Genomic DNA, 55,434 nt, shown 5'->3' on the forward strand with positions numbered 1-55,434 from the left:
ATCGTGCTGCTGGGCGTGTGGAGCGGCATGCTGTGGGGCCTGCTGCCGGGCAACCCCGGGATCTCCTGGCAGGGCCACCTCTTCGGTGCGCTCGCCGGTGTCCTCGCGGCCTGGCTCACGTCCCGGGGCGATCGCCCCGAGAAGGAGCTCGCGGGTAGCCTCGAGGCGTGAGTTCCCCGACCGCCGACGCGCCCATCGGGGTTTTCGATTCCGGCGTCGGCGGGCTGACCGTCGCCCGGTCGATCCTCGAACTCCTGCCCGCCGAGCAGCTGCGCTACGTGGGCGACACCGCCCACAACCCCTACGGCCCGCTCCCCATCGCCACGGCCCGCGAGTACGCGCTCGAAGCCCTCGACGACCTCGTCGAACGCGGCGTGAAAGCACTGGTCATCGCGTGCAACACCGCGTCCGCCGCCTGCCTGCGCGACGCGCGTGAGCGCTACGACGTCCCGGTCATCGAGGTCGTCCTGCCCGCCGCGCGCCGAGCCGCGTCGGTGACGCACAGCGGCCGCGTCGGCGTGATCGGCACGGAGGGCACGGTCCGCTCCCGCGCGTACGACGACGCGTTCGCCGCGGCCCCCGACGTCCGGCTCACCAGCGTCGCCTGCCCCCGGTTCGTCGACTTCGTGGAGCGGGGCATCACGTCCGGCCGCCAGGTGCTCGGTCTCACCCAGGGTTACCTGCAGCCGCTGCTCGACGCCCAGGTCGACACGCTGGTGCTCGGCTGCACGCACTACCCGTTGCTCTCGGGCGTGCTGCAGATCGTGATGGGCCACGACGTCACGCTCGTCTCCAGCGCCGACGAGACGGCCAAGGACCTCTTCCGCGTGCTCACCGAACTCGACCTGCTGGCCGACCGCGACGAGGCCCCGAAGCACGAGTTCGTCGCCACCGGTTCCCCCGAGCCGTTCACGCGGCTCGCGGCGCGGTTCATGGGCTTCGCGCCGGGTGTCCTCGCTCCGACCAGCGCGTAGCAGCGCCGGAGTTAGGGTGACGGTGTGCGACTGACGATCCTCGGCTGCTCGGGCAGCGTTCCCGGGCCGAACACCGCCGCGTCCGGGTACCTGCTGGAAGCGGAGGGCTTCCGCCTCGGACTCGAGCTCGGCAACGGCGCGTTCGCGCAGCTCCAGACCGTGCTCGACCCGTTCGACCTCGACGCGCTCGTCCTGTCGCACCTGCACTCCGACCATTGCGCCGACGTCAACGCCCTCACGGTCCTGCGCCGCTACCACCCGGCGCCGCCGTACCCGGCGCGGCCGCGGCGGCTGCCGCTGTACGCGCCGCCGGAAGCGCCCTCGCGGCTGGCCAACGCGTACGCCGCCGACGCCGACGAGCGCGCCGCCGCGGACCTGTCCGACGTGTACGACTTCCACGTGCTGCGCGAGGAGACCACGCGGATCGGCCCGTTCGAGGTCACCGCCGCGGCCGTGCACCACCCGACGCCCGCGTTCGGCCTGCGGATCTCCTACGGCGGCAGCATCCTCGCCTACACCGGCGACACCGGGCCGTGCGCGGCGCTGGGGGAGCTGGCCGACGGCGTCGACGTGCTGCTGTCCGAAGCGTCCTGGACCGAGGCGGCCGACCGGCCGCCGGGCGTGCACCTGTCCGGGAAACAGGCCGGTGAGCTGGCGAAGGACGCCGCCGTCGGCCGGCTGCTGCTCACGCACGTCGCGCCGTGGACCGACCGGGCCGCGGTGCTCGCGGAGGCCGAAGCGATCTTCCCGGACAGCGAGCTCGTGACCCAGGGCGCCGTCTACGACATCTGAGCGGCGGACCGTCGGTGGCCTGCCTTAAAGTGCACGGCGTGACGAGGAAAGATGGCAGGAACGACGACCAGCTCCGCGACATCAAGATCACCCGCGGTTTCCAGAAGTGGCCTGCCGGTTCGGTGCTCATCGAGTTCGGCAACACGCGCGTGCTGTGCGCGGCCAGCGTCACCGAGGGTGTCCCGCGCTGGCGGGCGGGCTCCGGCCTGGGGTGGGTCACGGCGGAGTACGCGATGCTCCCGTCGGCGACCAACACCCGCGGCGACCGCGAGTCGGTGAAGGGCCGCATCGGTGGCCGCACCCACGAGATCTCCCGGCTGATCGGCCGGTCGCTGCGCGCGTGCATCGACCTCGCGGCGCTCGGCGAGAACACGATCGTGATCGACTGCGACGTGATCCAGGCCGACGGCGGCACGCGCACGGCGGCCGTGACCGGCGGCTACGTCGCGCTGCACGACGCGATCACCTGGCTCGGCGCGGCGAACCGGCTCAACGACCCGCAGCCGCTGTCCTCGTCGGTCGCGGCGGTGAGCGTCGGGGTGGTCGACGGCCGGGTGCGCCTGGACCTGCCGTACGAAGAGGACTCGCGCGCGGAGGTCGACATGAACGTCGTCGCCACCGACGCCGGCACGCTCATCGAGGTGCAGGGCACCGGTGAGGGCGCGACGTTCGCCCGGTCCACTCTGGACACCATGCTCGACCTGGCCCTCGCCGGCTGCGCGGAGCTCACACGGCTGCAGAACGAGGCGCTGGCGCTGCCCTACCCGGGTGAGCTGCCGCAGCCGCGTCCGGACAAGAAGAAGGGCGCCAAGTGACGAAGCTGTTGCTGGCCACGCGCAACCAGAAGAAGCTCGGCGAGCTGCGGCGCATCCTCGATGCCGAAGGCATCTCGGGCGTCGAGGTGCTGGGCCTCGCGGACGTCGACGAGTTCCCCGAGGCGCCGGAAACGGCTCCCGACTTCGAGGGCAACGCCGTGGCCAAGGCCCGCGACGCCGTCGAGGCCACCGGCCTGCCCGCCGTCGCCGACGACTCGGGTTTGGCGGTCGACGCCCTCAACGGCATGCCGGGCATCCTGTCCGCGCGCTGGGCCGGCCGCCACGGCGACGACGACGCCAACCTCGACCTCGTCCTCGCCCAGCTCTCCGACACCCCCGACGACCGCCGCGGCGCCGCCTTCGTGTGCGCCGCCGCGCTCGTCCTCCCGTCCGGCGAGGAAACCGTCGTCCGCGGCGAATGGCGCGGCACGTTGCTGCGCGAACGCCGTGGTACCAACGGTTTCGGCTACGACCCGATCTTCGTCCCGGACGGCGGAACCCTCACGTCGGCGGAGCTCGAACCGTCCGAAAAGGACGCTGCGTCGCACCGCGGGCGCGCACTGCGGGCGTTGCTGCCGGCGCTGCGGGAGCTCGCCGGTTCCTGACGGCTACTCGTCGCTCGGGCCCATGACCTGGATTTCGCAGGTCCGCTCGGTCGTCTCGTAGTTCGGCGGCTGGTCGCTGCTCGTGAAGCGCCACGGCGATTCGTCGTCGTCCGGGGTCTCGGCCACGTGCATGCCTTGCGCGGTCATGCACTGGACCCAGCGGTGCACGTTGTCCTTGTACGCGGGGTTCGCCGAGTCTTCGCCCCACGGCAGCAGGGGCAGCTTCGACCGGCAGGCGTCGCCGGCGGCCTTGTGGTCCTTCGCCCACTGCTCGGCTCCGGCGATGGAGTGGGGTTGCGAGTCGACGTCGGCGTCGTGGTCCTTCATGCACGTGCGCCACGGTTCGATCAGCCGCTTCGAGTCCTCCGGTGACTCGTCGACGCGGTGGCGGGGCCGGCCGGCGTCGGGGTCCGCGGGCGCCGAGGACGAAGGCGCGGCCGAGGACGATGCCGGGCCGAGCGAGGCGACCGCCGGGCCCGGCGCGGCGGGCGCCGAGCACGCCGTCACGACCACCGCCAGCGCTGCCAGCAAGACCACTTTGGACACTCGAAGCCCCCTCACGTCGTCGCCAGCGCTTGCGTCGGCGTCAACCTCGACGCGCGGATCGACGGGTGGATGCCCGCGAGCGCCCCGACCAGCAGCGCCCCGGCGACGCCACCGGCCACGGCGACCGGCGGGATCACCGGCGGCCAGCCCTGGTACGTCGTGTACCCCAGCGTCACCACGATCCCCAGCACCGTCCCGGCCAGGCCGCCGAGCCCGGACAGCGCGACGGCCTCGGTGAGGAACTGCCCGCGGATCTGGCCCCGCGTCGCGCCCAGAGCGCGCCGCAGCCCGATCTCACGACGGCGTTCCAGCACCGAGATGAACATCGTGTTGGCCACCCCGACCCCGCCGACCAGCAGCGCCACCCCGGCGAGACCGAGGAACAGCGCCGAGAACGTCGTCTGGCTCGCCTGCTTGGCCGCCAGCGCGTCCGACGGCCTGCTCACCTGCACGAGGCCCGGCAACTGCGGGTACAACGTCGCCGGCAGCACGGCCCGCACGTCGGCGATCGCGTCCTCGCGCGCCTTCACGTACACGACTGTCGGGTGGCCGTCGAACCCGAGGAACTGCTTGGCCGAGCCCCAGCCCACGAGCACCGCGCGTTCGATGTCCGGCGCGAGCGGCATCGGCGCCAGCACGCCGGTGACGGTGAACCACTGCTCGCCGATCATCACGATCGGCGCGGGCTGCCCCGGCACCACGCGGGACACGCCCAGCCGCGAAGCCGCGACGTACCCGAGCACGACCGCGGGCAGGTTCTGCGTCGACGCGTCGAGGAACTTCCCGCTGCCCACCTTGCCGTTCACCGCGTCGAGCAGGTCGAGGCTGCTCGCCAGCACCGCGAGGCCCGAGCCGTCCTGCGGGTCGGTGAGGTCGGAGCGGCGGACGGTGGTGTGCGTGTTCGCGACGCCCGCCGCCGTGGTCACCGGGCCGATCCGCGCGACGCTGCCCACGGCCGATTCCGCCAGCAGCACCGGCGGGTTCTGGTTCGGCTGCGGTTCGGCGCGCAGCATGTTCGTGCCCAGCGCGGTCAGCTTGTCCAGCAGCGCCGCCTGGCTCGACGCCGGGATGCCGGTGACCACGATCATCGTCGCGATGCCCAGCGAGATCCCGAGCGCGGACAGCGCCGCGCGCAACCGCCGCGTGCTGATCCCCAGCAGCCCCAAGCGAAGGACGTCGCGCAGGCCCAGCCGCACCGGCCGGGTGTCGAGGGCGCTCACGCCGCACGCACCACGAGGTCGGCCACGATCCGGCCGTCGCGGAACTCGACGCGCCGCGGCAGGCGTGCCGCGATGTCGCGGTCGTGCGTGATGATCGCGATGGTCGTGCCTTCGGCGTTGAGTCCCTGCAACAGCTCCAGCACCGCCCGGCCGTTCGCGGTGTCGAGCGCGCCCGTCGGTTCGTCGGCGAGCACGAGCGCCGGATCGTTGACCACGGCCCGGGCGATCGCGACGCGCTGGCGTTCCCCGCCGGAGAGCTCGTGCGGCCGGTGGTCCACGCGGTGCGTGAGCCCGACGCGCGCGAGCGCCTCCAGCGCGAGCGGCCGCCGCTGCCGCCGCGGGACCCCCGCGTACAGCAGGCCGGTGGCGACGTTCTCGGCCGCGCTGAGCCCGTCGGTCAGGTGGAACTGCTGGAAGACGAACCCCAGCCACCGGCCGCGCAGCGCGGACAACCGCCGGTCGCTCAGCTGCGTCACGTCCTGGCCGCCCAGCTCGACCGCGCCCGACGACGGCAGGTCGAGCGTGCCGGCGATGTTGAGCAGCGTCGACTTCCCCGAACCGGACGGGCCGACGATCGCCAGCAGTTCGCCCGCGGCCACGTCGAGGGACACGTCGTCGAGCGCCGTGACGTCGCCGGGGTAGTGCTTGCTCACCCCGCGCAGGGCCAGCACCGGGGTCACGAGGTCGTCACCACCCGCAGGCCCGCGGTGATGCCGGGGCCGCTGATCTCCACCTGGTCGCGGGCGAACATGCCCGTTTTCACCGGCACGAGCTTCCCGCCCTGGACCTGCACGGCGTACCCGCCTTCGCGCAACGCCAGCAGTGCGCCGATCGGCACAGCCAGCACCCCGGCGTGCGTTTCCGTGGCCACCTCGACCTGTACCGACGCCGAGTCGAGGTCGGCGACGTCCGCGGCGTTCGCGGGCACCACGGTCACGTTCACCTTCGGCGGTCCCTGCTGGCCGCCCGCCGGATCGTCGGTGCCGCCCTGGACGGCGGTGCTCACCGACGTCACCTTCGCGGGGATCTCCTTGCCGTCGGGGCGGACCACGGTCACGTCCTGGCCCGTTTTCACCGAGCCGACCTCCGCCGCGTCGATCGGCGCGACCACGACCTTGGCGGTCGGTGTCGTGGTGAGCAGCGGGCCGGCCGCGGGGTCGCCGAGCTGCGCCGTCACGCTGTTCACCCGTGCCTCGCCGGGCAGCACCACGACCTGGCCGACGTCGAGCGTGCCGGTGTCGGGCAGTCCCGCTTTCTTCTCCCACCTCTTCAGCGCGTCGCCGAACGTGAACTTCGCCTTCAGCGGGTCCTTCGCCCGGCTGCCGACGGAGTAGCCGAGCCGGGCCAGGTTGTCCGCGACCATCGCGACGTCCGGGCCGGTCAGGTCGGCGTTGTCGAGCTTGCGGAACAGCGGGGTGTCGCCGAAGAACACGGGCACCGGCACGCCGTTCACGGAGTACAGCGGCTTGCCCCGCGCGGCCACGGTGCCGACGTCCGGCAGCTGCGTCACCACGCCGGCACCGGCGCCCTTGAGCGGCTCCGGCGTGCCGTAGCCGAGGGTGCCGGTGAACGAGCGCGTGTTCGACAAATCCGTTTTCTGCACCGCCACGGTGGTCACGGGCGGCGGCGGTGCGGCGGCTTCCGCCGTCCCGCGGCCGTGGTCGACCACCACGTAGGCGCCGGCACCGAGCACCACCACGGCGACGGCCGCGGCTGAGACGACGACCGCGCGCCGCCGGGTCCTACCGGCCACTGAAGGCCTCCATCACAGTCTTCGGGGGAACTCTCGACCGGCGCGTCCGAAGTGGACGAAGGCCGGCTCCGGAGGCCACTATCGCGGCGAATTGTCAGGAAGCCGTCAGGAAGCCGTGCTGATCCGGTGTTCGCGGGCCTGCGCTGGCTCGCCCGCCCCGGGGAAGATCCTTATGCTCGCTGCATGTGCGCTGACATCGTGCTGGCGGAGGACGATCCGAAGCAAGCGGAGCTCGTCCGCCGCTACCTCGAGCGAGAACGCCACGCCGTGGTGGTCGTGCCCGACGGCCGCGACGCGCTCGACCTCGTGCGCCGCCGCCCGCCGGACCTGCTCGTGCTCGACGTCATGCTGCCCGGCCTGGACGGGCTCGAGGTCTGCCGGATCCTGCGCGCCGAGTCCGACCTGCCCGTGCTGATGCTCACCGCACGGTCCACAGAGGACGATCTGCTGCGCGGGCTGGACCTCGGCGCCGACGACTACCTCACGAAGCCCTACAGCCCGCGGGAACTCATGGCCCGCGTGCGAACCCTGTTGCGGCGCACGAAGAGCACGCAGAACTCCGGTGGCCCGCTGCGCGTCGGCGCGCTGAGCGTGGACGCCGGGCGCCACGAGGTGTTCGTCGACGGACAGCCCGTGGACACCACGCCGGGCGAGTTCCGGCTGCTCGAGGTGATGGCGGCGCGCCCGGACCAGGTCTTCACGCGCGGCCAGCTGCTGGAGCACCTGCACGGCTTCGACCGCTACATCACGCAGCGCGCGATCGACGTCCACGTGATGAACCTGCGCAAGAAGATCGAAGCGGCGCCGCGCAAACCCACGCGGCTGCTGACCGTGTACGGCGTCGGCTACAAGCTCACGGCGGGGGAGCCGAAGCCGCCCGCGGGGGAAACCCGTGCGCCGTAGCCTCCTCGTCCGGCTGATCGCGGTTTCCGGGCTGGTGGCGCTGTGCGCGATCGCGGCCACGGCGTGGCTCGCCGCGCGCACCACCACGGGCGCGATCCAGCAGGAACAGGGCCAGGTCTTCGCCGACGACGGCACCATCTACCAGGGCCTGCTCGGCTACGCCGCGACCCACCCGAACTGGGCCGGCGTCGGCGCGACGGTGGGGAGGTACGCCGAGGAGACCGGCCGCCGGGTCGTGCTCGCCACGCCCCAGGGCACGGTGATCGCGAGCTCCGAGGCCGACCCGGGCAAGTTGCCGGCGCAGCCGTCGGCGGTGATCGACCCGCTGTCGGTGGACGGCCGGCTCGGCGTGCAGGCCACCGCGGACCGCATCGCCCCGCAGGCCGTGGGCCCGTATTCCTTGCCCCAGCAGGAACGCGAAGACCTCCTGGCGATCGCGCACCGCGTGCTGAACTGCGTGCAGGACCGCACCGGCCTGGGCAGCGTCGAGGTCTCGCCCAGCGGCCACCCGAGGGTGGTGACGCCGGATTCGTTCACCTTGGAGCGGTGCAGCGGCGCGGTTCTCGAGAAGCCCACGAAGACCGAGCAGGCCGCGCTGGACAAGCTCAACCAGCTGGTGAACGCGTGCCTCGGCCGCAACGAGCAGACCGTCCCCGCCGCGCAGCTGCGGCTCTCGTGGACGTTCGACGGCCCGGCCACCAGCACCACGGACCCGACGACGCTGAACTGCGTGACCTCGGCCCGCCGGGAGCAGCTGGTGCCCTACGTCGCGCCCGCGGCGTGGCTCTACATCACGGAAAAGGGCGGCGACCAGCCACCGAGCGGCTTCACGCTGTCGGCCGACAACCAGGTGCGCCTCGCCGAGGTGGCGGGCGCGATCCTCGTGCTGACGGTCGTGGTCACCGGGCTCGCGTCGATCCGGCTCATCCGGCCGCTGCACGCGCTCACCGGTGCCGCGCAGCGCATGGAGGCGGGGGAGGCCGGCTCCCGCGTCGAGGTGAAGGGCAAGGACGAGATCGCGCGGCTGGCGCGGGCGTTCAACGACATGTCCGAGGCGCGCGAGCGGCTGGAGACCGCGCGCAAGGCGATGGTCAGCGACATCGCCCACGAGCTGCGCACCCCGCTGGCCAACATCCGCGGCTGGCTCGAAGCCACGCAGGACGGGGTGAGCCGCTTCGACGACGAACTCGTGGTGTCACTGCTGGAAGAGGCGCTGCACCTGCAGCACATCGTCGACGACCTGCAGGACCTCGCCCTGGCCGATGCCGGTGCGCTGCGCGTGCACCCCGAGCCGATCGACGCGAACTCGCTGCTGGGTCAGCTGGCGGCGGCCCACGCCGCGCGGGCCGAGGGGGCGGGGGTGTCGCTGACCGTCGTGCCGATGGCCGACCCGGCGATCACCGCGGACCCGGTGCGGCTGCGGCAGGCGATCGACAACCTCGTGTCGAACGCCGTGCGGCACACCCCGCGCGGCGGCGCCGTGACCGTGCGCGGCTCCCGCGAAGGCGCCGACGCGGTGTTCGAGGTGGCCGACACCGGTGTCGGCATCGCGGCCGAGGACCTGCCGCACGTGTTCGACCGGTTCTGGCGCGCCGACAAGGCCCGCACGCGCGGCTCCGGCGGCAGCGGGCTGGGCCTGGCGATCGTCCGGAACCTCGCCCAGGCGCACGGCGGCACGGTGGCCGTGCGCAGCACCCTGGGCGAGGGGTCGACGTTCACGCTGCGCTTCCCGGCCGGCTGAGCGTCAGGCCGCGAGCCCCAGGTCCCGGATCAGCTTCGCGACGTGACCGGTCGCGCGGACGTTGTAGAGGGCCTTCGCGATCTTGCCCTCCGCGTCGACGATGAAGGTCGAGCGGATGACGCCCTGCACGACGCGGCCGTAGTTCTTCTTCTCGCCGAAGGCGCCCCAGGCGGTGAGCACCTTCTTGTCCGGGTCGGACAGCAGCGGGAACGTCAGCTGCTCCTTCTCGACGAACTTCGCGAGCTTCTCCGGCTTGTCCGGCGAGATGCCGAGGACCTGGTAGCCGGCGCCGCCCAGCTCGGCGAGGTTGTCGCGGAAGTCGCAGGCCTGCTTCGTGCACCCCGGCGTCATCGCGGCCGGGTAGAAGTACACGACCACGGCCTGGCCGCGGAAGTCGCTGAGGGAGACGTCCTTGCCCGTGCTGTCGGACAGGGTGAAGTCGGGGGCGGCGTCGCCGGTGGAGAGTCGCTGCTCGGTCATGGACGCAGCGTAATTCAGGCAGCCCCGCAATACGTGACCACGGCGGGCTCGGCGGCGCTGGGGCGCAGCTGAAGCGTCAGCTGGGTCGGGCGCTCCGGGACGGCGAACGCCAGCGTCAGCTGCGCCGAGCGGCCCTGCTGCAGGTCCTTGCCGGCGTCGGTGATCCCGCCGAGGCCCTGCGTGGCGTCGACGATCTGCTTGGTGGGCTTGCCGTCGATCGTCGCGACGACCGACAGGCCCGAGAGCCGGTAGAAGTCCGCGCCGCCGTTGGTGATCTCGACGCCGAACGCCGCCGCGCGCGAGCTGCGCGGGTAGGCGGCCGGGCCGGGCTGGAACGACTGGGGCGCCGAGACGGAGATCGTGATGCCGCTGGCGAACCGGTGCTCGGCACCGAACTGCAGGTCACGCGCCGTTTGCGCGGCGGCGGGCTTCGCCGGCCCGGTGCCGCCGCCGAGGGCCGCGGTGCCCTCCTTCGCGTCGACGCCGCAGGCTCCCACCGCCGTCAGCAGGCAGGCGGTGAGCAGAAGCTGGGCGGTGCGCGCGGGCGCCATTCGGTGTACTCCAGTCGGGGCGAGGGCTGAGGCCGATCGGCGTAGTCACCGAGGTCGACCCGCTCCACTGTCCCTGCACCTGCACGTGCGCGCGCACGAAGACGCGGACCTGGTGTACAGCCGTGGCCGATCCGTGATCGAAAGGGCACTCCGGGTGACAGTCGTCACCGATGTGCCACTCAAACGGCGAAGGCGAACAACAGGATGAAGATCGCGACGCCGGCGCCCCAGGCGACCATCAGCCACCCGAAGTCACGCACGGGATCGACCGCGCGGCTCTCCTCGCCCGGGATGTAGACGCCGCGGTTTTCGAACCAGTCCGTCCACTTGCGCAGCAAGCGCAGCGGATTGCGTGACGGCACGACTCACCTCCCGGATCGGCTTTCGCCGCTGCCAGCGTACGGGGGATCGGCCCGCCTGGTGAAGGAGCGTCTCGGCTGCGGACCCACTGGTCCTGGCGGCTCTCGTCGCGGTGCTTAGCTCGGTCTCCCCGGCTCCGGCTCGAGCGGTGATGCCACGCCGCTCGCGCACCCGGTGGGTGTGCCGGTCGGGGCTGGTGGCGAACCCGTGCAACCAGGGCCCTGGAGGGTGACCCGCAGGTGGTTTCGGTGGCTTTCGCGATCGGCTATTCGTGCCCGCGTACCGGCGCGCCGCTGACCGCGCACGTCGTCGGCGTGCTCACGGGGACGGCGTCGCCCGGCTACGCGCTGGGGCTGGCGGACGGCGAGCAGGCGTGGGACGAGTGCTGGCGCGCCTGCAACCTTGACCCGGTCACACACCGCCGTCGCGGGGTGGTCGGGCACTCGCAGGGCGCGGTCGACGCGGTGAGCCTGCTGCGCGATCGCGTCGACGCGCACGCCGACGTGCAGCCCTCGCTGATGAGCGCCTTCTTGCTGGGCGGGACGTGCCGGTGCCCGCCGACCGGCCGGTGGCGGGCACGACCCCGCGGCGGGACCTGACAGCCCTGGTGACCGCGCGGTCGCGGCGGTGGCTGGCTACGCGGTGACCTCCACTGTCCACTGAGGACTCACAGTGCAGGTGGTCAGGCGAACTCGGGCAGCCGCGCCGCGATCACCGGCAGGTCGAGCTGCCCTTGCGCGCCGGTGGGTATGGCGCCACCGGAATCGGCCCGCCCGGTGGGTACAGCGCCGATGGGTGAGGCGTCGGTGGGTACTGCCCCTGCGAGGTCGGCCCGGCGAGTGGACCCGCCGGTGGCTCAACCCCGTGCCAAACGGGCGGAACCGCGCCCGCCATCGGCTGCCCGACCGGTGTCCCCGCCCACGGTCCGGCGCCCGGAACCGGTTGTCCGGTCGGAAAGTGGCTCGGCGCGGGTCGCCCGGGGCCACCTGCGCCCCCCGATGGCTGGACGCCTGGACCGGAGTTCGGCGCGCCTGCCGACCACGCTTCCCCGGCTGCTGCGGAGCCCGGGGGCCTCGGCAGGCGGGTGTCCCATTGCCGCAGGGTTCCACGCTTGCCCGGCCGGCGCGGCGCCCCACGTCGGTGCACCCATCCCATCCGGTGATCTCCTTCCGTAATCAAACGAACGCGGAGAGTGTATCGAGCCGCCCCGGCAAAACGAGACCGATCACGCCGTGGCGGACACTTCCGGTCCGGGACCACCACGCGAAAACCGTCCCCGCGCTGGGCGTCAACCAGGCGAGGCAGCGCCGGCCGAAGTCGACGCCTGTCCGAAGTGGACTGAAAGCGGTGCTCGCCGGGTGATCACACCGGTGTCGGTCGCGTGACGCGTCTGCTTTCCTCCAGCAGGAGGTCGAGCAGCGGGTTGACGCTGTCGCGGCGCCAGATCAGCGCCAGCTGCAGCGGCGCCGCGTCCTCCAGCGGCAGCCACACCAGCCGCGGGTACGGGAAGTACGCGGCGGTCGACGCCGGCGCGATCCACGACCCGCGGCCGGCGGCCACCAGGTGCAGGCATTCCTCGGGTGTACGGCCCTGGGGCCCGTAGACGGCGCGGCTCCCGTCGGGCCGGGGGTCGATGAACCAGAACTTCACAACGGCTTCGGGCATCCCGTCGCGGGGCCCGACGATCGGCTCGCACACCAGGTCGGACACCCTCAGCGACGATCTCGACGCCAGGTGGTGCCCCGGCGGCAGCGCGACCCACCGCGGTTCGTCGAGCAGCCGGTGGGTGACGAACCGGCGGTCGTCGCCGATGGGCAGCCACAGGAACGCGGCGTCGGCGGTGCCGGCGACCAGTGCGTCGAGCTCGTCCGGCAGCGTGTGGACCGCGAGCGGCTCGACCTCGACGTCGGGCGCGACGCGGCGCAGCGAAGCCTCGACGTCCGGCAGGAAGTGCGCGGTGCTCTGCGCCTTGAACGCGATCCGCAGCCGCCCGGACAGACCCGACCCGACGAGCCGTGCCTCGGCGACCATCGCGGTGGTGGCCGTGAGCAGCTCCCGTCCCTGCTTCACGAAGATCTGCCCCGCCGCGGTGAGCTCGACCCCCGAAGACCGCCGCCGCACCAGCGGCGTGCCCGCGACGCGCTCCAGCTGGCGGATCTGCCCGCTCACCGCCTGCTGGGTCATCATGAGCCGCCCGGCCGCACGGGTCATGCTGCCCTCTTCGGCCACGGCTTCGAGCGCTTTGAGCAGGCGCAGGTTCAGGTCCACGCAGCGATCCTCGCCACAACGGATCGTTGTGGCAACCACAACGATCCAGTGTTTCCCTTTCCCGCGCCCCAGCCGGACCATAGCTGTATTGACATTGGGGAGCACTTATGACACTTGACGGTAAAGTGGCGCTCGTCACGGGATCTTCAAAAGGCTTGGGCCGGGCCATCGTGCTGCGGCTCGCCTCGCAGGGTGCGAACGTGGTGATCAACTATTCACGTGACGAAGTCGCTGCGGATGAGGTGAAAAAGGCGGCCGAAGCACTCGGGGTGAAAGCTCTCGTGCACGCGGCCGACGTGTCCCGCGTGGACGGCATCACCAGTCTCTTCGACGCGGCGACCGCCGAGTTCGGCAAGGTCGACATCGTCGTGGCGAACGCCGGAATGGAAAAGGTCAACATCCCGGTCACGGACGTCACCGAAGAGGACTTCGACCTCCTCTTCCGGGTGAACACCAAGGGTCCGTACTTCGTGCTCCGCGAGGCCGCCCGCCGCATCGCCGACGGCGGCCGCATCGTCACCATCTCGTCGAACACCACGACCGTGCCGCAGCTGGGCGTCGGTCTGTACGGCACCAGCAAGGTGGCCACCGGCTACCTCGCCCGGGTGCTGGCGCTCGAACTCGGCCCGCGCGGCATCACCGTGAACACGGTCGTGCCCGGCCCGATCGACGGCGCGGGAATCTTCACCGACCCGGCCAACGACGAATACAAGCGCAGTTTGATCGAAATGGTGCCGATCGGTCGATTGGGCACCGCGGACGACGTGGCGGGTGTGACGTCATTTCTCGCTTCGGACGAAGCCGGGTTGATCACCGGGCAACAGATCGTCTGCGACGGCGGAATGCACTGACCACCGAAAGGAATTGTGGGAAAATGACAGGGACAATGCGCGCCGCGCAGGTTCAGCAACCCGGTGGGCCGTTCGTGGTGGTCGACCTCCCGATCCCGGAGCCGAAGCCCGGCCAGGTGCGGATCAAGGTTCACTCTTGTGGTCTCTGCGGCGGCGACATGATCCCCCGGATGGCGCTGTTCGGCGTGCAGCTGCCGCGCGTGCCCGGGCACGAGATCGCCGGTGTCGTCGACGCGCTCGGCGAGGGCGTGACCACGTGGCAGGTCGGCGACAAGGTGGGCGTCGGCTGGTCCGGTGGTGTCGACTTCACCTGCGAGTTCTGCCGCCGCGGCGACTTCACCAACTGCGTGAACCGCACGATCGTGGGTGCTTCCTACGACGGGGGTTACGCCGAGTACATGGTGGCGCCGCAGGACGCGGTCGCGCGCGTGCCCGAGGAGCTGTCTTTCGAAGAGGCGTCGCCCTTGATGTGCGGCGGCATCACCGCGTTCAACGCGCTGCGCCACTCCAAGGCCGGCCCCGGTGACCTCGTGGCGGTGCAGGGCGTGGGCGGCGTCGGCCACCTCGCGGTGCAGTTCGCCAACCGGATGGGCTTCCGCACCGTCGCGATCAACCGCGGCCGGGCGAAGGAGGAGCTGGCCCGCAGCCTCGGCGCCGACGAGTACGTCGACAGCACCGAAGGCAGCGCCGGCGAGGCCGTGAAGAAAATGGGCGGCGCGTCGGTGATCCTCGGGACCGTCGACCACGCCGACCTCCAGTCGGACCTGATCACCGGCCTGCGCCCCAACGGCCAGGTGATCGTGCTCGAGGGTCAGCAGCCGATCCAGGTGTCCGGGCACGTGCTGGCGACCGACCGCCTGAACCTCTCCGGCTGGTACAGCGGGGTGGCGCAGGACAGCGAGGACACGATGAACTTCGCCGTGCTGCGGGGCGTCCGGCCGATCATCGAGACGTTCCCGCTCGAGCAGGCGGAGGAGGCCTTCCAGCACATGCCGAAGGGCAACATCCGCGTGGTGCTGAAGATCGCCGACTGAGCCGGTTTTCCGAGCACGCGCTCATCCCGCTCGCGGGGTGGGCGCGTTCTCCAGTTTCAGGGCGATGCCATCGAGCAGGGAGCGCAGGCCGAGCTCGAACAGCTCGTCGAGGTCCAGGTCGTAGCCCTCGGACTCCAGCGTCGCGAGCACGCGGGCGAACACGGGGAAGCGGCCCGAGCTCAGCATCGCGGCGTGACCCGGCGCTTGGGCGGTCATCCACTCCTCCTCGGTGAGCCCCGACGTGCCGGCGGCGTGCCGCTCGCGTTCGAGGTGGACGGCGACACCTTGGACGTAGCTGAAGAACAGCACGTGGAGGTCGCACATCGCCGCGGCGGACAGGCCGTGGCCGTCCAGCGCGGTGAGCGCCTGTTCCGCGTGGGTGGCGAGGTTGGGCAGCGGCAGCGGGCGCGTGATGGGGGACAGCTGCGCGAGCCACGGGTGCCGGCGGTACAGCGACCACATCGTGCGCCCGGCGAGTTCGAGCCGTTCACGCCAGCCCGCCGGCGGCCGGGCCGGGTACCCGCGTTCGCCGAACGCCGCGTCGGCCATGAGGACCACGAGTTCGTCGCGGCCGGCGACGTACCGGTAAGGCGCCATCCCCGCGACACCCAGCCGCGCCGCGACACCGCGCATCGACAACGCCGACAGGCCTTCCTCGTCGGCGATCGTGATGGCCGTGCGGACGATCCGCTCCTGCGACAGGCCGGGTGGCCGCGTTCGTCCCTTCGCCGCCGGCCGGGCGCCGGCGACGACGGTGCCGGACCGCGGTTCGGCGCGCACCAAGCCTTCCTGGCTGAGCGCCGCGAGCGCCTTCGCCGCGGTGGCCGTCGCGACGCCCCACTCGGCGGCGACCCGGCGCGTCGAGGGGACCTTCGCGCCCGGCGCGAGCTCTCCGTCGACGATGCGGCGGCGCAGCTCAGCGGCTATCTCGAGGTAGCGCTGTTCGGTCATCGGGCTCCTGCTCTGTACTAGGACAGATCGACAACTGTGCTAGGTCAGTTTTGGCGCTGTCTGCAGTTGGTCGCCAGTGTTTGTCGCGTAAGGATACGACGCACATCTGGAGGAAACCATGCGCAACGTCCTCGTCTCCGGCGCCGGCATCGGCGGTACCGCGCTGGCCTGCTTCCTGCGGCGGGCCGGGTTCGCGGTGACCGTCGTCGAGCGCGCGCCCGGGCTGCGGGAGGGCGGACAGGCGGTCGACATCCGCGGCGTCGCGCTCGACGTCGTCGACCGGCTGGGGCTCGGCGCCGAGGTGCGCGCGCTGCGCACCCGCATGCGCGGGATGTCCGTGGTGGACGGAGCGGGCACCGAGCTGTTCCGTTCGGAGGAGCGGGTGTTCAGCAGCGGCCGCCTCGACAGCCCGGATGTCGAGCTGGTCCGAGACGACCTGGTTTCGTTGCTGTACAAGGCAACGTGTGACGACGTCGAGTACGTCTTCGACGATTCGATCACGGCGCTGGAACAGCTGGGGCACGGCGTGCGCGTCGAATTCGACCGCGGCGGCTTCCGCACGTTCGACGTGGTCGTCGGCGCCGACGGCCTCCACTCGGCCGTGCGGCGGCTGGCGTTCGGGCCGGAGGAGCGCTTCGCCCGGCACCTCGGGCAGTACCTGGCGATCTTCCCGGCCCCCAACGTCCTCGGCCTCGACAACTGGCAGCTGTGGTTCCGCGACGGCGAAACCGGCGGCGCGGTGTACCCGGTGCACGACAACGCGGAACTGCGCGTGACGCTGGGCTTCGCGTCGCCGCCGCTGGCTTACGACCACCGCGATGTGGTGGCGCAGAAGGAGATCGTGGCCGCGCGCCTGGCCGGCGCGGGCTGGGAGGTGCCGCGCCTGCTGTCCGAAATGGACACCGCGCCGAACTTCTACTTCGACGCCATGCAGCAGATCACCATGGACTCCTGGACCACCGGCCGCGTCGCCCTCCTCGGGGACGCGGGGTACTGTGCTTCGCCGCTTTCGGGGCAGGGCACCAGCCTGGCTCTCGTCGGCGCCTACGTGCTCGCGACGGAACTCGGCCGCCACGACGTCGCGCAGGCTTTTGCCGCGTACGAAGAACGGATGCGCCCGTTCGTGCTCGCGAACCAGGCGCTGGCCACGGAGAACCCCGAGGGGCCTGCCACCGAGGAGTCGGTGGAGCGCGCCAAGAACGCGATCACCCTGCCGTAGCCCCGCCTGGCCGGCGGACTCACGCCGACGGCCGCCCGTACGCGCTGCCGTCGTTGCTGCGCTCCAGGAACCCCTCGTCCACGAGGTACCGGCGCAGCGCCGCGTGATCGTCGTGCACGGCGCCGAGTTTTTCCCGCACCTCGCGCTCGGTGTAGCCGCGCCCCGGCTCGAAGCCGTCGGCCAGCCGCGCCAGCAACGCCTGCCGCACCTTCCCCGGCCGCGGCACCGCGACGAGGCGGCCCTTCGTGAACAACGCCTCCACCGGATCGGCCGGCGGCCTGGCCAACGCCCGCGCGAACACCTCCGGCACCGCCCGGCAGCGCCCACCGTCGACCGCGATCAACCCGGCGGCCGCCAGGCGCCGCGCGAGTTTCCGCGTCCGCCGGTCCACCGGCTCCGGCAGCCCACCGGGCGAACTGCACACCTGCGCGAACAACCTCAGCCGCTCGGGGTCGGCGAGCGCGGACACCAACGCTTCGGGGGACGGCATCTCCGGACGGTACCGCCGGCCGGCCCGCCTCCGCACGGGATTTGCCTGTGGCGTCAGGCGTTCGCGCACCCCGTGGTGAGTCGTTCGACGACGTCCCACAGTTCGGCCTCGCGCCGCTCGTCGTACGACTCGGCCGACGAGCGACCCACCTGGTCGCGGTCGACGTAGGAACCGGTCGGGGCTTCCGTCGTGCCGAGGGCGGCGTTCGCGAGGCTGCGTCCCGCGGCGCTGACGTCCGTCGCGAACGGGGTGAGGGTCAAGATCGGGAGGATGCGGCGCATCGCGAAACGGGCGGCGGCTCCGGCGTTGCGGGCGAGGCCGGTGCCGGGGACGAAGCCCGGGTTGTAGGCGACGGCGTCGATTCCGGGCGGGAGGCGGCGCGCGTACTCGTGGACGAGGTAGATGGTGGCCAGCTTGCTCGTCGAATACGCGGTGCGGCCGGCGACGGCGGTCCCGGGCCTCGCGAACGCGCCCGGCCGGGCGAGGATCTCCGGGGAGCGCCAGACCGGGCCGGGCACCAGGCCCAAGTTGTGTCTGAAATCCCCCATGTGCGTGTCGCTGCTGGTGATCACGATCCGGGCAGGTGCGGCGAACCGGTCTTGGAGCAGACGGATGAAGAGGTGGTTGGCGAGCACGTTGACGGCGAACGTGGACTCGAACCCGTCGGGCCCTTCGGTGAGCGCGTTCGTGTACTGCACGCCCGCGTTGCCGACGAAGCCCCGCAGCGGCGGCAGGGCGTCGCGCTCCAGCCGGTTGCGGATCTCCATCGCCGCCGACCGCACGCTGTCCAGTGAACCGAGATCCGCGGAGACGTGTGAGACCTTGCCGGCCCCGAGCTCAGCGGACAGCCGAGCACCGGTGTCCCCGCGGACGACGAGCAGCAGGTGCGCGTCGGGCGATTCGGCCACGATGCGTGCCGCGGCGACGCGGCCGATCCCGCGACTCGCGCCGGTCATCACGATCGTCGACTTCATGACACCACGTTGGCTGCTTCCGCCGTCGGCGGCCAGTGCCGGGCCCGTCGGTAGGACTGGCAGTACCCAGGCTCGCCCAGCGCCGTGAGATGACAATGGGGCCATGGCTGCCTCTCGCGACGGCTTCGGCGCGCTCGTGCACTCCTGGCGCGACCGGCTCGCCCCGGCCGACGCCGGCTTCTCGACGCTGCCGGGCCGTCGCGCCCCTGGCCTGCGACGCGAGGAACTCGCGCAGCTGGCGGGGCTTTCCGTCGACTACGTCCTGCGCCTGGAGCAGGGACGCGCGAACCACCCTTCGGCCCAGGTCGTCAGCGCCCTCGCCCGCGCGCTGCAGCTCTCCCGCACCGAGCGCGACCAGCTCTTCCGCAGCGCCGGGCTCCTGCCGCCCCAGGACGGGACGGTCAACACCCACGTGCCCGCCAGCATCCAGCGGCTCGCCGCGCGCCTCGGCGACGTGCCCATCGGGGTGTTCGCCGCCGACTGGACTCTCGTGTGGTGGAACGACCTGTGGACCGCCTTGCTCGGCGACGCCGCCAAGCTTCCGGCCACCGAACGCAACCTCGCCCGCGCCCTGTTCGGCGACGGCACCGCCCGGGCCGCGATGCGCCCCATCCGGTCCGAACGCGGCGAGGACGCCTTGGCCGCGTCGATCGTCGCCGACCTCAAGGACGCCGTTTCCCGCTACCCGGCGGACGCCGATCTCGGCAAGCTCGTGCGAGAGCTGCGCGCGACATCCGACGCCTTCGCCCACCTCTGGACCACGGCGACCGCGTCCCCGCACGTGACCGAGCGGAAGACCATCCAGCACCCGGAAATCGGCGACATCCTGCTCGACTGCGACGTCCTCCTCGTCCCGGGCGCCGACCTGCGCATGGTTACCTACACCGCCCCGACTGGCAGCAGTGACGCGGGAAAACTCGACCTGCTGCGCGTCACGGGGGCACCGCCAGTCACCTCCGCCGGCACATCCCATAACGAACATTCATGACCTGAGACGCCGCACACCACAGCGGAGTTGAGGATCATGATCTTCGATGATGTGGCTGACGGATTCACCAGCAGACAACACAACCGCGCTCCGGGTCAGACTGCCCCGGGCGCCACGCCCGGCGCCGCTGCGGCCGGACGCCACGGCCGGGGAGGCGCTGACGGCGTACTTGCGGTCGCAGCGAGAGCGGCTCGTGCAGTCCGAGCGGGCGATCCGGCAGAACCTGCCGGACGCCGCGTTCGACCTGCGGACCGCGGTCCGGCGCACGCGAGCGGCACTGCGCACCTACCGGCCGCTGGTGGCCGACGGGCAGCTGGTCACCGAGCTGATCGACGAGCTGCGCTGGCTGGGCCGCGAGGTTTCCGCGGCCCGGGACGCGCAGGTCGCCCGGGAGCGGATCACCGCCGGTCTCGACGAGCTGGACGACGAGCTGCACCGGGGCCCGGTCCGGACCTTGGTCTCCGAGCACTTCGCCCACGTCGACGCGGCAGCCGACGCCGCGCTCGCCGAAGCGCTGGACTCACCCCGTTGGCTGGCCGTGCGCGGCCGGCTCGAGCTCTTCGTCGACGACCCGGTGCTCACGGCACCGGCCGAGCGCCCGGCCGGCACCGAGCTGCTGGTGCACATCCGCTCGACGGCCCAGCTGCTCCTCGACGCGGTGCGGCGACGCGACCCTTCGGACGCCGGGCTGCACGCGGTGCGCAAGGTCGCCCGCCACCTGCGCGAGTCGGCCCTCGTGGCCCGCCCGGTGGTGGGGCCGGCGGCCAAACGCTTCGACCACCGGCTGCAAAAGCTGCGGCGGGTGCTCGGCGAACACCAGGACAGCGTCGTCAGCCGCCGGGCGCTCACCGAGCTGCTCACGGCGGCGGAGCGGGCCGGGCACAACGGGTTCACCTTCGCGGTGCTGTACGGCCAGGAACGCGCCCGCGCCGAGGCGGTCCGCAACCGCCTGCCGCGCTGCTGGGACCGGACCTGGCGCCCGGCGCACCTGGACTGGCTGGACGTCCCCTGGTCCTGACTCCGCACTCGGCACGGTGGTCTGCTCACCGGAAACCGATCTCCGTGGGCACGCGTCGGGTACGGCTTGGGATTGGCGCGACTCGCGCGGCGGCTTGTGAAGGCTGTCTGCGATGAGTACCACGCCGAGGTCGCACGGGTCCGGTTGACGCGAGTGCTGAGGATTCGGCGCGGGATGTGCCGACAACCTTCTGGAACGAGCTGACTGGCTGCCGGTCGACGAGGTGTCGCGGATCAACGCCGGGTCCGGGTGTTCGACGTGCCCGACGAGCGGTTGCACTGGGCCGTCCGCGCCGGAGTGCGCTTCGCGCCGCGGATCCTGGCCAGCAGTCACCGCGGACGACCTGATGCGCCTGGAGGGGCACCCACGGCTGAACGGGTACGTTCCCCGTCAGCGTTGAGTGTTTCGCCGGCCCCTCACCGGGTTTGGCCCGCTGGGCCGGCTGACGGGATCCGGTAGACCTCCCGGGCGGTGCCGGCGAACAGCGCGGCCCGTTCGTCCGCTCCGGCGCCGTCGGTGAGGCGGGTGCAGGCGTTCCAGAACACGCCGTAGCCGTAGGACGCCTTGTCCACCGGGAAGTTGCTCTCGAACAGGCACCGCCGCGCCCCGAACAGGTCGATCACGGTGTGCACCCAGGGCCGCAGCGCGGTCGCCAGCCGTGTCGAGTCCGGCGGGTTCGGCGCGGCGAAGAAGCGGTGGCCGATGCTGGTCATGCCCAGGCCACCCAGCTTGACCACCACGTTGTCGCACCGGGCCAGCTCGGCCAGGTTCCGTTGCCACACCGGGAAAGCGTCCGCGTGCCGTCCCACGCCCAGTGGCCCACCGCAGTGGTCCAGCACGATCCGGGTGTCCGGGAAGGCGCGGGCCAGGTCGGTGACCTCGCCCAGCTGCGGGTGGTAACACCAGGCGTCGAACGTCAGGCCCCGCGGCCCGAGCAGCCCGAACCCGCGGCGGAACGCGGCCGACGCGTACAAGCCGGCCGGGGGCTCGCGCTGCGGGTGCGTGACGGCTGGGTCCGGGTCCCAGGCGATGCTCTGCCGGATCCCTCGGAACCGCCCGCCGCCGGCTTCCCGGTGCGCGTCCAGCGCGGCGGCCGCGGTGGGCTCGCGTAGGTCGGTGGCGCCGACGATGGCGGCGGCGAACTCGATCCCCGTCGCCGCCGCGGTGAGGTCGCGGACGAACTCGGTCTCGCCGACCGGCCGGAGCCCGGCCGGTCCGGTGTCGCGGTGGTGTTCGCCGCACTCCACGAACACGGTCGCCCGTAACCCGGGCACCTGCGCGGCGTCCGCGGCCAGCTCGTCGGTCAGGTAGTGCCAGTCGGCGCCGCTGAAGAAGTGGTGGTGCGCGTCGATGATCTCCAGCGCCGGCGCCAGCGGCGGCTCGGTGTGCCGGCCCAGCCAGCCGGGCCGGACCGGCTGGTGCCCGGCCAGCACCGCGGTGGTCACCGGGGTTCCAGAGCGGTCGTCCGGGACGGGGCGGCCGGGGTCGTGAGGCCGAGTCGCGCGGCATCGCGTTCCGGCCGGATCGCGATGATGCCGATGACCCCGCAGACCAGCATGATCACCCCGCCGACGGTCAGCACGGTGACGTAACCGGCGGCCAGCGAGCCGGCCGCGTCCAGCAGCCAGCCGCTGATGGCCGGCGCGATCAGCCCCGGGATCGACTGCACGGCGATCAGCGTGCCGAGCGAAGCGCCGCGCTGGGCGATCGGGGTGACCTCGCCGGTTGTCACGTACGCGAGCGGGAAGGTGACCACCCCGATCCCGAACGCCACCGCGACCAGCACGAACACCGTCGTCGCGCCGGTGGCGTGCGGCAGCAGCACCAGGCACGCCCCGGCCAGCACCACCGCCGCGCCCTGCGTCGCGCCCGCCGTCCACCGCGACGAGTGGCCGCGGGCTCGCAGCGCGCTCACGATCGGGCTGACCACGAGCGGCCCGACGACGTACAGCGAGGCGTACACGCTGACCGCGAGCGCCGCGGTGCTGGGCGAGAACCCGTGCTGGGTGACCAGGTAGGCGGGCACGAACGCCGAGCCGATGGCCAGTGCCCAGTACGCGCCGAACCCGGCGATGGTGCCGCCCAGCCAGGTCGGCGAGGTGAACAGCCGCCGGTACGGCACCCGCAGTTCGGCGCCGGCGGCGGTTTTCGCGCCGCGGGTGTCCGGTTCGGCGGCGTACGGGCCCTCCCGTCCGATCAGCAGCCACAGCGCCCCCCACACCACACCGACCACGACCAGCGCCACGAACGCCGCCCGCCAGCCGTGGCGCAGCACCAGCCAGGTCAGCACCGGTGCCGCGGTGAACGTGCCCAGCCCGGCCCCGACCGTGTAGAAGGTGCTCGGCAGGCCGCGGCGGTGCACCGGGAACCACTGCAGGGTGGCGTGCACGGCCACCGCCGCCGCCGGGCCCTCGGTGGCGCCCAGCGCGATCCGCGAGGCGAACAGCGTCGCCACCGAGGCCGCCGCCAGCAGCGGCACCTGCGCCAGCGACCAGAGCAGCGCCAGGATCAGGATGATCCACCGCGCGCCGAACTTGTTCGTCAGGAAGCCGACGACGACCGAGGATAGGCTGAACAGCAGGAAGAAGCTGCTCGCCACCAGCCCGTAGGTGCCGTGGCTCAGGCCCAGCTCCTTCGACAGCGGCAGCTCGACCAGGCCGAGCGCGGCCTTGTCGGCGAAGTTGATCATCGAGAAGGTGAGCACGAGTGCGGCGATGGCGCAGGTGTGCACGGTGATCTTGTGCGTTCGTCGGTCGGCGTTCACGGTGGGCTCCGTCGGTCGGGTGGGGGATGAGGACATCGGTGGCCTATCCGCCGGCGGTGCTCAGAGCACGCCGTCGTCACGCAGCGCGCTCAGTTCGGCCGGGGCCAGGCCGAGCAGCTCGCGCAGAACCTCCTCGGTGTGTTCGCCGAGCCGGGGTCCGAGCGACCGGATCCGGCCCGGCGTGCCGGTCAGCCGCGGCAGCGCCGCCACCATCGGCACCGGCCCGTGCTCGGGGTCGTCGACCTCGACGAACGTGCCGCGCTCCCGGTAGTGCGGGTCCTCGGCGATGTCGGCGATGCTCATGATCGGCGCGGCGGGGATGTTCGCGTCGTTCAGTGTGCGCACCACCGTGTCCGCGTCCAGGCCGGCGACCCACTCGGCGATCAGCCGGTACAGCTCGTCCTGGTGGGCGACCCGTTCGTCCCGGGTGGCGAACCGCGGATCGTCGGCGAGCTGTGGGTCGCCGATCACCCGGCACAGCCGGCGGAACAGCGTGTCGGTGCCGGCGTGCAGCGACACCCGGCGCCCGTCCGCGGTGTCGAAGTCGCTGGCCGGAACGATGTCCGGGTTCTGGTTGCCGCAGCGCTCGCGCACCTGGCCGAGCGCGCCGTAGGCGAGCAGCGCGTTCTCCCCGGCTCGGAACCCGGCCTCGTACAGCGCCAGGTCGACGATCTGCCCTTCGCCACCGCGCAGATCCCGGTGGTACAGCGCGGTGGTGGTGGCGAACGCGGCCAGGTAGGCGGCCATGTAGTCGATCACCGCGTACCCGGACCGCACCGGTGGCCGGCCCTGCTCGCCGCTGACGTAGGTCAGCCCGGCGAACGCGCTGGCCACCCGGTCGAACGCGCCCCGGTCCCGGTACGGCCCGTTCAGTCCGTACCCGGTCAGGCAGACGATCACCGCGCGCGGGTTCAGCTCGCGCAGCGTCTCGGGCGCCAGCCCCCACTTCTCCAGCGTGGGCGGCCGGTAGTTGGTGACCACGACGTCGAAGTGCGGCACCAGGTCGCGCAGCAGCTGCTGGCCGCGGGGGGTCCGCAGGTCGAGCGTGACCGACTTCTTGTTCCGCGCCTCCTGGATCCACTGGAACGACCGGGCACCCGGCTCGGCGGCGCCCGGCCCGTTGCGGGTGAAGTCGCCTCGCCCGGGCTCCTCGACTTTCACCACGTCCGCACCGAAGTCGCCGAGCATCGTCGCGGTGACCGGGGCGGCCAGGACGGTCGCGACGTCCAGCACCCGGATCCCGGACAGCGGCAGAGGTCGGTCGGCTGGTTCCTCGGGCATTCGCGCTTCTCCAACGGTTCGTTAACAACGGATCGTTAACAACGGACCGTATACTTTGACCGACACCACGGCAAGACCTCGCACCGCAGGGGAGAGCATGGCGCAACAGCAGGAGGGCACCGGCCGGCGCCGGCGCAGCCGTCAGGAAACCGAGCACGACCTGCTCGACGCCGCACTCCGGCTGCTGCGTCGCGACGGCGTGCTGGCCGGCATCAACCTGCGCGAGGTGGCCAAGGAAGCCGGTGTCAACCACGGCCAGATCTACCAGTACTTCGGCACCCGCCAGACACTGCTGCGCGCCGCCATCGCGCACCTGGTCGAGCACGACTTCCTGGACCGCGACTCGCACTGGGACCAGCCGTTCGTCGAACGCCGCCGCGCCATGTGGCGGGCCGCGCTGAGCAAACCCGACGTCGTCCGCCTGGAAGCCCTGCTGGCCCTGGACGACGACCCCGGCTTCGACCTGTTCCCCGACCTGCCGCGCACCCGCGCCGCCCTCCACCGCGACACCGAGGACGGCTCGCTGCCCCCGGACGCCGACGGCCTGGTCATGCACGCGATGACCGCCTCCACCTACCTCGGCTACTGCATCTTCCGCGACGCCATCGCCCGCGCCCTGGACATCAGCCCGGAGGACCTGGACCGCCGCAGTCAGCCGGTCTTCGACCAGATGCTCAGCGCCCTGACGCAGGCCCCGGGCGACGCCGAACCGTCCTGAGCACGTCGGCGATCCGGAACCGCGCTGCCGCGCTCAGCGCGCTACCTGACCCGGTCCGCCGACCAGGTCCGGCAGCTCCGGGCACTCGACCCCGCACCCGGCTTCGAGTTCGGTCTCGACTTCGAACTGGCCGAGCAGCCGGTTGACGTCTGAAGGCGGTCTTGGCTTTCTCCACTTCGCCGGGATCTCCTCCGCCCACGACGTACCGGGCCCTTCGATCTGAGTCAGGACCCGGTCGGCGACCGCACGCGCAAGGACCAGATCCGGGTAGCCTCGACGGACAGCCCCGCTTCGTCGCGGACCGCCGTCTCGGCTGACCTCTGCTCTGTTCCGGTGAATTCCGGCTAATCGGGCAACTCGGGTATGCCTGCCCGCGTAGGCAGTCGCCTTGACCGGATGGTCTTGACCGAACGAGGGAGGCTGCGGTGCAACGCAGAGGCAAGAGATGGGGCGGGCGGGCGCAAACCACGCTCGCGGCGGCGATCGCGGTGGTCACGATGGCGTTGTTCGCGCCTCCAGCGCAGGCGGCGACCAACCCGTACACACCCGAAGGCGTGTGCGGTTCGGGGTACCGGCGCGTGTCGCCCGACGCGACGCTGGCGCTCAAGAACGGCTCGGCGGTGTGGGGCTACACGTACTTGCTGTACAGCTCGACGACGAGGAAGAACTGCGTCGTCACGCTCAAGCAGTTCGAGGTCGGTGTCTCGACCTACACCGTGGCCCAGTTGCAGGTGCAGGGCTCGAACATGGTCGGTGACGCGAACTACTACTCCTACTACGCGGGTCCCTACTACGCCTACGCGCCGGGTAAGTGCGTCCGGATTCACGGCGTGATTTGGGAAGACGACATGGTCCGCGTCGCGCAGGCCTACGGTCCGTACGGCTGGTGCGGCTGACACTCCTCGTGATCCGGGCCGATTCCGCAGGGGATCGGCCCGGCTCCGCCCAGCCGGCCGTGATGCCGGCGTCCGACCCGTACCGAGCCATCGACCAGCGGGGTTCGGCTTAGCCAGCTTCGCCTGGCGGGCCCCGAACCTCGGGTCGCGGGGGAGACCCGCCCGTAGCCGATCCGTATGGTCCAGACCGTGTCGCAACCCCGAAAACGTGACACGGCAAGCCGTATTGATCGGTCCTCGGCCTGGCAAGAGTCTTGCGCTGCGCCCGGACCACTGCGGTGCGGTCGAGGCGCCGGTGGTCAATCGCGGGTACGTCGGCGACGCTCAGAAGTAGTCCGTTTAGCCCGTTGCGTCGGGGTTCTGCCACAGGCCGGTGAGCAATAGCGTGACCATGCGCCGGGTGTAGTCGATGTGCGACGGGCCGCACGGCGAGTGATCCCGGCGAAGTGACCACCGCCGGGGTCCGGGGGCGGAGCCCGCCGGGCGGGGTCTGGGGGTTGCACCCCCGGAGAACATGACGAGCGAGCCAGGGGAAGGCGCGAAGCGCCGAACAGGACTCGCCACGAGCGAGTGGGGCCGGAGAGACTCGAACTCTCACTGGCACGGACCTAAACCGTGTGCCTCTGCCAATTGGGCTACGGCCCCGGAAGCCTCGGGAATCGTAGCGCGCGCCACGTTCGTGGGTGCTCGGCGTGGCCAGTGGCCGGTCGGGGGGTGTCGTCCTCTAACGTGGGCGCCTACAGTCCGACGCGGCGAGGAGGGCACGTGGCGCGCGACCCCGAGACCATCGAGCGTGAGATCGAGCAGGCCAGGACGGCTCTGGCGGCGACGCTCGATCAGCTGGGCACCAAGGCGGACCCCCAGAAGCTCGCGGACAAAGCCAAGGACGGCATCCGCGCGAAGCTCGACGACCCGAAGGTCAAGTACCCGCTGATCGGCGTCGGGGCGCTGATCGTCGCGCTGCTGATCCGCAAGCTGTTCCGCTGAGCCGCGGGCGGGCACGCCGAAGCGAGAACGAAGCAAAACGGGTGGGTTGACCCGTGCCCTCGCCGGTCGGCTCGTGACTCGACCGGCGCGTGATCCGCAGATGCCGAACCGGCCGACCGGGGCTGCTGCTCCGGCGGCGCGGTGACCTGGGGGTCAGCTCCGCGGCGCGACCGACGGCTTCGCGGCGGCACCGGCCGCCACGCTGGGGCGCTCGGTCTTCTTCTCCGCGGGGTCGGCCTTGCGGTCTTCGACCTCCTTGGGGAGCTGCTTGCTCGGCGGCATCTGCGGCTTGGCGGCGGACTCGGACTCGGCCGCCTCGGAAGGCTTCTTCGGCGTGGCGGCGCCGCCGGACGGCGGGACCTCCAGCGGTTCGATGTCCGGGAGGGTGAGCCGGGCGGCCATGTACGTGCTGGTGAACTCCAGCGCGCTGCCGTTGAGCAGGTGCACGACCGTGGGTCGCTCGTCCGGGGCGACCTCGTCCACGAGCTGGTCCGCGCGGTCGCGCGCCGCGATGATGCCGGGTGCCTTGGCGCTGACCTCCTTGCCGCGGCCGCTGACGGTGATCGTCCAGTCCTCGTTCTCGTGCGCGTACTTCGCCGTGATCGTCTCCACCACTTACCTCACCCCTCTCGTCATCAGCATGCGTCACTGACCGAGACTCGGCCACCGCACGCTCATGACGCGATTCCTGCGCCCCCGCGCAGCTCGCGACTGACCATCAGTCTTTCTACAGGGTTCTCGATACCGCAATAAAACTCTGTGTCACAAGACACGAGAGAGGATTCGCACTGAGTGACGACCGAATGGTCTAATGCACGTGCATCTTCACGGGTGATTCATCCGGCCCCTCGTGACAGTCCGGACCAGAGCAGATCCATGGCGTAACCGGTCGCCATCTCGGGGGTCACGTCGGGGAAACGCTCGCACCAGATCGCCAGCCGCTCGCACGCGCCGACCACGAACTCGGCCGACGCCTCGGCGCGCAGTTCGTCCTCGCTGTCGAAGTAGCCGCTCATCAGCGCCGCGATGAGGTCGGTCTGCTGGCGGCGCGTCTGCTCGATCTCGTCGGCAGCCGGCGTGCCGATCAGCGCCATCTCGTGCCGCAGCAGCGACCAGGCCTCGCGCCGCTCGCGGATGAAGACGAAGAACGCCAGCAACCCGCGCCGCAGGGCGTCCTCAGCGGACGGGGCCCCGACGATCGACTGCTCGGTGACCTCGCGCAACGCCGCTCGCGACTGCCGGATGCACGCCAGCAGCAGGCCTTCCTTCGAGTGGAAGTACTCGTACAGCATCGGTTTCGAGACGCCCACGAGCTCGGCGATCTCGTCCATCGAGGCCGACGCGTAGCCGCGTTCGGTGAACACCCGCTCGGCGACCTCGATCATCTGCCGTTCGCGCTCGGCCCGGGGCATGCGCTTGCGTTTCGCGGTGGTCACGGGAACACTCTACCGCCAGTAACCTACTCTAAGTAGGATGGACTCCGGGTAACAGTAAACGGGAGGGCGAATGGGCAACCGCACCGAGACCGGGGTGATCGTGGTCGGGACCGGCTTCTCCGGGCTGGGCATGGCCATCCAGCTGCGCAAGGACGGCCGCGAGGACTTCGTGCTCCTCGAGAAGGCCGAGGACGTCGGCGGCACCTGGCGCGACAACAGCTACCCCGGCTGCGCGTGCGACATCCCGTCGCACATGTACTCGTTCTCGTTCGAGCAGAACCCCAGTTGGTCGCGCGCGTACTCGCCGCAACCGGAGATCTGGCGCTACCTCCGCGGCGTCACGGACAAGTACGGCCTGCGCCGCCACATCCGCTTCGGGCAGGAGATGACCGGCGCGCGCTGGGACGCCGACGAGAACCGCTGGCACGTCAGCACCAAGAGCGGCGACGAGTTCGTGGCCGGGACACTGGTCGCGGGCGTCGGTGCGCTGCACCGGCCGCAGATCCCGCACCTGCCCGGCATCGAGAACTTCGCCGGCCCCGCCTTCCACTCCGCGCAGTGGGACCACGGCGTCGACCTCACCGGCAAGCGCGTCGCCGTGATCGGCACCGGCGCGAGCGCGGTGCAGTTCGTGCCGGAGATCGTCGGGCGGGTCGACAACCTCACCCTCTTCCAGCGCACACCGCCGTGGGTCATGCCGAAGGCCGACCACGACATGCCGGGCTGGGCGCGTGGGCTGTTCAAGGCACTGCCTCTCGCGCAACGCGCGTACCGCGATCTCCTGTACTGGACGCTCGAAGCCCGCGCGATCGGCTTCAACGGCCAGCCGTGGGTGATGAAGCTCGGCCAGCGGATCGCGCAGCGCAACATCGACCAAGCCGTGTCCGACCCAGTGCTGCGGGCGAAGCTGACGCCGGACTACACCATGGGCTGCAAGCGCGTGCTGATCTCCAACGACTACTACCCGGCGCTGGCGAGGGAAAACGTCGACGTGGTCACCGAAGGCGTCGCCGAAGTCCGCGAGCACAGCGTGGTCGACGCGGCCGGTGTGGAGCACGAGGTGGACGCCATCGTCTACGGCACCGGCTTCCACGTGACCGACGCGTTCGACACCCTGGAGATCATCGGCCGCGACGGGCGCAACCTCGCCAAGGAGTGGGCGACCGAGGGGATGCGCACGCACCTCGGCATCACCGTCAACGGCTTCCCGAACCTGTTCTTCCTGCTCGGGCCCAACACCGGCCTCGGGCACAATTCCGTGGTCTTCATGATCGAAGCCCAGATCTCCTACATCGCCCGGGCGCTGCGGCTCGCGGGCGGCCGCGCGCTCGACCCGCGGGCCGACGTGCAGGAAGCGTTCAACACCGACGTGCAGCGCAAGCTCGCCAAGGGCATCTGGACGCGGGGCGGCTGCAAGAGCTGGTACCTCGACGCGAAGGGCGTGAACCGCACCATCTGGCCCGGCTTCACGTGGCGCTACTGGCTCGACACCCGCACCGTGCGGCGCGAGGACTACGAACTGCTCGGCTGACGGACGAGGGTACGAAGGGGACTTTCGCGGCAGGGGAGGAGTCGCGAAAGTCCCCTTCGTGATTCGTGGAGGCGTGCGGGATCGCCGCACGGACCACGGGCGGACCGTGGGCGTGCGCGAACCACGCGGGGAGGTGTGGGGGCTTTCGCGGCCTCCGACAACGCGAAAGCCCCCGGTCCGGATGAAACCCGGCGCCGGCCTCAGGCCGGGGCGAGCTTGCGCAGGTGGCTGATCAGCTCCACGACCGGCAGGTCGCACAGCTCGGCCATCCGCTCGAGCGCCGGGAGGTCGAGTGACACCTCCGAGCCCGACCCGGCACCGGGCTCCGGGGCGCGCCGCAGGCGGTCTTCGGCCCAGCGGCGAAGCGGCAGCAGCTCCGGTGCGGCCTCGGCGACGACCCGGCTCAGGTCGACGCGCACGCGGCCCGGTTCTTCGACGAACACGCGCCGGTGCACCTTGGCCAGCAAGTCCTGGGGCAGCTCGTCCATCGCGACGCACAGTTCGACCAGGCGCACGACGGAACACTGCCGCGTGCCCAGCTCGTACGTCGCCAGCGTCTGCAGCGAGATCTCGCTCTGCAGATGCGTGTTCAGCTCCTTGCGCGTCCACCCTCGCCTGCGCCGGAGCTTGCGGAGCTCGTCACCGAGTATCCGCTGGTAGTGCTCAGCGTCGATCACCACTTCCTCGTCCCCTGCCCTGCTCAACGCTCCTCCGCGCCCGCGTCCGCTGTCGTGGCTGCGAACGTGCGCGCGTCTCACGTGTATGAAAGTGGGCAGTGCGCTTTTCCTTACGCGGTTTCCGCCAAGTCTTTGGTGACGATTTCGCAGACTGCTCCGTTCGGGGCAACCACGGGTGCGCTGAACAGGTCAGTTGACGCAGGGGACGCCGTCGGCCGTGATGGGTTTGTCATCACCCGAGCCGGCCGGCGGAGCCGCGGGGGAGGACGCGGGCGCGTTGCCCGAGCCCGCCGGGGCACCCGATCCGTTGGCCGCGTTGTCGGCGCTCGGCTGGTAGTCGGAGCCGAGGAAGACCATCACGTGGCCGGGGGACACGCTCTTGTCCTCCTGCACCGTGGCCTTGGTGCCGAGCGCGTCGGCGACAGCGTTGCCGGCGGTCTCGCCCCCGTTCGGCACCCAGATCACGGTGGTCTTGCGCGACGACGCGTTGGCCGTCTCACCCGCGGTGAAACCCTTGCCGGCGAGCTGCTTCGACACGCTCGCGGCCAGGCCGTCGCGCCCCGACGCGTTGCGGACGTCGACGGTGGTGCCCTTGTTCGCGTCGTCCGGCTTCGGCGCCTGCGCCTGCTGGCCGGTCTGCGGAGCGGCCAGCCCCTGCACGAAGTTCTTCACCTGGTGCGGGTCGACCTTGATCGCGACGCCGTCGTTCGGCGTCTGGTAGGCGACGTCCTCGGTCGGGATCGTGCGGAACTCGAGCTGGCCGCCGGTGAGGCCCTTCATCTGCTGGGCGAAGCTGAAGATGTCCCAGTTCTGGTTGAGGACCACGGACTTCTTGATGGCGTCGATCAGCGCGTTGAGCTTGCCGGGGTCGGTCAGCGTGCCCGCGGACAGCACCTTGCGCGCCATGCCGGCCATGAACACCTGCTGGCGCACGACGCGGTCGAGGTCGCCGCGCGGCAGGCCGTGGCGCTGCCGGACGAACTCGAGCGCCTGCACGCCGGAGATCGTGTGCACGCCCTTCGTGAAGTTCGCGCCGGAGTACTGGTCGTTCACGTTCTCGTTCAGGCACACGTCGACGCCGCCGATGGCCTGCGTGATGTCGCTGAAGCCGAGCAGGTTGATGGCCGCGTAGTTGTCGATCGTGGAGCCGGTGAGGCCCTCGACGGTGGAGATGAGCTCCTTCGCGCCGGCCTGGTTGGCCTTGACGTCGAGCTCCTTCGGGTCGGACACGCCCTGCGCCTGCAGCTGCTTGCGGGCGTCGAGCATCGCGCGGGCGTACGCGGAGTTGATCTTGTGCTGGCCGTAGCCGGGGATGCTGACGTACGAGTCGCGCGGGATCGAGATCGCGACGGCCTTGCTGCCGTCGTTCGGGATGTGCACGAAGATCAGCGTGTCGGTGTTCAGCTCACCGTCGGACACGCCGGCGCGCAGCTGGGCCAGCAGCTGCGGCGACAGCGGGTTGCCTTGCGCGTCGGTGCGGCTGTCGAGGCCGACGAGCAGGATGTCGCGCGCACCGTCGGCGGGTTTGTCGCCGCCGGAGTTCGGGTTGATCACGTCGGCGTAGTTCAGGCCGTTGACCAGGCCCTGCATCGCGGCCCACGCGTAGCCGGTGAGGCCCATGACCAGCAGCGACACGACCGTGACGGCGATCTTGGTGCCGCGGAACGAGCGGTGGCGCACACGCCGCGGCGGTGGGCCGGAACGGCGTTGTGAAGAGCGGGGCGGGCCGTAGTCGCGGTCCCGGCGATCGCGCCCGGGTGGCGGCACGCGGCCGGGGTTGCGCCTGCCCGGCGTGTCCTGCCAGGTGCGGGCGGGGCGTCGGCCGCCTTGCCCGTTCCGTGGCGGATTGTCCACGCGGTCCGCTCCTCACTCCTCGTCGTCCGTGTCCGGTACCCCCGGACCTGAAGACGCATGGTGCCTGGCCGGGGTTGCGGTGGGCCCGCACCTCCCCCGGGTCTTGTGGCCTGCACCACCATCGTCCGCCATTCCGGGCCCTTTTGCCTGGTCGGCTGTTTGCGTGTCGCGTCCCGAGTTTCTCGTCAGGGCGTGGCGCTCGCAGCACGGCGGCCCACGACCAGGCACGAAGCCGCCGCGAGCAGGGCGAACGCGGCGGTCGTGGTGTGCAGCACCACCGTCGTCGCGCCGCCCGGCTGGCCGTCGCCGGCGGCCAGCAGCGACGGGGCGCAGGCGAGCGCGCACACGAGCCACGTGCCGCCCGACAGCGCGGCGCCGGTGCGGACGGTGTGCAGCAGGAGCACGCCGAGCAGCAGGTGCACGAGGCTCTGCACCGGGTCGAGGTGCAGGCCCAGGAAGTCGGCGTCCGCGGCGACGTTGCCGAAGCGGGCCAGCGCGAGCCCGAACACGCCGAGCGTCGCGTAGCCGATGCCCAGCGCGGCGGCGGCCCGCGTCAGCAGCACCGGGCGCCAGCCGGTCACCGCACGCGGCCGGGGCGGCGGGACCGGATCGCCCTCGGTGCCCTTCCGGTCCCCGCCGTGTCGTTCGAACCACCAGAACACCAGGCCCGCGGGCACCAGCAGCAGCGCGATCGCCACGGCGATGCGCGGGTGCAGGAGCCAGGCCAGCCCGTCGGCGATCGGGCCCGGCAGGTAGACGACGGCGACGAGCAGCAGCATCGCCGCCAGGAACGCCAGGTACAGGCTCATCGGCGCGCGCAGCACCAACCCGGTCACGCGGCTGACCCGCGGCCGCGCCGCGACGCGCAGCAGCCGGGCGCCCAGCAGGCCCGCGACGCCCAGCTGGCTGATCCCCAGCAGCAGGACCTCCCACGGCGGCGCCGACAGTGCGGCCGGCGCACCGGGGCTACCGAGCAGGATCGGCGACGCACCGAGCGCGAAGGTCGCGACGAGGAGCGCGCCGACGCCGGCCACCGCCGCGACCGCGAGCACGGGCCGGCGGAGCCGGACGCCGTCGGCGTGGGCGAACGCGACCTGCTGGGCCAGCAGCGCGAGCGCCAGCGTCGCGCCGTACCCCGGCAGCGGCGAGCCCGACCACGCCGCGGCCACTTCGCCGCCGACGACCAACGCGCCGAGCGCCGCCACGGACCACAACCGGATCCGGCGGTACAGCGCGAGCAGCACGGGGGCGCCGACGATCGTCAGCAGGTACACGCCGAGCAGCCACAGGGGGTGCAGCGCGATGCGCATGACCGTGGCGTTCGTGCCCGCCGGGATGCCGAGCAGCTCCAGCGCGAGAGGCACGACCAGCGCGACGACGGCGAAGATCAGCGCGGGCCGCAGCAGCGGGCTCGCGCGTTCGGCCAGGTAGTGGCGGTAGCCGCGGTCGCGTTCGGCCCGCCAGCCCACGGCGTTGGCGTGCCCACCGGCGAAGAACAGCACCGCGGTGAGCTGGGTGAGCCACGTCACCGGCCACCACGCGGACTCGGGCGCGCCGGCCCAGTCGGCCAGCGCGGTCGCCGATTCGCCGAGCACGAGCAGCACCGCGCCACCGACGCCGAGGATCGCCCACCGGGCGGGCGGACCGGTCCGCAACCGGGCGGGCCGGGGCGTGGTGCGCCGCGCGGTGTGCCACCCGCGCAGCCGGAACACGAGCAGGCAGCCGATCACCAGCACACCGGCGACCATGGGGCCGATCGGGTCGGCGACCGGCGGGCCCCAGCGCTGGTGCCACGAGTTCACGACCAGGCCGGCCGAGTACAGCGTCGCGACGAGCTGGCAGGTGCGCGGCGAGTCCATCGGGTTCACCACGCACGCGTGGTGCATGTCGTGCGACAGCTGCGCGTCGAGCGAGGCCCGCACGCTCTGGTCGAGCGGGTGGCCCTTCTTGTCCGCGTAGCGCAGCAGGTCGTAGCCCAGGTCGTGGGCCTTGCACGGCACGGCGTAGTCCCACTTGGTGTTGTCGTCGCCCCACGGGGTGGAGCACCCGCCGTCCACGTGGACGGCGCGGACGGTCCCGTCGCGCGCGGGCAGAGCACCCGGGCGCACGCCGCTGACGGCGGTGAAGTCCTTCGGGAGCAGCGCGAGCGCCGTCGGCTGCGGGCCGGGGTGGACCAGCGCCTCGATCGCGTTCTGCGCCGCCAGCACGTCGCCGGTCGGCGGGCCCTGGTCCGGTGGCGACGCCGGGCGCGACGCGATGAGCCCGAAGGCGAACACCACGAAGAGCACCAGCAGGAGCCAGCCCGATGTCGACCAGGGACGGCGGATGCGGACGGCGGCCGGTCGGTCGTCGATGGCTGGCATGCGCTCCAGGGTGCCAGTTGTTCACGGGAGGCGGTACGGGGACGGCCCCCTGGACGGGGTGGGGGTATCCCCACGGCCGTTCGGGCGAATGTCGGTAAACACATTTCAGGTGGTGATGAATTGACCGCGACCCCATTTAACCCGCTCGGTCACGGAGAGCGAAAGCGGATGAATTCTCCGGCTCGTTATCGGTGGTTCGCGAAGCGAACGCGATTAATCGAAATTGGGGTCGGCGGTGATTCGCGCGGGTGATTCGCGAAAGATCAGGCCGGGCGCGGCGGCGGATCCGCGTCGGCGAACCGCACCTGGTTCCGGCCGCCTTCCTTGGCGGCATACACGGCGGCGTCGGCCGCGTGGAGCAACTGTTCCACCGTCGTTCCGTTCGGGCCGAGCAGCGCCACTCCGATCGACGTCGTCCGCCCGGTGATGCGGGCGCGCCCGCCGCGTTTGTCCGTGGTCACGATCTGCTGGTCGGCGATGGCGGTGCGGATCCGTTCGGCCGTCACCTTGGCGGCCGTTTGGTCCACATCGGGCAGCAGGATCAGGAATTCCTCGCCGCCGAAGCGGCCGATGATGTCCCGCGGGCGGGTGATGTCGTCGAGCGTCTGCGCCACGGTCCGCAGCACGTCGTCACCAGCCGGGTGGCCGTAGGTGTCGTTGATCCACTTGAAGTGGTCGAGGTCGATCATCAGCAGCGCCAGCATTTCGTTGCCGCGCGCGGACCGGGCGAGGGCGCGTTCGGCTGATTCGGACCACCCGCGCACGTTGAAGATGCCGGTCTTCGGGTCCGTACGGGCTTCCGACTGCAGCTGGTTGATCTCGGCGAGCCGGTTGCCGAGCACGGTGATGAGCACCAGGATCACGATCGCCGGCGGGATGTTCACCAGCAGGATCGTGGCGATCGTGCCGAGCCCGATCGTCGAGAGTTCCAGCAGGTTGTCGTCCTTCGTGCCCAGCACGTTGCTCAGCGTCGGCGCGGACGTGCCGCCGAGGGCGAGCAGGCTGCCGATCACGATCGCTTGCAGCGCCGCGTAGACGAAGCCGACGAGCATCAGGATGCCGAAGACCTTCAGCGAGTTCCCGGGCGTGAGGTGCTGGATGTCGGCCGAGGCGAAGGTCTGGTACAGCTCGTGCGCGACCAGGGCGGCCACGGCGTGCGTGAACGAGGTGAACACGAACTTGTGCGGCGGCCGCCGCGAGTTGAACCACCGCTGCACGCGGACGATGACGATCAGCAGCAGCGTCAGGTGGATCGGCAGCAGCAGCGCTCCGGGGAACACCCAGATGCCCGACAGGTCGATGTGGACGGCCGTCACGCGGTTGCGCCGCCGCTCCTCCTGCCGCCGGGTCAGCTGGATGTGCACCGTGGCGCACACGGCGAGGATGCCGAACCGGGCCCAGTCGACCAGCGTCGTGGTACCCGTGGTGACGATCGCGAACGTCAGCACCCCGACGGCCAGCGCTTCCCAGGAAAGCAGGAAAACGATCATTGGACGCGGCTTCGTCCACAGATCCCACGACCTGATGTGATTGCGGGAAATCAACTCGTGAAGCCGTTTGCCAACGCCCTGCGACCGTTCGGTCGCGGCTGGTGAACCACTGGAAAAATCTTGTGAACCCGAGGAGTGATCATGGTTCCGCGTGGGTACCCAGCGTTTGGAGTCCGTCGGTTCACCGTGCGCGTGTCCGTTCTCGGGCATCGGGCTCGGCCTCCTCCGGTCTCTCGGGCAGATCGCTTGTGGTGGTATCCGCTGTGGTGCTGTTATCTGTTACCGGTATCATCGCACTCACCGACTTCCCGGCGGTGAGCACTCCACGAGCCACAGAATTCGTGGTCCGTCCAACCGTGCGCCTCTCACCAGGAGGCGCCTTCCCCCGATGGCTGGTGAACCCTGAATGCGAATTGCAGTGCAGGTCTCTCCGCCGTGCCCTCCAGGAGGTGTTTTCCCGATGCGCGACCGCGAAGCCTGAATCGCTCCTGTCCTTTTGCTGCGAAATTGCCGACGTGCGCGACCTGACGAGGGGGTGGCCGACGATGCGTGACCGCGAGGCGTGATTCCGGTGACCGGGAACCCCGCGCCGGTGATCCGGCGTCCTGTGACCCGGTGGTTCCTGACGGTGGGTTTCGTGACGACAAGAGCAGGGGAGGTCGGCGATGCGTGACCGCGAGGCGTGAGAAGACTGCGATCCGGGTAACGGATCGGCCCGGCTGGTGTACGCGCCGGCCATGACTCAGATCCCGGTGTCGGCGGCGACCGCGTGCCGCACCCGGGTCCACGAGAACGCGGTGGGGATGGCGAGCGCGACGCCGAGCAGACCGGCGAGCGCGATGGCGGTGATCGCAGACCCGGTCACCTGCGCGACCACCCCGCCGAGCGCGACCCCGACACCCTGCGCGACGCGCAGGCCCGTGCGGTAGAGCCCGCCGGCGCCGCCGCGCAGTTCGTTCGGCACCCAGGTGGCGAACGTCGCGGTGACCGTGATGATGTACGCGCCCATCGCACCCGCCAGCGCGAGGAGCACGAGCGCGAGGGCCAGGTTCGGCTGGACTAAGAAGAGCGCCAGCAGGGCCAGTGAGGTCGTCGCGAGCACCCCGAGCAGGCGGAGCCTGACCTGGGCGGACGCGAACTTCGAGAGCAAGTAGGCGCCGGCCACGAACCCCAGCGGGTCGGCCGCCAGGAGCCAGCCGACGGCGGCGGACGACGAGCCGAGCTGCTCCGCCAGCGGTGCCGCCAGCCCTTCGGGGACGACGGCGAGCCCCACCAGCCACGACAGCGCGATCAGCACCCGCAGCCGGCGCTGTCCGAACACGTACCGCGTGGCCCCGAACCACGTCGACTGCTCGCCGCCCGCGGCCGGGCGGTCGTGCACCCACACGCGCACGATCAGGGCCGCGACGGCGAAGCTCACCGCGTCGATGGCGAGTGCCCAGGACGTGCCGACGAGCGTCACCAGCACCCCGCCGCCGGCGAGGCCGAGCAACATCACGGTGTTGGTCGTGATGCCGCGCAGGTCCTGGCTGCGCAGGTAGATCTCGTCGTCGGTGAACACCTCACGGGTGATGGCGTTCTGCGCCGCGTTGGCCGGCGACGCGGCCAGCTGCACGATCACGAGCAGGCAGCAGAGCACCACGAGCGGCATCCCCGGCACGCTCATGAGCCCCACCAGCACCGCCTGCACCGAGAAGCTCGCGCTCAGCACCGTGCGCCGCCGGTAGCGGTCGGCCAGGAAGGCGAGGCCGAGCCCGCCGGCGAGCGCCGGCAGGAACGTGAGGGCGTAGACGACAGCGGCCCAGAGCGCTGAGCCGGTGCGGTTGTAGACGAGAATGGCGAGCGCCACCTTCGCCAGCTGGTCGCCCCCGCTCGAGATGGCCTCGGCCGCCCACAGAACGCGGTACTCGACGTTCCGCAGCGGTGCCGTCAGCCGTGGCGTGGCGTGGGTCGTCACCGGGTGACCACTTCCCCCTCCCCGATCGGGTGAACGTGTCGTGTCGCATTCTGCCTGGGCTGTGACGGCGGCCCCGAGGGAGTCACAGATCCTGAGCAGTGGGACGACAATCAGTATGCCGCTGATTACGCGGAGGCGAACGGAAGATCCGGGTCTTCTCTTCAACTGGGCCGATCGGGCTACGCCGGAAGGAGTGCTCCTCTCTCGGCTCTGACCGGTCCGGGGGTACCGGGGAACTGGTCGTGTCCCACTCGTTCGGCGCAGCCCGGGCACCGTTCGTCGCCACCCCACTGCCCGCTGTGCCGAACGGTCGAAGACTGGAGGGGAGCCCGGCGGTGCGGCCCCTCGCCCCGCCGGCGCACGCAGTGGGGAGGCAGAACATGGACAGGCTCATGCAGGACAAGGCCGTGGTGGTGACGGGCGCCGGCCGGGGGCTCGGCGAGGCGTTCGCCGTGCACGTGGCCCAGGCGGGTGGGGCCGTGGTGGTCAACGACGTCGATGCCGCGCTCGCCGAACGCACCGCCGCGACCATCCGCGAACACGGCGGCCGGGCCGTCGCCAGCGGGCACACCGTGGCGGACCCGGCGCAGGCGCAGGCGATCGTGGACCTGTGCGTGGCCGAGTTCGGCCGCATCGACGGCCTCGTCAACAACGCCGGCCTGAACTACGAAGCGCTGCCGTGGGAGGACGACGTCGACCAGGCCAGGGAGCTGGTCGAGGTCAACGTCCTGGGCGTCATGTACACCGGGCTGGCCGCCATCAAGGCCATGGTCGGCGCCGGCACGCACGGCTCCATCGTGAACATCTCGTCCGGCGCGTCACTGGGCCAGCGCAAGCTCGGCGTGTACGCGGCGTCGAAGGGCGCGGTGGCGTCGCTGACGTACTCGTGGGCGCTGGACCTGGAGGAGCCCGGGATCCGCGTCAACGCCGTGTGCCCGGTCGCGCACACGCGGATGGTGTGGAAGTCGGAACGGGCGCTGCGGGCCTGTCCGCCGGAGCGCACGCCGTCTCGGATCGCGCCGGTGGTGCTGTTCCTGCTCAGCGACGGGTCGGCCGGGATCACCGGGCAGATGATCCGGTGCAACGGGCCGCAGTTGCACGTGATGGGGCAGCCGTTCCTGAAGCAGCCGATCTTGGAGCGGCCGGTGTGGGATACGGAGACGGTGAAGAACGCGTTCGACGAGGTGTTCTCGGCGCATCTGGAGAACTACGGGTTGGAGAAGAGGGTGCCGCCGAAGTTGAGGAAGTGGACGGATAGTTCACGGATTGCTTGAGTGGTGCCTTGGGGGGTGGGGGGTGCGCGGGCGGCTCGTTGCGCTGGCGCGCAACGTTGCGCACGGGGTGGGTGCGTGGGCACCCCGATCTTTGATCGGTCGCCGGGGTCTGGACCACGTGTCAAGGCGGGAAAGCGTACCTTGACACGTGGTCCAGACCGCGGAGAAGGCGGGGATCGAGGTGCAGGGCCAGGGGCTGGGTGCACTGGTGGGTTTTGTAGATCGGTGCTGGTGGGTTGGGTGCGCTGGTGGGGTTTGTAGATCGGTGCGGTGGGGCGTGGTTGATCAAGGCGCGTGTGTGCGGTGGTGAGTGTGGGCGCGTGGCAACGCCGGGGTTGGGTCGAGGGGACCATTCGAGCCTTCCGCGCGCGGCATGGCCTGCCCCGAGGGGACCGTTCGTGCGGTGGGGGCGTGTTTGATCAAGGTCGCGTGTGCGCGGCGGTGGTTGTGGGCGCGTGACAACGCCCGGTATGGGGTCAGAGGATCGAGGCGCTGGGGCCACTAGATCGGTGAGGGGCGGCCGGCTGAGCAAGGCTGCGCTCGTCCGGTGGTGGTGAGCGTCGGCGCACCACCACCGGACGGGCGCGCGGGTTCAGGATGCGGGGCTCGCGGCCGCGTAGAGCTCGGTGATCGTGGCGCTGTAGCGGTCGTTGATGATGCGGCGCTTGAGTTTGAGCGTTGGGGTGAGTTCGCCGGTTTCCGGGGTCCAGGCTTGGGTGATCAGGTGGTAGCGCTTGATCTGTTCGATCCGCGCCAGGCGGCTGTTCGCGGAGGCGACGGCCTGTTCGATTTCGGCGCGGACCTGGTCGTGGGCGGCCAAGGTGTCGAGGTCCGGTGCTTCGATGCCGTTGGCGGCGGCCCAGCCCGGGGCGATTTCGTCGTCGAGGACGATCAGGGCGGTGACGTAGGGGCGGTCGTCGCCGATGGCGACGGCTTGGCCGATGAGGGGGTTTTCCTTGAGGAGGCCCTCGATGCGGGTGGGGGCGATGTTCTTGCCGCTCGAGGTGATGATGAGTTCCTTCTTGCGGTCGGTGATCCGCACGAAGCCGTCTTCGTCAATCGTGCCGATGTCGCCGGTGGCGTACCAGCCGTCGGCGTCCGTGGCGTCGGCGATGGAGCCGTCTTCCTGCAGGTAGCCGAGGAAGACGATGGGGCCGCGGACGAGCAGTTCGCCGTCGTCGGCGAGCTTGACCTCGACGCCGTCCAGGGGCTTGCCGACGGTGCCCGCGCGGAACGAGCCGGCGCTGTTCGACGTCGCCGCGCCCGTGGTCTCCGACAGACCCCAGACCTCCACGATCTCCACGCCGAGCCCGGCGATGAAGTACAGGACCTCGACAGGCAGCGCCGCCGCGCCGCTGGAGGCGACGAGCACCTGGTCCAGACCCAGCAGCGCGCGCACCGGCGCGAGCACGGTCTCGTCGGTCTTCGCGATCCGTTCGGCCAGCTCCGCCGGCACCTCCTTGCCGTCGGAGCGCAGCTTGTAGCCCTCCTGCAGCAACGCGTTGGCCTGCAGCAGCGCCTCGCGCCGCTCCTCGGGCACGCCGCCGAGCATGTTCTTCATGCCGGCCACCATCTTCTCCCACACGCGAGGCACGCCGAAGAAGCTCTCCGGGTGCACCTGCCCGAGCGCGGCGACGACGCCGGACGCGTCGGCGACCGTGTGCACGTGGCCCGCCCACAGCAGCGGCAGGTAGATCGACAGCTCGCGCTCGGCGATGTGCGCCAGCGGCAGGTACGCGATGTTCTTGGCGTGCATGGGCGCGTCGTGCAGCTGCTGCACCGCGAGTCCTTCGTGGACGGCGTTGCGGTGCGACAGCACGACACCCTTGGGGTCGCCGGTGGTGCCGGACGTGTAGATCATCGAGAGCGGGTCGTCGGGCCCGATCCCCTGCCACGCCTGCTCGAACGCCGCGGGGTCCTCGGCCAGCGCCGCGCGGCCGGCTTCGCGCACGTCGGCGAACGAGACGAACCGCTCGTCGCCGGCGGGAATCGCGGCGGCGTCCATCACCACGACGTGGCGCAGCGCCGGGAGGTCGTCGAGCACCGGCAGCCAGCGCTCGAGCTCACCCGCGCCGCCGAGCACGACGACGGGCGCGGCGCTGTGCCGCGCGACGTAGCGGATCTGGTCGGGGCTCAGCGTCGCGTACGCGGTGCACGGGATGGCGGCCACGTGCACGGCGGCGAGGTCGGCGATGAGGTGGTCCGGACTACTGGCGGCCATGATCAGCATACGGTCCCGGTTGCCGAGGCCGAGCCCGGCCAGGCCGCGGGAGAACTCGGCGATCGCGGTGCGGAACTCGCTCCAGCTCAGCGTGGGGTGACCCTCGAGGTCGAGTGAGGTGACGGCCGGGTGCTCGCCGTACTCGGTGGCGTTGCGGTGCAGCAAGCGGGGGATCGTCAGACCCTCGGCTCGTGCGGCGACGGACTGCGGCGTGGTCAACGCTGGACCCTCCTCCGGTTGCGGATGACCGACCACAATAGGGGGTCCCGGCCGGTGTGGATAGAGAATCGCGGCCAGTCCCGTTGCCTGCGGGTGCCTGGCCGTGATCCGGGCAAAACGGTCACTTGATCACCGGCCGGGCGAAGATCGATCCTGCTTGAATGGAAGCCCCCGCACGAAGGAGGGCCGATGACCGCTCGTGACCTGCTCCACGCGATCCAGAGCGAGCTCGCACCGCGCGACGACGACAACCAGCTCGTGCCGCTCATCGCAGCCGGCCGGGCGCCGCGGGCCGTGTTCGCCGCGATCGCGGCCGAGGAACGCTGGATCGTCCGCAGCGACTGGCGCAGCTTCCACGCGCTCGCCGCCCGCACCGACGAGCCGCGGGCTCGCGAGTTCTTCGGCGGGCTCGCCCCGGGTGAACAACTCGCGCTGGGCAAACTCGACGCGCTGGCCGCCGCGGCCGGCGACGACCCGGGCACCGAACTGCCGCGCGCCGGCTGTCAGGCGTACCCGGCGTACTTCGCGTGGCTCGCACTCAACGGTGAAGCGGCCGAAGCCGCCGTCGCGATCTTCGCGAACTTCGCCGCGTGGGGCCGTTACTGCGCCACGATCGCCACCGGGATGCGCGAGCACTACGGCTTTGCCGACGACGCGTGCGCGTTCTTCGACTTCTTCACCACCGACGCCCCGGAGATCGAGCAGCAAGCGCTTACCGCGATCCAGGCCGGCCTCGACGCCGGCCGGCTCGACGCGGACCGCGCCCGGACGTACGCGCGCCTGTTCCAGAGCTACGAGCTGATGTTCTGGAACACCCTCGCCGACGAGTTCCCCGCATGACGCTCTTCGCCGAAGCCGCCGGCCTCGACGCCGCCGACCCGCTGGCCGCCAAGCGCGCGGAGTTCGACCTCGACCCGGCCGTCGCGTACTTCGACGGCAACTCGCTCGGCGCGCCGCCGCGGCACGTCGCCGATCGGCTCGCCGCCGTCGTGCGCGAGCAGTGGGGCGGGCGGCTGATCCGGTCCTGGACCGACGGCTGGTGGGACGCGCCGGAACGCGTCGGCGAACGCATCGCGCCGCTCGTCGGCGCCGCGCCCGGGCAGGTCGTGGTCGCCGACTCGACGAGCGTCGACCTGTTCAAGGTGCTCGTCGCCGCGGTCCGGACCAACCCGGAACGGGGCGAGATCCTGCTGGACGCCGCGACGTTCCCCACCGACGGGTACGTCACCGAGCAGGTCGCGCGGCTCACCGGACACTCCGTCCGGCGCGTGCCGGTCGCCGAACTGCCCGCGGCGTGCGGAGCGCAGACCGCCGTGGTGCTCGTGAACCACGTCGACTACGTGACGGGCCGGCTGCACGACATGGGCGCGGTCACCCGGGCCGCGCACGCGGCCGGCGCGGCGGTGGTCTGGGACCTGTGCCACAGCGTCGGCGCCATCGAGGTGCGGCTCGACCACCACGACGTCGACTACGCCGTGGGGTGCACGTACAAATTCCTGAACGGCGGGCCGGGCGCGCCGGCGTTCGTCTACGTCGCGCGGCGGCACCAGGAGTGGTTCGACCAACCGCTCGCGGGGTGGGCCGGGCACGCCGACCCGTTCGCGATGGAGGCCGGTTACCGCGGCGGCGCGGGGATTTCGCGGGCGCGGGCCGGGACGCCGGACGTGCTGTCGCTGCTCGCGCTCGACGCCGCGCTGGACGTGTGGGACGACGTCGACCTCGCCGTGCTGCGTGCGAAAGGCCTCGCACTGGGCGATTTCTTCCTGCGCTGCCTCGACGAACTACTCCCGGGCGCCGACGTCCCGACACCCCGCGACCACGCGCGCGGCCACCAGATCTCCGTGCGGGTGCCCGACGCGCAGCGGGTCATGGCGGCGCTGCACGAGCGCGGCGTGCTGGGTGACTTCCGGCCGCCGGACGTGCTGCGGTTCGGGCTCGCGCCGCTGTACACGTCGTACGCCGAAGTGCTTCGCGCCGCCGAGACGCTGGCCGAGCTGACCTGACGGCAGGAATCGAAGGCGAACGGAATTCGCGGAAAATCGCGGTTTTCACCTCCGGGCCACGTCCGGCATCGCCCCTTCGGGTGAGCGACCGGGACAGTTCTCCACGGTTCCCGGCTATGATCGGTGCCGGCATTTCCGCTGGTGGGCGCACCGCTGCCCGGCGATCCGTGCTCGCACCGTGCTTGCCCGACAGTGCTTGCGAGACCACGGAAACCGCGCGCGGTCGAGGGGCGAAGGGGAACGGGATGGCCGGCGCACGGGTTCGCGAGGTCCCGCTTTCGCACCTCGTCACGCTCCTGATCGGTGTGGTCATCGGAATTGTCCTCGCGGAATTCGGCGACCTGTTCGTGCGGTTCCCGGTCGAATCGGCGCTCGTGGCCGTGCTCGTGTGCTCGGTGGTGGTGCTCGGCTGGGCGTGCCGCGAGATGCTGGGCGACCTCGTCCGCCGCGGCCGACGCTCCCGCGGCAGCGCTGAAGAGGACCTCGACTGGCCCGACCCGCCGCGTCTCGTGCTGTACCGCCCGAACGACCCGCGACCGAACGGCGTTCGGCGCTGAAATGTGGTAATCGATCCCGCGCGGACAGTGATTCCGCAGCTGGTGTAGTCCAATTCACGCCATTTCGTCTTCGCGGCCGTTCACCGCGCCGCGTAGGGTGATCGGCACGGACCGTCCGGTGCGTCCGTGACGGACCTCACCGACCAGTTTCGGCTTCGCGCGCCCGCAGTTGACGCCGCCATTAGCGCGCCGCAGGTCACGGCGGCACCGCCGTCCGGCCGATTACCCGTGCGACCGAGCGCACCCTCCCTGTGGCCGATTTTCCAAAGCCCTGCTTGGAGTTGTGAGACGGTCACCGGAACGCGACCAAGATTCGCATCCGGACTTGACGTGCCGATCCGGCCTGCATACCGTCGTCGCGGGCGATGGACCACGGTGAGTTGATCCGGCTGGTCGGAACCGGGTGAGAAAACCCCGGCGACCCGAATACCTCGTACTGCCGGAAGGAAAACGGACCACGGTGAAGCAGAATTCTGTTCGACGCAACCGCGGGTCGTCGATTCGATCCCGCGTGCTCGCGATCGCGCTGATTCCGAGTCTCGCTCTCCTGCTCGTCGGGGTCGCGCTGGCCGGCTACCTGATCACCGACGCGATCAAGGCGCGCGACTACGCGCGGAAGATCCGCACTTCGGAAGGCCCGGGCATCCCGTTCATCGTCGCCGCGGAGCAGGAGCGGCAGCTGTCGATGAGCCTGCTCGCCGGGCAGGACGAAGCGCGTCAGGCGCTGCAGGCCGCGCGGCCGAAGACCGACGCGGCCGCCGCGCAGATCAGCGCGGTGCTGCAAGGCAACTTCGCCGACGACAGCACCGTGCCGGCGAGCGTGAAGCAGAACATCGCGACCTTCGCCGGGCTGTACGCGAAGATGCCCCAGCTGCGCCGGCAGGTGGACGCCGGGCAGCTGCCGTTGCTGCAGACGTTCACCTTCTACAACCAGATCATCGACCAGTTCACCCAGGGCGTGGCGGGGCTCGCGCAGGCCGCGCGCGGCGCCGAGAACGCGTTCGCCCGCCTGTCGGCGATCCCGATCTTCAACGCCGCCGAGGAGATGCAGCGCAGCGACGCCCTCGCCTCGGCCGGGCTCGCGTCCGGTGGCCTCTCCGGTGACGAGCAGCGCGCGTACCTCGGGCAGATCGGTGCCTACCACGCGCAGCTCGAACAGTCCGTGCCGCAGATGCTCCCGCAGGTCCGCGCGGCCTACGACAAGCTCGTCGCGGGCGCGGACTGGCGCACCGTCACGCAGGTCGAGAACGCGTTCCTCGCGGGTGAGAAGCAGCTGCCCGTGCCGCAGCAGCAGTGGCGCAACTCCGCGCACCAGGTCGCCACCACCCTGATGACGATGTTCGTGACGCAGAGTGCGAACGCCACCAACGCGGCTATCTCCGACGCGGACGACACGCTGCGGGACTCGATCATCGCCGGTGCCGCGGCCGTGCTCCTCGCGATCATCGTCGTGTTCATCGCGCTGCGGCTCTCGAGCCGGTTCATCGCGCGGCTCGCGCGGCTGCGCGAGGACACGCTGGACGCGGCGGAGGTCCGGCTGCCCGAGCTGGTGGAGCGCGTACGGGCGGGCGAACCCGTCGACATCGACGAAGGCGGGCACTTCCTCGACCACGGCACCGACGAGATCGGCGAGGTCGCGGAGGCGTTCAACAAGGCCCAGCACGCGGCCCTCGCCGCGGCCGTCGAAGAGGCGAAGACCAGGGAGGGCACGAAGACGGTGTTCCTCAACATCGCCCACCGCAGCCAGGTCATCGTGCACCGCCAGCTCAAGGTGCTCGACGCGGCCGAGCGCAAGCAGGAGGACCCGGACCAGCTGGACACGCTGTTCCAGCTCGACCACCTCTCCACGCGCGCCCGCCGCAACGCCGAGAACCTGATCATCCTCGGCGGCGGCCAGCCCGGCCGGCAGTGGCGCAACCCCGTCGCGCTCACGGAGCTGGTGCGCGGCGCGGCGGCCGAGACAGAGGACTTCGCGCGCGTGAAGACGGCGACCCTGCCGTCGGTCGCCGTGCGCGGCCCGGTGGTCGGTGACCTCGTGCACCTGCTCGCGGAGCTGATCGACAACGCGACGTCGTTCTCGCCGCCGGAGTCGCGGGTGGAGCTGCGCGGCAACATCGTGGGCAAGGGCGTGGTGATCGAGGTCGAGGACCAGGGCCTCGGACTCGAGAAGGAGCAGGCCGACGAGTTCAACGCGATGCTCGCCGACCCGCCCGACTTCGGCATCATGGCGCTGTCCGACGAGCCCCGCCTGGGCCTGTTCGTGGTCGCGCGGCTCGCGTCGCGCCACGGCATCTCGGTGCACCTGCGCGAATCGGCCTACGGCGGGACGCGAGCGATCGTGCTGGTGCGCAAGGATTTGCTCGCGCCGGTCAGCGAAGTCGCGCCGGAGAGCACCGCCGACGAGGCGGCTCCGCCCGTGCCCGCGCAGGCCACCGCCGACCCGGTGCGCCTGAGCCGGGTGGGCCGGCGGGCGGCCCGGCTGCGGCCCGAATCGGCCCCGGCCGCGGCGCCCGCCCCGGCCGCACCCGTCCCGGTTGCCGCGGCCGCCCCGCCCGAGCCGCCGCCCGCGCCACCGCGAGCCGCCCGCGCGCCGCGGCAGCAGCAACCGGCGTGGCCCGCGCACGAGCCGCGGCCCGCGCCGGAGAACGGTCGGCCGCAGCAGCCCTACCGGCCCGAAGCGCCGGGACGGCCGCCGCTGCCGCAGCGGCGCCGCCAGCAGAACCTCGTGCCGCAGCTGCGCGAGGACCGTCCGGTGCAGGAGCACGAGGACGTGCGGGACGACTCACCCGAGCTCGCCCGCAACCGCCTCACCGCGTTCCAGCAGGGCACCCGGCGCGCCCGGGAGACGGACGTCGACTACGACAACAGGTACGGAGATCACGACTGATGGCCAACAACGGCGTCAACGAGCTCGACTGGTTGCTCGACGACCTCGTCAAGCGGGTCGCCGGTGCCGAGCGGGCAGTGGTGCTCTCGTCGGACGGGCTGCTCATCGGCCGGACGAGCAATCTGTCCGAAGAGGACGGTGAGCACCTGTCGGCGGTCGCCTCGGCGTTCCAGAGCCTCGCGCGGGGCACGGGACGCCACTTCGGCGGTGGCAACGTGCGGCAGACGATGGTGGAGATGGACCACGCGTTCCTCTTCGTGACGGCCGCCGGCCGCGGTGCGTGCCTCGCGCTGCTCGCCGACGCCGACGCGGACATGGGGCTCGTGGCCTACGAGATGAATCTGATGGTCAAGCGGGTCGGCGCGGTCCTCACCGCGGCGCCGCGGGCCGGAGTGGTCCAGCGGACTTCGCCATGAGCGGACGGCACGAGTCCTGGTTCGACGACGAGGCCGGCCCGCTCGTCCGGTCGTACGCGGTCACGGGCGGGCGCACCCGGTCCGACACGCTCGGGCTGGACCTGATCACACTCGTCGTCGCGATGCGCACGGCGCGCGAGGTGGCCTCGATCGAGCCTGAATACGCGCAGATCCTGAGCCTGTGCCAGAAGCCGACGTCGGTCGCCGAGGTGGCCGCGCGCGTGGACCTGCCCCTGCCGGTGGTGAAGGTGCTGCTGAGTGATCTGATCGAGCACAACCTCGTGCTGTTCCGCACGGCGGCGCCTCCGACCGAAGCTCCCAACAAACACGTACTCCAGGCGGTTCTCGATGGCATCCGGAAGCTCTGACCCCCGGCGCTCACTGACCGCGACCGCGGTCAAGGTGCTGATCGCCGGCGGGTTCGGGGTCGGCAAGACCACGATGGTCGGCTCGGTCAGCGAGGTCCCGCCGCTGCGCACCGAAGAGGTGATCACGACCGCGTCGGAGGGGATCGACGACCTCGCGGGCGTGGAGCAGAAGACCACCACGACCGTGGCGCTGGACTTCGGCCGCATCACGATCAACCCCGATCTGATCCTGTACCTGTTCGGCACGCCCGGGCAGGACCGGTTCTGGTTCATGTGGGACGAGCTGGCGGAGGGCGCGCTGGGCGCCGTGGTGCTGGCCGACACGCGGCGGCTCGAATCCTGCTTCGCCGCGGTGGACTTCTTCGAGCGCCGCGGTCTGCCGTTCATCGTCGGGGTGAACTGCTTCGACGGCGCGTACCGGTACGGCACAGAAGAGGTCCGGGCCGCCTTGGACCTCGACCCGGACGTTCCCCTGTTGCTGTGCGACGCCCGCGAGCGGGAGTCGACCAAGCAGGTGCTGACGATCCTCATGGAACACGTGATGAAGCACAACGACCTGGCGGCCGCGGGTTACTGACCCGCTTTGGCCGAGGAGCGCTTGAGGCGGCCCAGCGCGAACGCGCCCGGCCCGGTGACGGCGATCGTCAGGAAGATCCACGAGTACAGCGCGGCCGGCTCGCCCATGTTCTGCATCGGCAGCAGGCCCATCGGCGCGTGGACGGTGAAGTAGGCGTACGCCATCACGCCCGACAGGACGATCGCGGCCGGTCGCGTCGCGACGCCCAGCAGGATCAGCACGGCGCCGACGACTTCGATCACGCTGGCCCAGAAGCCGGGGAAACTGCCGAACGGCACAGCTGCGCCGTGGCCGTCGATGCCGCCGAAGAAGCCGAAGCCGGCCAGGCCGTGGATCAGGAACAGGACCGACGTGACGACGCGGAACAGGGCCAGCACGATCGGGCGGACGCGTTCGGTGAGCTTGGTGGTGCTGGTGGTGGCGGTGGTGGTCTGGGTGCGGGTGATGGTGGTCATTTCGAGTTCCTCTCTCGGGTGCCTTCACCCACGCGTCGATCGGGCTCACCGCGGATCGACACCACCGCTGAACTTTCTTCCGGCGGTTTTGGGAGACTGTCCCGATGGCTGCCAAACACAGCGCCGGCCTGCTGCTCTTCCGCCGGCGCGCCGAGGTCGAGGTGCTGCTCGCGCACATGGGCGGGCCGTTCTGGGCGAAGAAGGACGAGGCCGCCTGGTCGCTGCCGAAGGGTGAGCTGGAGGACGGCGAGGACCCCGCCGCGGCGGCTCGGCGGGAGTTCGCCGAGGAACTCGGCCTGCCCGCGCCCGAGGGCGAGTGGCACGCGCTGGGCGACGTCCGCCAGTCCGGCAAGGTCGTCACCGCTTGGGCGGTGGAGGCGGACCTCGACCCGGCCGCGATCGTGCCGGGGACCTTCGAGCTGGAGTGGCCGCCGCGGTCCGGGAAGAAGCAGGAGTTCCCGGAGGTGGACCGCGTCGGGTGGTTCGGGCTGGCCGTCGCCGCGGAAAAGCTGGTGAAGGGGCAGCGGGCGTTCCTGGACCGGCTTGCCGACGTGGTCTAGGCCAGTAGCTCCAGGACCTCGGCGAGCGGTTTGGCCGTGAACGACGGCAGCACCAGGTCGGCGTGGCCGAAGTCGAGGCTCACGGTGATCGGGTTCGGCACCGCGACCGTCGGGATGTTCGCGGCTTTCGCCGCGCTGACGCCGTGGGGCGAGTCTTCGAACGCGATGGCCTCGGCCGCCGTGACGCCGAGGGTGGCCAGCGCGGCGAGGTAGGTGTCGGGGCGGGGTTTGGCGGCATGGACGTCGCCGGTCTCGACGGACGTGAAGCGGGCGGCGAGGCCGAGGCGGTCGAGCTGGCCGTGGACCCACCCGCCGCTGGAGCTGGACGCCACACCGAGCGTGAGCCCTCGCGCGGCGGCTTCGTCGAGGTAGCCGAGGACGCCTTCGCGCGGGCCCTCGGCTTCGAGCAGTTCGCGGACGCGGGCGCGCATGCTCGGCCGCAGCCGTTCCGGGTCGATGCCCGCGACGTGCTCGGCCAGCAGCTCGAACATCGTCGCGGCCGTGTTCTGCGTGCCGATCACGGTGTGCCACACGTCGATCGGGAGTTCCACGCCGTGGTCGCGGAACATCTCCTGCCACGACTGCAGCACGGCGGCTTCGGTGTCGGCCAGCGTTCCGTCGAAGTCGAAGATCAGCGCTCGCGTGGCCACGGGTGCCAGCTTGCCGGACGGGAGGTGCGGTGTCAGCGCGGTGTGAAGAACTCCGCAAGCACCGGGGCGAGGGCCTTGGCCTTCACGAGGTGCGTCTGGCCGGGCAAGGTGCGGTAGGTGGCCCCGGCGAGGTTCTTCGCCAGCGCTTCGCAGCCCGCGCGCATCCACTTCGGGCTCTTGCCGCCGTCGATGACGAGTGACGGCGCGGTGAGGCCGGACCAGCGGCCTTCGGGCAGCGGACGGCCGGACTGGTGACCGTCCATGAGCGCGACGTCGTACGGGAGCGTGTGGGCGACGCGCTTGAGCTTGGGCCACGCGGGCATGAGGCCCATCATCGCGACCATCGGCGCGGGGAGGCCGACGCCGACCCGCATGAAGATCCGGACGGCTTCGCCGGGCTTGCCGTTCTCCAGCGCGGTGTCGAGGCTCGCGGCGTACTCGGGGCCGAGCGGCTTGCGCGAACCGTCGACGACGAACGGCGGTTCGTACACGGCGACGCGGTTCACCGGGACGCCACGGTGGGCGGCTTCCAGTGCGAGCGCGGCGCCCGACGAGATGCCGAAGAGCCCCGCTTCGCCGCCGGCTTCCTTCACGAGGGCGGCGACGTCCTCCACCTCACGCTCCACGTCGTAGGGCTGGGTGTCACCGCTTTCGCCGCGGCCACGCCGGTCGTAGGTGTAGACGGTGAAGCGGTCCGCGAGTTCGTTCGCGATGGCGTCGTTGGGCGTCGAGCCGCGGAAGCACAGGGCGCCGTCGACGAGGACGAGCGCGGGGCCGGAGCCGGTGCGGGTGTAGCCGAGGGTCGTGCCGTCGGCGGAAACGGTGGTGGGCATGGGAGTTCCTCCTCCTTGGTGTAGTCAGCGGGTGGTGGTGCCGGTGTTACTGGTGACGGCGAGCCAGGTGAACGCGAGCACGACGGCGGCCCAGAAGCCGAGCACGACCGCGGGGCTCGCCGAACCGGAGGCGACGCCGAGGAAACCCACGAGGAACAAGACTCCGGTGGCGCGGGAGTACCGGCGGTAGTTCTTGGTTCCCTTGACGGTGAAACAGGCGCCGGCGAAAGCCAGGAATCCGATTCCGGCCGTGCCGAGGTGCAGCAGCCCGTGCCAGGAGCTGCCGGTCGGGTCCGCGGTGAACAGGCCGGCGGCGATGAGACCGGCGCCGAAGACGGTGATGAGGACGGCCGATCTGCGATCCCGGGTTCTTCGGAGACCGGCCGCGGCGGCGATCGTGAGCAGGCCGGTGACGACGAAGTTGGTGATCTGGATCCAGCCGAGCGGGCCGAGGGCCAGGTAGCTGACGTCGTCGTGGAGCGGGTCGAAGCCGGTCCGGGTGAGTGCCTGGGCCAGCGCCGTGGCGAGGTAAACGGGGCCGGCGGCGGTTCCGCAGGCCAGGAGGGCGCGGGTCGGGACGACCGGGGTGGCCGGTGCGGTGATGGTCATCGTCGTCTCCCTCGGTTGGTGGGGAGAACAGTCGCACCGAACGATCTGATTGTCAAGACAAAAAAAGTGTTCGGTAGGGTACGAGGCGGCCCGACGGGTGGTTCTGCGCAGGTCAGGAGGGGCGGCGGAGGGTGATGAGGGTGATCTCGTTGGGCGCGAAGACGCGGAACGGCGGGCCCCAGAAGCCGGAGCCGCGGCTGTTGTAGAGCTGGGTCAGGCCGTGGGTGGTCAGGCCCGAGAGGGTGGGCTGGTCGAGGCGCACGAGCAGGTGGAAGGGCCAGATCTGGCCGCCGTGCGTGTGCCCGGAGATCTGCAGGTCGACGTCAGCTTCCCGGGCCCGGGCGACCTGCTTGGGCTGGTGGGCGAGCAGGACGACGGGCACGGCGGGATCTCTGCCGGCGAGCGCGGCGGGCAAGTCGGGGCCGTGGCCGGGCAGGCCGGAGGCGGCGCCGGTGGGGTCGTCGATGCCGGCGAAGAGCACGCGGTCACCGCCGCGTTCGACGAGGGTGCTGCGGTTGTGGAGCGTGTCCCAGCCGAGGCTCGCCATGTGGTCGAGCCAGGCCTGTGCTTCGCCGAAGTACTCGTGGTTGCCGGTGATGTAGAAGCGGCCGAGCGCGGCCTGGACGCCGCCGAGCGGGTCGACCTGCTTGCGCCGCTTGGCGACCGACCCGTCGGCGAGGTCGCCGGCGTGGCAGACGACGTCGGCCTGGAGGCGGTTGAGCTCGCTGACCAGCTTCTCGGACCACTTGGTGCGGTCGAGCGGACCGTAGTGCGTGTCGGTGATGACGGCGATGCGGAGGCCGTCGGCGCCCCGGCCCAGCTGGGGGAGGACGACGTCGACCTCCTTGACCGGCGGGACGCGCATGGCGACGCGGTTGCCGGTGATCAGCAGCGCCGCGGCCACGACGAGCGTCGCGGCGGCGACGATGCGTGGGCGCGTGGGGTCGTCGACGCCCCCGAGGAGCAGCGCCAGGCGCAGGACGTGGCCGAGCACGCTCCAGGTGAACAGGACCCAGGCGATGCCGAGCAGGACGTCGCCGGTCCTGGCGGCCGCGTCGTTCTGCTTCGGGCCGTGGCCCTGGAACATCAGCACGGGGAAGGCGAGCATCGCGCCCGCGAACAAGACGGTGCCGGCGATCGTGGCCGCCGCGGGCCAGTCCGGCAGCAGCACGAACACCGACCACGGCTCCCCGAACACCAGGAGCAGGGCCGCGACCAGGGCGGCAGCCCGACGAATCCGACGCACCACGGTTGCCGTCCCTTCGATCTGGTCTACCCAGAGTAGCCGGATTCCGAGGTTAACGGCCCGATGGGCTGTTAGGAGCGGTTCACCTGGTCCAGCGACTGCGTAATCGCTCAGGTGTTCGATACCGTGGTGGACATGAGGCGATCGGTCAGGGTGTGCAGCATCGGGAACCTGGATGTGACGAGGGAGGTGTCGCGGTGCGTCGCGCTGTCGGTCGAGGAGGCGGCGGCGTTCCGCGCGGTGGGGGATGCGTTGTCGGGCGGGTTGGACGCGCTGATCAGGGGCGAGGTGGACCTGGAGACGGCGGTGGATCGGGCGGTGCTGGCGGGCGAGCTACCGGTGGAGCAGGCGCGGTTGGCGGTGTCGGTCATGGCGCCGGGGAGGAAGGAGTGGAGCTGGGTGACGTGAGGGGTGGTCCATTGTGGACGTACGTTGTGGAGGGTGGGCCGTGGTGGGTGTGCGGGGGATGGGGTGAGGTGAGTCGGGCAAGGGCGTGGATGTGGAGTGAGTGGAGCGCGACGTCCGGGCGTTTGCGACGCTGGTGGGCTTCGGGGAACAGCTTGCTGGGAGGCTAAAGCCGGCGTGGCGCAGTAGGTGCGTGCCAGTTGAGGGTGGTGCCGACGAAGCTTGCGACGGCTTGGCTAACCGGAATGGCCGAGGTGGGGAAAGAGGGCGCGGGCTGTCGTCATCGCGCCCGTCATCGCGCCCGTCACCGCGCACATCACCGTGCTCGTCATCGTGGGAGGGAGCCGGCGTGGGTGCCGGCGAGGTGGCCGAGGCCGAGGGCCGCCAGGAGGCCGTTGCCGGAGCTGTAGCCGGCGCCGCCGGTGGCGCCGCTGATGCCGGTGGCGACGCCGCCGGTGGCGTAGAGGCCGTTGATGACGCCGGTCGCCGTGGTGGGGCGGGCGTGGTGGTCCACGAGGACGCCGCCTTGGGTGTGGAAGAGGCCGGGTACGGAGCGGACCGCGACGTAGGGCGGCTTCAGGGGTCCGAACCCCCATTCGGTGCGGCCCCACTCGTCATTGTCGTCGCCGGTGGCGGTGGTTGCGGCGGAGGCGAGGGTGGCGCCCAGGGCCGGTTCGTCGACGCCGCAGAAGGTGGCGAGGTCGGGGATCGTCGCGCACTCGCGGGCGCCGCCCATGGCGACGAGTTCGGCGAACTCCTGTTCGTGGCTCGCGACGTAGTCGCGGATGGTCGTGTCGAACACGACGTGCCACGGGCCGGGGGCGCCGAGCACGGCGTCGGCGAAGCCCGAGTAGCCGCGGGATTCGTCGCCGAAGCGGTGGCCGGTTCCGTCGATCAGCACGCCGCCCATCTCGACCGTGGTCCACGACGTGATGGAGCCGTGCGGGTACGCGACGGCTGCGTAGCCCTGGTACGCGGTGGTGTTGCCGAGGCGGCCGCCGAGTTCCAGCGCCCACTTCAGGGATTCGCCGGTGCTGCCGGGGGAACCGAAGTACTCGAAGTCGGCGATCGCGGGTGCCCACTCGCGCAGGAGTTCGCGGTTGGCGGCGAAGCCGTTGCCGGCGAGGACGACGGCGCGGGAGGTGATGTCGTAGGTGCCGCTGCGCGGACCGGACACCCGCACGCCGTGCACACCGTCCCCGTCGTGCAGGAGGGCGGCCACCGGCGAGTGCACCAGCACTTCGGTGCCGGTCGCGCGTACTGCGCGCAAGAGGTCGGCGACGAGGTCGCGGCCCTTGCGCGAGGGCGGCGCGTGCAGCCGCGGGACGGAGTGGCCGACGTGCCTGTAGTCGGTGATCAGGCGCAGGTCGATCCCGTGCGCGTCGATCAGCCACTCGACCAGGCCGGCGGAGCCGGCGGCCAGCAGCCGGGCGAGGTCGTCGGCGTCGTGGGTGCCCGACTGGGCCAGCAGGTCGGCGGCCAGCCGGTCGGCCGAGTCCTCGATACCCGCCTCGGCCTGGAAGCGGGTGCCGGCGCCGGGCACCGAGCCGGTGGACAGCGCGCTGTTGCCGCCCGCGGTCTCCGCCTTCTCCAGCACGACCACGCTGGCGCCGGCGTCGTGGGCGGCCAGCGCGGCGGTGAGCCCGCCGCCACCGGCGCCGACCACG

55 protein-coding genes and 1 tRNA gene (2 of these 56 cut by a window edge) are annotated in these 55,434 nt (G+C 71.3%); 27 read left to right on the forward strand and 29 right to left on the reverse strand.

Features of this window, described 5'->3' with window-relative positions; translation table 11 throughout:
• The 5 genes in view from ACIA77_RS17610 to rdgB are tightly spaced (at most 38 nt apart) and all read left to right on the forward strand, a layout consistent with a single transcriptional unit that may run on beyond the window.
• Positions 1-171, forward strand: the final stretch of a protein-coding gene (locus tag ACIA77_RS17610; protein ID WP_395887041.1) for a rhomboid family intramembrane serine protease. The gene continues 477 nt to the left of window position 1, outside the view; only the last 171 of its 648 coding nucleotides appear in the window; the start codon falls outside the window, past its left edge; it ends in the stop codon at positions 169-171.
• Positions 168-974 carry a glutamate racemase gene (gene murI / locus ACIA77_RS17615; protein WP_395886925.1) on the forward strand — a complete coding sequence of 269 codons (807 nt, stop codon included), beginning with the start codon at positions 168-170 and terminating at the stop codon, positions 972-974. Before ACIA77_RS17610 ends, murI begins: the two co-directional genes overlap by 4 nt.
• A gap of 24 nt (positions 975-998) precedes the next feature.
• Positions 999-1,766, forward strand: coding sequence for an MBL fold metallo-hydrolase (locus tag ACIA77_RS17620; RefSeq protein ID WP_395886926.1), 768 nt, complete (start codon positions 999-1,001; stop codon positions 1,764-1,766).
• Between the two features lie 38 nt (positions 1,767-1,804).
• The gene (rph, locus tag ACIA77_RS17625; protein ID WP_395886927.1) at positions 1,805-2,581 is read left to right on the forward strand and encodes a ribonuclease PH; all 777 of its coding nucleotides are present in this window, start codon (positions 1,805-1,807) and stop codon (positions 2,579-2,581) included.
• Positions 2,578-3,186, forward strand: coding sequence for an RdgB/HAM1 family non-canonical purine NTP pyrophosphatase (rdgB, locus tag ACIA77_RS17630; RefSeq protein ID WP_395886928.1), 609 nt, complete (start codon positions 2,578-2,580; stop codon positions 3,184-3,186). Before rph ends, rdgB begins: the two co-directional genes overlap by 4 nt.
• A 3-nt stretch (positions 3,187-3,189) precedes the next feature.
• Here rdgB and ACIA77_RS17635 read toward each other — a convergent pair whose 3' ends face one another.
• From ACIA77_RS17635 to ACIA77_RS17650, 4 genes are read right to left on the reverse strand one after another with little or no spacing between them, the layout of a single operon-like run.
• Complete coding sequence (locus ACIA77_RS17635; protein WP_395886929.1) at positions 3,190-3,732, reverse strand: hypothetical protein; 543 nt, start codon at positions 3,730-3,732, stop codon at positions 3,190-3,192.
• Positions 3,733-3,743: 11 nt separating this feature from the next.
• The gene (locus ACIA77_RS17640) at positions 3,744-4,952 is read right to left on the reverse strand and encodes an ABC transporter permease (RefSeq protein ID WP_395886930.1); all 1,209 of its coding nucleotides are present in this window, start codon (positions 4,950-4,952) and stop codon (positions 3,744-3,746) included.
• Complete coding sequence (locus ACIA77_RS17645; protein WP_395886931.1) at positions 4,949-5,632, reverse strand: ABC transporter ATP-binding protein; 684 nt, start codon at positions 5,630-5,632, stop codon at positions 4,949-4,951. The genes ACIA77_RS17640 and ACIA77_RS17645 overlap by 4 nt, the downstream gene beginning before the upstream one ends.
• The gene (locus ACIA77_RS17650) at positions 5,629-6,705 is read right to left on the reverse strand and encodes a peptidoglycan-binding protein (RefSeq protein WP_395886932.1); all 1,077 of its coding nucleotides are present in this window, start codon (positions 6,703-6,705) and stop codon (positions 5,629-5,631) included. The genes ACIA77_RS17645 and ACIA77_RS17650 overlap by 4 nt, the downstream gene beginning before the upstream one ends.
• Positions 6,706-6,888: 183 nt before the next feature.
• Between ACIA77_RS17650 and ACIA77_RS17655 the strand changes: the two genes are divergently transcribed.
• Positions 6,889-7,608: a response regulator transcription factor gene (locus ACIA77_RS17655; RefSeq protein ID WP_395886933.1), complete on the forward strand. Its 720-nt coding sequence runs from the start codon at positions 6,889-6,891 to the stop codon at positions 7,606-7,608.
• A complete protein-coding gene (locus tag ACIA77_RS17660; protein WP_395886934.1) occupies positions 7,598-9,349 on the forward strand; it encodes a sensor histidine kinase in 1,752 nt (583 codons plus the stop codon). The genes ACIA77_RS17655 and ACIA77_RS17660 overlap by 11 nt, the downstream gene beginning before the upstream one ends.
• A gap of 3 nt (positions 9,350-9,352) precedes the next feature.
• Here the strand turns inward: ACIA77_RS17660 and bcp are convergent, their stop codons facing one another.
• From bcp to ACIA77_RS17675, 3 genes are all read right to left on the reverse strand, one after another.
• Positions 9,353-9,829 (reverse strand): thioredoxin-dependent thiol peroxidase, encoded by a 477-nt coding sequence (gene bcp / locus ACIA77_RS17665; RefSeq protein WP_395886935.1) that lies wholly within the window; start codon positions 9,827-9,829, stop codon positions 9,353-9,355.
• Between the two features lie 14 nt (positions 9,830-9,843).
• Positions 9,844-10,380, reverse strand: coding sequence for a hypothetical protein (locus ACIA77_RS17670; protein ID WP_395886936.1), 537 nt, complete (start codon positions 10,378-10,380; stop codon positions 9,844-9,846).
• A 179-nt stretch (positions 10,381-10,559) separates the two neighbouring features.
• Complete coding sequence (locus tag ACIA77_RS17675) at positions 10,560-10,742, reverse strand: hypothetical protein (protein WP_220243744.1); 183 nt, start codon at positions 10,740-10,742, stop codon at positions 10,560-10,562.
• Positions 10,743-10,988: 246 nt separating this feature from the next.
• Between ACIA77_RS17675 and ACIA77_RS17680 the strand changes: the two genes are divergently transcribed.
• A complete protein-coding gene (locus ACIA77_RS17680; RefSeq protein WP_395886937.1) occupies positions 10,989-11,339 on the forward strand; it encodes a DUF3089 domain-containing protein in 351 nt (116 codons plus the stop codon).
• 763 nt (positions 11,340-12,102) lie between these two features.
• On the opposite strand, the gene ACIA77_RS17685 is transcribed toward ACIA77_RS17680, so the two are convergent.
• Positions 12,103-13,008, reverse strand: a complete 906-nt coding sequence (locus ACIA77_RS17685) for a LysR family transcriptional regulator (RefSeq protein ID WP_395886938.1) — start codon at positions 13,006-13,008, stop codon at positions 12,103-12,105.
• Positions 13,009-13,115: 107 nt separating this feature from the next.
• On the opposite strand from ACIA77_RS17685, the gene ACIA77_RS17690 reads away from it, so the two are divergent.
• Together ACIA77_RS17690 and ACIA77_RS17695 are read left to right on the forward strand one after the other, a co-directional pair.
• Entirely contained in the window at positions 13,116-13,859 is a 744-nt protein-coding gene (locus ACIA77_RS17690; protein ID WP_395886939.1) for an SDR family oxidoreductase, read from the forward strand.
• Positions 13,860-13,882: 23 nt separating this feature from the next.
• A complete protein-coding gene (locus ACIA77_RS17695; protein WP_395886940.1) occupies positions 13,883-14,893 on the forward strand; it encodes an alcohol dehydrogenase catalytic domain-containing protein in 1,011 nt (336 codons plus the stop codon).
• Between the two features lie 21 nt (positions 14,894-14,914).
• On the opposite strand, the gene ACIA77_RS17700 is transcribed toward ACIA77_RS17695, so the two are convergent.
• Positions 14,915-15,844, reverse strand: a complete 930-nt coding sequence (locus tag ACIA77_RS17700; RefSeq protein ID WP_395886941.1) for a TetR/AcrR family transcriptional regulator C-terminal domain-containing protein — start codon at positions 15,842-15,844, stop codon at positions 14,915-14,917.
• Between the two features lie 118 nt (positions 15,845-15,962).
• Here ACIA77_RS17700 and ACIA77_RS17705 point away from each other — a divergent pair, with 118 nt between their 5' ends.
• On the forward strand, positions 15,963-17,063 hold the full coding sequence (locus ACIA77_RS17705) for an FAD-dependent monooxygenase (RefSeq protein WP_395886942.1): 1,101 nt from the start codon (positions 15,963-15,965) through the stop codon (positions 17,061-17,063).
• Positions 17,064-17,082: 19 nt separating this feature from the next.
• On the opposite strand, the gene ACIA77_RS17710 is transcribed toward ACIA77_RS17705, so the two are convergent.
• Both ACIA77_RS17710 and ACIA77_RS17715 read right to left on the reverse strand, forming a co-directional pair.
• A complete protein-coding gene (locus tag ACIA77_RS17710) occupies positions 17,083-17,553 on the reverse strand; it encodes a DUF2087 domain-containing protein (protein WP_395886943.1) in 471 nt (156 codons plus the stop codon).
• 53 nt (positions 17,554-17,606) lie between these two features.
• Positions 17,607-18,527: an SDR family NAD(P)-dependent oxidoreductase gene (locus ACIA77_RS17715; RefSeq protein ID WP_395886944.1), complete on the reverse strand. Its 921-nt coding sequence runs from the start codon at positions 18,525-18,527 to the stop codon at positions 17,607-17,609.
• 103 nt (positions 18,528-18,630) lie between these two features.
• On the opposite strand from ACIA77_RS17715, the gene ACIA77_RS17720 reads away from it, so the two are divergent.
• Both ACIA77_RS17720 and ACIA77_RS17725 read left to right on the forward strand, forming a co-directional pair.
• A complete protein-coding gene (locus ACIA77_RS17720; RefSeq protein ID WP_395886945.1) occupies positions 18,631-19,515 on the forward strand; it encodes a helix-turn-helix transcriptional regulator in 885 nt (294 codons plus the stop codon).
• A 49-nt stretch (positions 19,516-19,564) separates the two neighbouring features.
• Positions 19,565-20,533, forward strand: coding sequence for a CHAD domain-containing protein (locus tag ACIA77_RS17725; protein WP_395887042.1), 969 nt, complete (start codon positions 19,565-19,567; stop codon positions 20,531-20,533).
• Between the two features lie 416 nt (positions 20,534-20,949).
• Here the strand turns inward: ACIA77_RS17725 and ACIA77_RS17730 are convergent, their stop codons facing one another.
• Genes ACIA77_RS17730 through ACIA77_RS17740 form a run of 3 tightly spaced genes read right to left on the reverse strand, consistent with a single transcriptional unit; the run spans position 20,950 to position 24,578 of the window.
• A complete protein-coding gene (locus tag ACIA77_RS17730) occupies positions 20,950-21,978 on the reverse strand; it encodes an amidohydrolase family protein (protein WP_395886946.1) in 1,029 nt (342 codons plus the stop codon).
• The gene (locus ACIA77_RS17735; RefSeq protein ID WP_395886947.1) at positions 21,975-23,297 is read right to left on the reverse strand and encodes an MFS transporter; all 1,323 of its coding nucleotides are present in this window, start codon (positions 23,295-23,297) and stop codon (positions 21,975-21,977) included. The genes ACIA77_RS17730 and ACIA77_RS17735 overlap by 4 nt, the downstream gene beginning before the upstream one ends.
• 60 nt (positions 23,298-23,357) lie before the next feature.
• The gene (locus ACIA77_RS17740; RefSeq protein ID WP_395886948.1) at positions 23,358-24,578 is read right to left on the reverse strand and encodes a CaiB/BaiF CoA transferase family protein; all 1,221 of its coding nucleotides are present in this window, start codon (positions 24,576-24,578) and stop codon (positions 23,358-23,360) included.
• A gap of 97 nt (positions 24,579-24,675) precedes the next feature.
• On the opposite strand from ACIA77_RS17740, the gene ACIA77_RS17745 reads away from it, so the two are divergent.
• Together ACIA77_RS17745 and ACIA77_RS17750 are read left to right on the forward strand one after the other, a co-directional pair.
• Entirely contained in the window at positions 24,676-25,296 is a 621-nt protein-coding gene (locus ACIA77_RS17745; RefSeq protein WP_395886949.1) for a TetR/AcrR family transcriptional regulator, read from the forward strand.
• 425 nt (positions 25,297-25,721) lie between these two features.
• A complete protein-coding gene (locus ACIA77_RS17750) occupies positions 25,722-26,192 on the forward strand; it encodes a hypothetical protein (RefSeq protein ID WP_395886950.1) in 471 nt (156 codons plus the stop codon).
• Between the two features lie 571 nt (positions 26,193-26,763).
• Here the strand turns inward: ACIA77_RS17750 and ACIA77_RS17755 are convergent.
• A tRNA-Leu gene (locus tag ACIA77_RS17755) sits at positions 26,764-26,837 on the reverse strand.
• 120 nt (positions 26,838-26,957) lie between these two features.
• On the opposite strand from ACIA77_RS17755, the gene ACIA77_RS17760 reads away from it, so the two are divergent.
• Positions 26,958-27,179, forward strand: a complete 222-nt coding sequence (locus ACIA77_RS17760; protein ID WP_395886951.1) for a DUF3618 domain-containing protein — start codon at positions 26,958-26,960, stop codon at positions 27,177-27,179.
• Between the two features lie 153 nt (positions 27,180-27,332).
• Here ACIA77_RS17760 and ACIA77_RS17765 read toward each other — a convergent pair whose 3' ends face one another.
• Entirely contained in the window at positions 27,333-27,794 is a 462-nt protein-coding gene (locus ACIA77_RS17765) for a hypothetical protein (protein ID WP_395886952.1), read from the reverse strand.
• A gap of 221 nt (positions 27,795-28,015) precedes the next feature.
• Positions 28,016-28,615, reverse strand: coding sequence for a TetR/AcrR family transcriptional regulator (locus tag ACIA77_RS17770; protein ID WP_395886953.1), 600 nt, complete (start codon positions 28,613-28,615; stop codon positions 28,016-28,018).
• A 70-nt stretch (positions 28,616-28,685) separates the two neighbouring features.
• Between ACIA77_RS17770 and ACIA77_RS17775 the strand changes: the two genes are divergently transcribed.
• Positions 28,686-30,146 (forward strand): flavin-containing monooxygenase, encoded by a 1,461-nt coding sequence (locus tag ACIA77_RS17775; RefSeq protein WP_395886954.1) that lies wholly within the window; start codon positions 28,686-28,688, stop codon positions 30,144-30,146.
• Positions 30,147-30,346: 200 nt separating this feature from the next.
• On the opposite strand, the gene ACIA77_RS17780 is transcribed toward ACIA77_RS17775, so the two are convergent.
• The 5 genes from ACIA77_RS17780 to ACIA77_RS17800 form a co-directional block, all read right to left on the reverse strand.
• The gene (locus ACIA77_RS17780) at positions 30,347-30,826 is read right to left on the reverse strand and encodes a helix-turn-helix domain-containing protein (protein WP_395887043.1); all 480 of its coding nucleotides are present in this window, start codon (positions 30,824-30,826) and stop codon (positions 30,347-30,349) included.
• Positions 30,827-31,012: 186 nt separating this feature from the next.
• Positions 31,013-32,677, reverse strand: coding sequence for an LCP family protein (locus ACIA77_RS17785; protein ID WP_395886955.1), 1,665 nt, complete (start codon positions 32,675-32,677; stop codon positions 31,013-31,015).
• Between the two features lie 185 nt (positions 32,678-32,862).
• Positions 32,863-35,040: a phospholipase A2 gene (locus ACIA77_RS17790; protein WP_395886956.1), complete on the reverse strand. Its 2,178-nt coding sequence runs from the start codon at positions 35,038-35,040 to the stop codon at positions 32,863-32,865.
• A 263-nt stretch (positions 35,041-35,303) separates the two neighbouring features.
• Positions 35,304-36,530, reverse strand: a complete 1,227-nt coding sequence (locus ACIA77_RS17795; protein WP_395886957.1) for a GGDEF domain-containing protein — start codon at positions 36,528-36,530, stop codon at positions 35,304-35,306.
• A 742-nt stretch (positions 36,531-37,272) separates the two neighbouring features.
• On the reverse strand, positions 37,273-38,487 hold the full coding sequence (locus ACIA77_RS17800) for an MFS transporter (protein ID WP_395886958.1): 1,215 nt from the start codon (positions 38,485-38,487) through the stop codon (positions 37,273-37,275).
• A 380-nt stretch (positions 38,488-38,867) separates the two neighbouring features.
• On the opposite strand from ACIA77_RS17800, the gene ACIA77_RS17805 reads away from it, so the two are divergent.
• Entirely contained in the window at positions 38,868-39,761 is an 894-nt protein-coding gene (locus tag ACIA77_RS17805) for an SDR family NAD(P)-dependent oxidoreductase (RefSeq protein ID WP_395886959.1), read from the forward strand.
• Between the two features lie 592 nt (positions 39,762-40,353).
• Here ACIA77_RS17805 and ACIA77_RS17810 read toward each other — a convergent pair.
• A complete protein-coding gene (locus ACIA77_RS17810; RefSeq protein ID WP_395886960.1) occupies positions 40,354-42,201 on the reverse strand; it encodes an AMP-dependent synthetase/ligase in 1,848 nt (615 codons plus the stop codon).
• A 189-nt stretch (positions 42,202-42,390) separates the two neighbouring features.
• Here ACIA77_RS17810 and ACIA77_RS17815 point away from each other — a divergent pair, with 189 nt between their 5' ends.
• From ACIA77_RS17815 to ACIA77_RS17845, 7 genes are all read left to right on the forward strand, one after another.
• Positions 42,391-43,041 carry a transcriptional regulator gene (locus tag ACIA77_RS17815; RefSeq protein ID WP_395886961.1) on the forward strand — a complete coding sequence of 217 codons (651 nt, stop codon included), beginning with the start codon at positions 42,391-42,393 and terminating at the stop codon, positions 43,039-43,041.
• A complete protein-coding gene (gene kynU / locus ACIA77_RS17820; RefSeq protein WP_395886962.1) occupies positions 43,038-44,204 on the forward strand; it encodes a kynureninase in 1,167 nt (388 codons plus the stop codon). The genes ACIA77_RS17815 and kynU overlap by 4 nt, the downstream gene beginning before the upstream one ends.
• 245 nt (positions 44,205-44,449) lie before the next feature.
• Positions 44,450-44,761, forward strand: a complete 312-nt coding sequence (locus tag ACIA77_RS17825) for a hypothetical protein (protein ID WP_395886963.1) — start codon at positions 44,450-44,452, stop codon at positions 44,759-44,761.
• Positions 44,762-45,221: 460 nt separating this feature from the next.
• A complete protein-coding gene (locus tag ACIA77_RS17830; protein ID WP_395886964.1) occupies positions 45,222-47,648 on the forward strand; it encodes a nitrate- and nitrite sensing domain-containing protein in 2,427 nt (808 codons plus the stop codon).
• On the forward strand, positions 47,648-48,064 hold the full coding sequence (locus ACIA77_RS17835; RefSeq protein ID WP_395886965.1) for a roadblock/LC7 domain-containing protein: 417 nt from the start codon (positions 47,648-47,650) through the stop codon (positions 48,062-48,064). The genes ACIA77_RS17830 and ACIA77_RS17835 overlap by 1 nt, the downstream gene beginning before the upstream one ends.
• Positions 48,061-48,432, forward strand: a complete 372-nt coding sequence (locus ACIA77_RS17840; protein ID WP_395886966.1) for a DUF742 domain-containing protein — start codon at positions 48,061-48,063, stop codon at positions 48,430-48,432. Before ACIA77_RS17835 ends, ACIA77_RS17840 begins: the two co-directional genes overlap by 4 nt.
• On the forward strand, positions 48,413-49,009 hold the full coding sequence (locus ACIA77_RS17845) for a GTP-binding protein (protein WP_395886967.1): 597 nt from the start codon (positions 48,413-48,415) through the stop codon (positions 49,007-49,009). The genes ACIA77_RS17840 and ACIA77_RS17845 overlap by 20 nt, the downstream gene beginning before the upstream one ends.
• Here ACIA77_RS17845 and ACIA77_RS17850 read toward each other — a convergent pair.
• Positions 49,003-49,464, reverse strand: coding sequence for a DoxX family protein (locus ACIA77_RS17850; protein WP_395886968.1), 462 nt, complete (start codon positions 49,462-49,464; stop codon positions 49,003-49,005). The genes ACIA77_RS17845 and ACIA77_RS17850 overlap by 7 nt on opposite strands.
• A gap of 104 nt (positions 49,465-49,568) precedes the next feature.
• Between ACIA77_RS17850 and ACIA77_RS17855 the strand changes: the two genes are divergently transcribed.
• Positions 49,569-50,024 carry an NUDIX domain-containing protein gene (locus ACIA77_RS17855; RefSeq protein WP_395886969.1) on the forward strand — a complete coding sequence of 152 codons (456 nt, stop codon included), beginning with the start codon at positions 49,569-49,571 and terminating at the stop codon, positions 50,022-50,024.
• On the opposite strand, the gene ACIA77_RS17860 is transcribed toward ACIA77_RS17855, so the two are convergent.
• From ACIA77_RS17860 to ACIA77_RS17875, 4 genes are all read right to left on the reverse strand, one after another.
• Complete coding sequence (locus tag ACIA77_RS17860; RefSeq protein ID WP_395886970.1) at positions 50,021-50,674, reverse strand: HAD family hydrolase; 654 nt, start codon at positions 50,672-50,674, stop codon at positions 50,021-50,023. The genes ACIA77_RS17855 and ACIA77_RS17860 overlap by 4 nt on opposite strands.
• 32 nt (positions 50,675-50,706) lie before the next feature.
• On the reverse strand, positions 50,707-51,507 hold the full coding sequence (locus tag ACIA77_RS17865) for an alpha/beta fold hydrolase (protein WP_395886971.1): 801 nt from the start codon (positions 51,505-51,507) through the stop codon (positions 50,707-50,709).
• Between the two features lie 24 nt (positions 51,508-51,531).
• Positions 51,532-52,116, reverse strand: coding sequence for a DUF998 domain-containing protein (locus ACIA77_RS17870; protein WP_395886972.1), 585 nt, complete (start codon positions 52,114-52,116; stop codon positions 51,532-51,534).
• Positions 52,117-52,228: 112 nt separating this feature from the next.
• Positions 52,229-53,365 (reverse strand): metallophosphoesterase, encoded by a 1,137-nt coding sequence (locus ACIA77_RS17875; protein ID WP_395886973.1) that lies wholly within the window; start codon positions 53,363-53,365, stop codon positions 52,229-52,231.
• Between the two features lie 111 nt (positions 53,366-53,476).
• On the opposite strand from ACIA77_RS17875, the gene ACIA77_RS17880 reads away from it, so the two are divergent.
• A complete protein-coding gene (locus ACIA77_RS17880; RefSeq protein ID WP_395886974.1) occupies positions 53,477-53,770 on the forward strand; it encodes a hypothetical protein in 294 nt (97 codons plus the stop codon).
• A gap of 325 nt (positions 53,771-54,095) precedes the next feature.
• Here ACIA77_RS17880 and ACIA77_RS17885 read toward each other — a convergent pair whose 3' ends face one another.
• Positions 54,096-55,434, reverse strand: the 3' portion of a protein-coding gene (locus ACIA77_RS17885; protein ID WP_395886975.1) for an FAD-dependent oxidoreductase. 32 nt of this gene lie beyond the right edge of the window; 1,339 of the gene's 1,371 nt are visible here — the last part of the coding sequence; the start codon falls outside the window, past its right edge; it ends in the stop codon at positions 54,096-54,098.

This window comes from Amycolatopsis sp. NPDC051903 (assembly GCF_044452505.1).
Taxonomy (GTDB): Bacteria; Actinomycetota; Actinomycetes; order Mycobacteriales; family Pseudonocardiaceae; genus Amycolatopsis.

What these genes read in the sequence shown, in the direction of transcription:
- ACIA77_RS17655 (WP_395886933.1), top strand. Translation starts at nt 6,889, where the DNA reads ATGTGCGCTGACATCGTGCTGGCGGAGGACGATCCGAAGCAAGCGGAG.
- bcp (WP_395886935.1), bottom strand. Translation starts at nt 9,829, where the DNA reads ATGACCGAGCAGCGACTCTCCACCGGCGACGCCGCCCCCGACTTCACC.
- ACIA77_RS17670 (WP_395886936.1), bottom strand. Translation starts at nt 10,380, where the DNA reads ATGGCGCCCGCGCGCACCGCCCAGCTTCTGCTCACCGCCTGCCTGCTG.
- ACIA77_RS17690 (WP_395886939.1), top strand. Translation starts at nt 13,116, where the DNA reads ATGACACTTGACGGTAAAGTGGCGCTCGTCACGGGATCTTCAAAAGGC.
- ACIA77_RS17695 (WP_395886940.1), top strand. Translation starts at nt 13,883, where the DNA reads ATGACAGGGACAATGCGCGCCGCGCAGGTTCAGCAACCCGGTGGGCCG.
- ACIA77_RS17700 (WP_395886941.1), bottom strand. Translation starts at nt 15,844, where the DNA reads ATGACCGAACAGCGCTACCTCGAGATAGCCGCTGAGCTGCGCCGCCGC.
- ACIA77_RS17705 (WP_395886942.1), top strand. Translation starts at nt 15,963, where the DNA reads ATGCGCAACGTCCTCGTCTCCGGCGCCGGCATCGGCGGTACCGCGCTG.
- ACIA77_RS17710 (WP_395886943.1), bottom strand. Translation starts at nt 17,553, where the DNA reads ATGCCGTCCCCCGAAGCGTTGGTGTCCGCGCTCGCCGACCCCGAGCGG.
- ACIA77_RS17715 (WP_395886944.1), bottom strand. Translation starts at nt 18,527, where the DNA reads ATGAAGTCGACGATCGTGATGACCGGCGCGAGTCGCGGGATCGGCCGC.
- ACIA77_RS17720 (WP_395886945.1), top strand. Translation starts at nt 18,631, where the DNA reads ATGGCTGCCTCTCGCGACGGCTTCGGCGCGCTCGTGCACTCCTGGCGC.
- ACIA77_RS17725 (WP_395887042.1), top strand. Translation starts at nt 19,565, where the DNA reads ATGTGGCTGACGGATTCACCAGCAGACAACACAACCGCGCTCCGGGTC.
- ACIA77_RS17740 (WP_395886948.1), bottom strand. Translation starts at nt 24,578, where the DNA reads ATGCCCGAGGAACCAGCCGACCGACCTCTGCCGCTGTCCGGGATCCGG.
- ACIA77_RS17745 (WP_395886949.1), top strand. Translation starts at nt 24,676, where the DNA reads ATGGCGCAACAGCAGGAGGGCACCGGCCGGCGCCGGCGCAGCCGTCAG.
- ACIA77_RS17775 (WP_395886954.1), top strand. Translation starts at nt 28,686, where the DNA reads ATGGGCAACCGCACCGAGACCGGGGTGATCGTGGTCGGGACCGGCTTC.
- ACIA77_RS17790 (WP_395886956.1), bottom strand. Translation starts at nt 35,040, where the DNA reads ATGCCAGCCATCGACGACCGACCGGCCGCCGTCCGCATCCGCCGTCCC.
- ACIA77_RS17795 (WP_395886957.1), bottom strand. Translation starts at nt 36,530, where the DNA reads ATGATCGTTTTCCTGCTTTCCTGGGAAGCGCTGGCCGTCGGGGTGCTG.
- ACIA77_RS17805 (WP_395886959.1), top strand. Translation starts at nt 38,868, where the DNA reads ATGGACAGGCTCATGCAGGACAAGGCCGTGGTGGTGACGGGCGCCGGC.
- ACIA77_RS17815 (WP_395886961.1), top strand. Translation starts at nt 42,391, where the DNA reads ATGACCGCTCGTGACCTGCTCCACGCGATCCAGAGCGAGCTCGCACCG.
- kynU (WP_395886962.1), top strand. Translation starts at nt 43,038, where the DNA reads ATGACGCTCTTCGCCGAAGCCGCCGGCCTCGACGCCGCCGACCCGCTG.
- ACIA77_RS17825 (WP_395886963.1), top strand. Translation starts at nt 44,450, where the DNA reads ATGGCCGGCGCACGGGTTCGCGAGGTCCCGCTTTCGCACCTCGTCACG.
- ACIA77_RS17835 (WP_395886965.1), top strand. Translation starts at nt 47,648, where the DNA reads ATGGCCAACAACGGCGTCAACGAGCTCGACTGGTTGCTCGACGACCTC.
- ACIA77_RS17840 (WP_395886966.1), top strand. Translation starts at nt 48,061, where the DNA reads ATGAGCGGACGGCACGAGTCCTGGTTCGACGACGAGGCCGGCCCGCTC.
- ACIA77_RS17845 (WP_395886967.1), top strand. Translation starts at nt 48,413, where the DNA reads ATGGCATCCGGAAGCTCTGACCCCCGGCGCTCACTGACCGCGACCGCG.
- ACIA77_RS17850 (WP_395886968.1), bottom strand. Translation starts at nt 49,464, where the DNA reads ATGACCACCATCACCCGCACCCAGACCACCACCGCCACCACCAGCACC.
- ACIA77_RS17855 (WP_395886969.1), top strand. Translation starts at nt 49,569, where the DNA reads ATGGCTGCCAAACACAGCGCCGGCCTGCTGCTCTTCCGCCGGCGCGCC.
- ACIA77_RS17865 (WP_395886971.1), bottom strand. Translation starts at nt 51,507, where the DNA reads ATGCCCACCACCGTTTCCGCCGACGGCACGACCCTCGGCTACACCCGC.
- ACIA77_RS17870 (WP_395886972.1), bottom strand. Translation starts at nt 52,116, where the DNA reads ATGACCATCACCGCACCGGCCACCCCGGTCGTCCCGACCCGCGCCCTC.